Genomic DNA, 57,671 nt, shown 5'->3' on the forward strand with positions numbered 1-57,671 from the left:
TCCTCCTTAGCATTTGCCTACACCCCTAAGCTATGTACTTTGCCTACTTCTGGACCGGGCTATGGCCCTCATTTGGATAAAATGGGCACATCCCCGATAATATCTGGCGTGATCGTCCCATCACCATACTCTCCTTTGGTCTCTGTATTTGGTTTCTGTACCTGGTTTCTACCCGAGCTATTCTTCCAGCTTGTCCATAATCTAAAAAAAACCCCGCCGGGTAACCGGCAGAGTTCGCTATATTATACCCAGAAAGATTTAGTGATGATCACGAGGAGAATGAACAGAACCAAGATGGCTCCAGTCGATGTCCATCCGCCGTACCCTACGCCTCCGACTTCGCTCATGGAGAACCCTCCTTTACCAGAGTATTCGCATTTGGGGGTTCAATAATTCTATTAAACCCAGAAAGATTTAGTGATGATAACCAACAGGATGAAGAGAACCAAAATGGCACCAGTCGATGTCCATGCACCGCCGTATCCACCTACAACTCCACTCATGTAAAACCCTCCTTTGATTTGAGGTACAGTTCACTATATGCAGAAGTCTTTTCCCAGACCGGGCTCTGAACAAAAATGGGCTGTTGTCCCATTTACCTGCTCAACAAAAAAACCTCTTTAGGCATTTGAACAGACGCCATTTTAACTGCATATTATTCCAACCAGTACCTCCATTCTCTGATTACACCACAAACTTGGTGTCCCCTGAAGTCGCGATCAATACCGTATTTTCTTATATATCCATCTAATCCATCGTTGATCATACCTGAATCATTTTTTTGCACAAATAAGAAATTGAACTTATAGGTTGAGTTCTTTGCATTTCCCCTCCACTTTTAGTTAACACAAGTACGAAAACACATAGTCCCATCGTCATACTCACACTTGGCTAGCACAAATCATTCGAACCAATTTTACATCCCGATTATATATTTTTGTTTACTTCCAAGCTCAATCTATCGTGATAAAGCGTAAACATTTGATTCGTAAGAAGCAAAAAAATAATAGCTTTCACCCGTGTCAATCATCCCTGATTAGGGTATTATTCTCAGGTATCACACAATTACATAGGAGTTGATGATAAAAGTGAAAATGAAAAAAGTTATTATTGCTTTATCCATAGGTATGTTGGTTGGTTCTTCTTCTATGGCCGTAGCTGCTACCTCCAAAAAGGTTCAAGCTACTTTAGCGAACTTTAAAGTTATCGTAAACGGTCAATCCAAATCTGTAACTTCAGATCAATTGCTTTATAAAGGCAATACATACTTACAACTTCGTGAAGCTGCCAAAATTCTTGGCTATGAAGTAAATTACACCAGTTCAACCCGATCAATTGAATTTTCTGCAAAAAGCCAAGCTCAGGCAGACTGGATAACGCTGATTGATTTTTCTGCTTCTTACGCGTATGAAGTCAACCTTCAGAGAGATTCTGCTGAGGTCTACAATATCTCAAAAGATACAAAAACAATCCTCAGTGTTAATACTACTGGTCTTAAAGAAAATGAAGAGAAGGTTGTTGCAGATCCATCTGGTAAGACGATTCGTTACACAAAATTGCAAGGTTCCCTGGTATTGAATCGTGGAGATCTCAAAAAAGCTGGTCTGATTAAATAATCCACATAAATAAAAAGCCTCGTTGGAAGTCACTCCAGCGAGGCTTTTTCCCGTGTTATTTTTTCCCCAGAAGAACAACAGTCAAGTTTCCCGAAATAAACAGAAAAGTTCCACTTTAGTAAATTACCTGATTAATCCCTTAATTGGGACGCACCTCACGGGACGCCAGCTTGTCCTGAACGGATTGCAGTTTCTGTATGCTGGAAGCATCCGGTTTGTCCCGACGGTCGTCGATCTTGACGGATGTGGAGACCCGCTGGGCTCCTGATAGAAACGGAGCTTCATGCAGAGCCGCAATGGCTGTAAATACCTCATTCAGCGGACCTTCGATAATGGTGCTCATTGAAGTCAGCTGATATGTAATACCGCGCTGGTTTTCCAAAACGTTTTGCATGTCTGCCACGTAACTGCTAAGACTGGTTGTCCCTGTTCCGATTGGAATTACGGTTACTTCTGCTATCGCCATCCCGCTCCGCCTCCCTTGGCTCCGTGTATTACCGTTGCCGCTCATATTTAGTTCAATTTTAACTATTTTTATTTTACCAGTTGAAGGCGTCACAATTCAAACTGACGTGAAGACGTCATTCCCTTTGAACGAAAAATTTTTTTTGAATAATCTTCAAATCTTCCAGTCCTTTTCCTTTGCGGATTCATGGCGTAAATGGTATACTCGGAATTACGTTTCAGTGTGCTGAACCTGTTTACAAACACAAGATGTTGGGTTAGAGTATGGTAACAGCAACAAAATGTAGTGACAAAGCGTTTCCCCACTTCTGAAAGTCATCTTCTGCAATCTCGCGAAAAACAGGATGGAATCACCTCCAAAGGCACGTCCCTGTAGGTGTAAATCGCTTTCTCGAAACAGAACTGACGCCGAGGTCAACGGGGCTGTTTGGACTGCACCCGGTTGCCTCTATGACAGTCGCAACTAGATATGGACACTCAACCTTACATAATAGCACCTTTCGGTCGACATCATTTACCTGCGACTGTCAGGAAGCCAGGGCATTCATGGGCATTTTCAGGCCGTCAGGCGGAGAGTGCTTTTTATATGATCATGTTCTTAGCTGCTCCTATGTTACGGGGTCTTTCCGTGCGCAAACTGTCACCGCCGCAGTCCATCGTATGTATTTGTATTTTACTCACCGTAAGAAGACACTCAATTCTTTATATAAGAATTTCTCCAATTAATCTCTTAAACATGCGAAAGCGAGGAATATTCATGCCACAAGTTGTGATCAAGCCGAACAACCGCCAGCTTGCCTTTGACGATATGCGTATCTCGGTATATGCCGACCGTATTCTGGATGGACTGGACATGCTGGACAAGGAGCGTTTGGTACGCGGGGTTAACAGCAAACTTCGCCGTGATGAAGTTACCGGAGATGAGATCAGTAACGCTTTTATGATGAGCGCCCTGGAACTGGTAACCAAAGAGGAGCCGAACTGGAAATTTGCAGCGGCACGCTCCCTGCTCACTTCCCTTTACAAAAAAGCGGCGACTAACCGCAGATATAAATCGTACCCGGACGAGCCTTACGGTGCATTCCATCCTCTCCTTGTCGATCTGGTAAAAAAAGGCATTTACCGTGAAGAACTGCTGGAATGCTACACCAAAGAACAGATTGATGAACTGGCAGAATGTATCGATTACCGCAACGATCTGCTCTTTGACTACATCGGCTTGCTCACACTGGCAGAACGCTACCTCGCACATGACTTTGATGGAAAAGTAATGGAGCTGCCTCAAGAGCGTTACATGGTTATTGCCATGTACCTGATGCATCAAGAGCCTGAAGAGAATCGGATGCATCTGGTCAAGGAAGCCTATTGGGCAATGAGCAACATGTATATGACCGCTGCAACACCAACGATGTCCAATGCGGGCAAAAAGGTGGCCGGACAACTCTCCAGCTGCTTCATTGATACCGTGGATGACTCGCTTGAAGGCATCTTCGATTCCAATACGGATGTAGCTAGACTGAGCAAAATGGGCGGCGGTATCGGCGTTTACCTCGGTAAAGTCAGAGCCCGTGGTTCGGATATCCGTGGTCACAAGAATACAAGTTCCGGCGTTATCCCTTGGATTCGCCAACTGAATAATACAGCCGTTAGCGTAGACCAGCTTGGAACACGTAAAGGTGCGATTGCCGTATATCTGGACGTCTTCCACAAAGACATTTTGGCTTTCCTCGATCTGAAGCTGAACAACGGTGACGAGCGGATGCGTGCGCATGACGTATTCCACGGCGTTTGTCTGCCTGACCTGTTCATGGAACGCGTAGCCAGCCGCGGTGAGTGGAGCCTGTTCTGCCCGCACGAAACGAAAAAAGTAATGGGCTGGAAAGATGAAAACGGCCGCCCACTCGGACTGGAAGATTTCTATGATGAGTCCTTCGGTGAAGGCACGTTCCGCGAGAAATATGAAGAGGCTGTGAACCACCCACTGCTGTCCCGAATTACGGTACAAGCCATCGACATTATGAAACGCGTAATGAAATCCCAGCTGGAAACAGGTACGCCTTATATGTTCTATCGCGATACGGTTAACCGTTCGAACCCGAACAGTGCTCATGGTATGGTGTACTCTTCCAATCTCTGTACCGAAATTATGCAGAACCAATCTGCTACAGTAGTCGAAAAAGAAGAGCTCGTAACCAAAGATGGACAAACACGCATCGTGATTTCCAAAGTGCCTGGCGACTTCGTTGTCTGCAACCTGAACTCCATTCACTTGGCACGTGCTGTGCCTCATAATGTACTGGAGCGTCTGGTACCGATTCAGGTTCGCATGCTGGACAACGTTATTGATATCAACAACATTGAAGTACTGCAAGCCCAATATACCAACAGCCAGTATCGCGCAGTAGGTTTGGGTACATTCGGACTTCACCACCTGCTTGCCCTTGAAGGCATTCGTTGGGAGTCCGATGAAGCGGTAACCTATAACGATAACCTGTACGAAAAAATTAACTATCTGCTCGTGAAAGCCAGCATGGAACTGTCCAAGGAAAAAGGACACTATCCGAAGTTCAAAGGTTCCGACTGGGAAAGCGGCAAATACTTCGAGCAGCGGGATTACACCACGGGTGAGCGCGTAGGCGAATTCGTAACTACTGAACAATGGAAAGAGCTGCAAGCTGAAGTTCAGCAAAATGGTGTGCGTAACGCCTGGTTGTTCGCGATCGCTCCAAATGGTTCAACATCCATCATTGCTGGTTCGACAGCAAGTATCGACCCACTCTACGAGTTGTTGTCCTACGAAGAGAAAACAACGTACAAGATTGCCAACCCGGCACCGGATCTGTCGGACAAAACAATCTGGTACTACAAAACGGCCTTCCTGGTGGACCAGCATGCTTCCATCAACATGGCTGCTGCCCGCCAACGTCACGTCGATCAGGGACAAAGCTTCAACCTTTACGTTCGTCCTGACATCAAGGCAACGGAGTTCCTGGAACTACACCTGCACGCTTGGAGAGCAGGTCTGAAATCGACCTATTACGTTCGCAGCCGTGCATTGACCATTGAAGAATGCGACTCCTGCGCAAGCTGATCGATAGATTACTAGTTTCACGATGACCACCAGGGCATCCTGTTTTGATTGCAAAATGGCGCTGCCCTGGTACTTTTTTGCCCAAAATACGATCACAGCATCCAACCGATGTTGATATAGATGCCTTATTACTTCACCTGACATAAAAAGTTTAATTTAAGGAGTGAACGGAATATGCAAGTACAGAAAATTTTCAATACCGAAGCGCCTAACCAATCCACGCGAATTATTGAAGGTGAATGCTCCGGGATCCTGAACTGGAATGACATTCGCATGCCTCATATGTACAAGCTTTACAAAGTACTGCTGCTCAACCACTGGATCGCTGATGAAATTCCAATGTCCAAGGATGCATCCCAATTCGCCCAATTGGATCCGGAGGAACAGCGTACATTCAAAATCAACATCTCCCTGCTGGCTGTACTTGATTCCATGCAAACGATGTTTGTGGGTGACGTAAAACGTTACTTTACCGATTCTTCGCTCGAAGCGATCTCGGCGATTATCGGACAACAGGAAGTGGTTCATAACCAATCGTACTCCTACGTTCTGTCCTCCATCGTATCTGATCGGGAACAAAAAGAAATTTTCGAATATTGGAAACATGATCCTGTACTGCTCGACCGTAACCGGTTCATCGCTGATATCTATCAAAGCTTCCGGGATGAACCATCACCACAGACATTCTTCCAGGCAATGGTAGCCGATCTGGTACTCGAAGGTATTTTCTTCTACAGTACATTCGCCTTCTTCTACAACCTGGCCCGTGACCAGAAGATGATGGCAACCAGCCAAATGATCTCTTATATCCAGCGTGATGAGAATCAGCACTGCTACTTCTTCGCAGAAGTGTTCAAACAGCTGCTTGTTGATTTCCCAGAGCTGAACACACCTGAGAACATGGACTATGTCTACAAAACCATCGACCGTGCCGTGGAGCTGGAAACCAACTGGGCACATTACACACTCAGCAATGTCCGTGGTATCGATCTGAACGAGCTGGAAGATTACATTAAGTACATCGCCAACAAACGCCTGCGTCTGATGGGCATGGATAAAGCATACGAAGGTGTGGATGTTAACTGCATGCCTTGGATCAAGCCTTTCTCCGATGAAGCACTCAATGCTACCAAAACAGACTTTTTCGAAGCTAAGTCCCGCAACTATGGTAAAGTCGGCGACGACAACGGATTTGACGATTTGTAAGTTTAATCATACGGTACGGAATACAGCATATCTTATAAAACACTCCCTGCAAGGGAGTGTTTTTGTTACGTTTTGTACCCTCTGCCCCATTGCTGAAACTTCTAGGATATAATGGAAGAGGTTCATATTTTTCTATTGAAATGAGGCATCGTATGGAACAAGAACTGTTGGATCAATTGAACTCCTGGCATGAGCAGGATCAGTTCAGTCTCATTGTTGAACGTATTGAACGGATTCCCGTATCTGATCGGGATTACGACCTGACAGGTCATCTTGCGAGAGCATATAACAATAGAGCACTTTACCGTGAAGCCACTCAGCAGCTCAAATCCATTGAAGAGCAAGGCAAGTGGGATCCCCTGTGGCAGTTCCGACTGGGTTATGCCTATTATCATATGGCCTTGTATGATCTGGCATTGCAAGCCTTTGAACAGGCTGACCGGCTTCAGCCTTATGACGAATCAACACTCGAATTTTTGAAATGGACGCGGCCCAAAGCCGAAAAAATGCAGCGTGATCGTCAGCGCCATCAAGAAAAACTGGCTGATTGGGAACAAAGCGGGATGCAGAACCATCTCAGAGCTGCTTCAGGCTCCTATCACCCCTCCACATTTTGGGAGCAGAGTGACTATGCATTGAGCAGTTATGTATCACCTCCTTTTGATGAGAACGAAATTGTCTCTACCGAGCAGGAACTGGGCTACAAATTGCCTGCTTCCTATATTCAATTAATGAACACTCAAAACGGCGGTGTTCCTGCATGTACCGTTTTCCCTACAGAGGAAGCCACTTCGTGGGCAGAGGATCATATTGCCATTACTAGCATTCTAGGCATTGGCAACGCGAAGTCCTATTCTCTTACTGGAGACATGGGAAGTCGCTTTATGATTGAGGATTGGGGATACCCTGATCTGGGCATTGTGATCTGTGATTGTCCATCAGCGGGCCATGACGTCGTTATGCTTGATTATCGATTCTGCGGTCCGCATGGCGAACCAAGCGTTGTACATGTTGACCAGGAGGATGATTATGAAATAACCTACCTGGCACCCAACTTTGAAGCATTTATCCGTGGACTTGTGGATGAGGAAGCGTTCGACCTCGAAGAAGAGGACGAGGACTAAAAACGCAGGAGGCCCTTATGACAACCCAAATTTATTTTGCAACCAACAAACTTGGCGACGTTGCATTCTCTTCACTGCAGGAGGCACTCCATGAATTCGACCTGGGAATCCTTGAGGAGTATAAACGAACCGACGAGGGAGTAATGGGACAGACACTACTTGTCCGCACCTCTCAAGGGGAATACATTTTGAAAGGCAATCCATTGTATGTTGGGCAGCTTCAGGAAGAGCTGTTTTTCGTTGAACAGCTATCGGAGCACACCACTATTCCTGTCCCCGTCCCCTACATGCTGCAAAAAGACACGGACTTGCTGGGCTGGAGCTATGCGATCATGCCTCGTTTACCGGGAAAACACCTGTATGATCCGGCAGTCCAGACTGCACTCGGACAGGATGAGCACGAAGAGATCGCCACCATGCTCGCACATAGCCTGATTGAACTGCATCGATGGAAAGTGCCGGATGCAGGTGAATATGACCCTGTAGCGGAACGAATCGTTCCATTTGCCGGAACTTATCTTGACTGGCTGTACGGAACCATCCGTCACTGGCTGCTGGATGCACAGAAGTATTCTGTCATCACGGATGAGGATATCGAGTGGGTTGATGAGCAGCTCATGAATGCAGAAACTGCATTCCAGGCCATGCCTGTTCCGGGATTTGTTATGGGAGATTTCAAGGTGGAGAACTTTGTTATTCAAAAGGAAGGCGACCATGCCTCCGATTGGCGAATTAGCGGACTGTTTGATTTTACTACCTCGTATTTTGGAGACGGTACAGCAGATCTCACCAAAATGACAGCCCTGTACATACAAAAAAATCAGCCTGAACTTGCTAAACGCTTTCTATTCAGCTACCGGGAAGTGGTCTGCGCAAACGATGAGGTACGATGTAAACACTTCGCTGCCCGCTTAGGGATACATCTGCTGTATCAGCGTATCTTGTTATGGGGCGAAGCCAAAGCAACCAACCGGGTCACGTGGGAAGCAGATTTGCCTTTTGCAGCCTGGGCACAGCAATATGTGGACTCGGTGCTTGAACTGCTCGAATAAAAGAACGTGTCTCAGCACAACGAAAATCATTACACCAAAAAACCGGCCGAATGGGAGAAAACTCGCTCTCATTCGGCCGGATTGTTTTCATTTCGATTCCATTAAACTGATTCTTTATCTAACGGATTAAGCTTGAGGAACCGCTGCTTCCTGATGCTTTTGCAAAAACTCCAGCATTTGCCGATAAACCAGAATTTCATTCGCTCTTCTGGAGAATCCATGCCCCTCATCATCCAGAACGATATATTCCACGTCTACGCCTTTGTCCTGCAGCGCCGCCACAATCTGATCCGATTCAGCTTTGACCACCCGTGGATCATTCGCTCCTTGAATGACCAGCATCGGGTTCACCATCTGGTCGAGATAAGTGATCGGTGAATCTTTCGTTAACCGCTCACGATCGCGGACAGGGTCCCCCAGCCAGTTATCCATCATCGGCTTCCAATCCTCCGGTACAGATTCCAGAAAGGTAAACAGGTTGCTTGGCCCAAAGATATCGACTGCTGCACGGAACAATTCCGGATGACGACCTGCAAGCAGCAGAGTCATATACCCGCCGTAACTGCCTCCCACGACAAACAGGCGATCTGGCGAAGAGATGCCCTGATCAAACAGCCAGTGAATTCCGGCAACACAGTCGAGCCTTGGTCCCTCGCCCCAGTCTCTCTCCACCATTTTCACGAATTCCGCACCATACCCTGTGCTGCCTCGGAAGTTTGGTGCAAAGATATGGTAGCCCTGGGCCAGCATCAGCTGGAACATGGGCCGGAAAAACTTCGCTTCCGAAGCCTGTGGTCCACCATGCGGCCAAAACACGGTATAACCGTTCGCCTGCTCCGGCTTGGCCTTGAAGAAGAGAGCCTCGATTTCCATCCCGTCATATGACTTGTACCGAATCACGTCAGGATAAACCAGATCACTCGGATCAAGTCCGGTTACCCGGTTGGCAGTCAGAGCTTCCCAGGAATCGCCGCCAGCAGGCAGACGATAAATATTGTGAGGCTGAATTGCTCCCCGACCAAGGATGTACACATTGCCCGCTTTGGTTAAGTGCGTATGTTCTACCGTATCCAGTGGCATGTCCAGACGACGCGGTTGCTCCGCATCTTTGCCCAGCATATACATCCGATTCTCCGTACCTGTGAGCGTCCAGAAATACAGCGTCTCTGATGCCTCATGCCAGCGGATCATCTCCACGTCCTCGCCATCGATTTTGCACAAAGGTCGGAACTCGCGGGTATCCATTCGGTACTCGGCCACATAGGAATATGCTTCGTTATCATTGGTGACCATCAGAAGCCGATCATCATCTGCAAACAGGACATCCGGCACCTGACTCTGACGCTCCGAGACGGGCAGAATCGGCTCCACTTCACCATCCCGATGCAGATGTGCAGTCTGATACGTATTGGAATACATTTTCAAGATAACAAAGCTCTTCTCATTGGGACTTACCGCCATCAAGTGGCTTGTTACCTCTTCCCCGCTGTATAAAAGCACATCTTCACCCGTCTCCAGGTCAATTCGGCGTGAATTCAGATAATTCGGGTTACCCGCACTGGTCACGTAATAAAGCCGCTGTCCATCCTTGGACAACTCAGAGAAATAACAGCGGTCATTCAGCTCTGCCGGTACGATCTGCAGCGGCACGCCACCTTCCGGTTTAAGCGCATATAGATGATAATTTTCGTCGCCATCCCGATCAAACGCTGTGAGGATGTGACGTCCTTTCGGGTCGGGTTTGATAAACTGACTGCTCTGGTTCAAATACGTCAATGGATACGGATATCCACCCGGCAAATCCATAGCCCAGATATTTGGTTCACCGTTCAGATTGCTGTCAAAAAATAACCGTTTCTCGTCATCCGATACAGCAAAATGCGAAATTCGATACGTTTGAAAATATTGCTCTACGTCCGGTTTGGGAAACTGAATCATGACAAACCTCCTTAAGAATGAACAAAAGTATTTAACAATGGTAAATTAAGGGTTCATTTGTCCATATTACAGGAAATTCCATTGTTTACACAATGGTTATGTCAGGTTTCCCAATACAGGTTCTAACAGGTTACGTATAAAAGGTCATATGCGGTTTATCTTCACGATAATAATCCAGTCTTTGCTTCATGGTACCTGTGTGCAGTTCAAACAGATGACCATCGGGATCGGTAAAATAAACCGAGCGTGCATCTCTCGGATCGCGTGCTCTGCCAGGAAGAATATCCGCCCCGGCTGCTCGCAGCTGCTGTACAGATTCGTCGAACTCCTCTTCTTTTACCGTGAATGCAATATGTGTATAGGTTCGTTCCGTATAATTGCGAATAACATCCTCCTGATTCAAAGCGATCCAGAGACCTGCCAGATCGAAATATGCGAGCTTGCGGCCCTTCACCTGAATTCGGGCACCGAGAGCCTGCTCATAGAAGGTAATGGACCGTTCCAGATTGGATACGGAAAAACACAGATGATTGATTCCTTGAATATTCATTGGACTCCTGACACCTCCATTATTTTGTTTACCCACATCCTTATTATGGTATATTTTCTATTCAAAAAACAAATGGCTTCTTTCCTCCGCCGCACGTTCTTCTGGGCGAATGCATAGTTTAGGCGTATCAATGAATGTTCGAGGAGGATGTAAAGCAAATGAATCCTGTCTACCCTTTTTACGGTGAAAAGACGGTCTGCAAAGAACAAAAACTGGCATTCCCACCCCAGCATCAGGACCAGCAGCCAGGTCTGGAAACACTCATGGTGCCTGAACCCATCAGTGAGGACCCAGCCTATATCGGCAGCTGCAAGCTGGACGGAAAAGTGGCCATCATCACTGGCGGGGACAGCGGAATCGGCAGAGCTGCAGCTATTGCTTTTGCCAAGGAAGGTGCCGATGTTGTCATTGCTTATCTATATGAACGGACAGACGCCGAGTGGACTCGTAATCGCATTGTAGAGCTGGGACAGCGCTGCCTGCTCATCGAGATTGATCTTCGGCTGAAGAAAAACTGTGATGCTGTCATCCGTACGACGATGGAAACCTTCGGGAAAATCGACATTCTGGTCAATAATCACGCAGTGCAATATGTGCAGCCAAGCATTGTCGACATTACGGAGGAACAGCTCTACCATACGTTTCAGACGAATGTATTTTCCTATTTTTTTCTAATCCAGGCTGCTCTCCCGCACATGAGCAAAGGGGCTTCCATCATCAACACGGCTTCCATCACGGCCTATAAAGGCAATGTGCAGCTGATCGATTACTCCTCCACCAAAGGAGCTGTTGTCTCTCTGACTCGTGTACTCGCCAAATCGCTCGCATCTCAGGGAATCCGGGTCAATTGCGTAGCTCCCGGACCCATCTGGACGCCGCTCATTCCCTCCAGCTTCTCTGCCGAAGATGTACAGGTATTCGGAACAGATACGCCAATGGGGCGTGCAGGCCAGCCGTATGAACTGGCAGCTGCCTATGTCTATCTCGCGTCGCGCGATTCCTCTTATGTAACCGGTGAATGCATTCATGTAAACGGCGGCGATATGGTGACCACCTAACGGAACGCATAATGATTAGCAATCGGGCACCAAAAAAATGTGTCCATTCCGCTTGTTCGCTTATGTCAGGTTGGATTTGGCAAGTTCAGCAGGAGATTGGCTACCTCGCTCCGAAAGAGGGTTAGGAGTATGCGATCCGGTCAAACCGGAACCTGACATCTTGGGACAAGGAGCTGAACCGTCTGATGAACTACGATCCACTCTATCAACCGTACCCCTCTTATCGTGTGCCTGTTTATGCCAAAAAGGGCGTTGTCGCCACTTCGCAGCCTCTCGCAGCACAAGCCGGGCTGGATGTGTTAAAAAAAGGCGGCAATGCCATTGATGCCGCGATTGCAACGGCTGCTGCACTCACCGTGCTGGAGCCAACGTCCAACGGCATCGGGGGCGATGCCTTTGCCCTCGTCTGGACCGGGGGCAAGCTGCATGGCCTGAATGCCAGCGGTCCTGCGCCTCAGGGCATATCCATTGAGGCGCTCAAGGCGGCAGGCCATTCGGAGATGCCGAAGCTTGGGGTCATCCCGGTGACAGTACCTGGTGCACCGGCGGGTTGGGCTGAGCTGAGCCGCCGCTTCGGGCGGCTCACGCTGGCGGAAGCACTGGAACCGGCTGTCCGCTACGCGGAGGAAGGTTACCCGCTTGCGCCGGGGCTGGCCCGTCACTGGGCACGGGCAGCGGACATTTATGCACACCAGGGGGATGCAGCTGCCGGGCGTGCGTGGTTTGAGACATTCGCTCCGGGCGGGCGTGTCCCGGCCGCGGGCGAGATGTGGCGTTCAGCGGATCACGCGGCTACGCTGCGCCGAATCGGCGAGAGCAACGCGCGCGACTTTTACGAAGGAGAGCTGGCGGAACGCATTCATTCTTTTATGGCAGAGCATGGCGGCTATCTGACCAAAGACGATCTGGCAGCATTTCAACCCGAATGGGTTGATCCGATCTCGGTCTCCTATCGCGGCTATGATGTCTGGGAGATTCCGCCGAACGGTCAGGGCCTGATCGCCCTGGCGGCGCTTAATCTGCTGAAAGGCTTTGATTTTGAAGAAAAGGAATCCGTAATCGCATACCACAGACAGATGGAAGCCATGAAACTTGCGTTCGCTGACGGGGAGAAATATATTACCGAGGAGCGAAAGATGGGCGTTACCGTAGAGGAGCTTCTGTCCGAAACGTATGCGGCAGAGCGGCGCAAGCTCATTGGTGATGCAGCACGTTCCCCTGAGGCAGGAGATCCCCGGGCAAGCGGAACCGTCTATCTGGCGACGGCAGACGGGGAAGGCAACATGGTTTCCTTCATTCAGAGCAATTACATGGGCTTTGGCTCCGGACTGGTCGTTCCGGGAACAGGCATCGCCCTGCAAAACCGGGGACATAATTTCTCGCTTGACCCGGATCACGCCAATGCGCTGGAGCCGGGAAAACGGACGTACCATACGATCATTCCGGGTTTCCTCACACGCGGAGATGAAGCTGTCGGGCCATTCGGGGTCATGGGTGGTTTCATGCAGCCGCAAGGCCATGTGCAGGTCGTCATGAATACGGTGGACTTTCACTTGAATCCGCAGGCCGCACTGGATTCTCCGCGGTGGCAATGGACAAAAGGCAAAACGATTCTGGTGGAGACCGGCTTCCCGCAGCATATTGCACAAGCACTTGCCCGTAAAGGACATGATATTCAGGTTGCTCTCGACCCGTCCATGTTTGGGCGCGGCCAGATTATATGGCGTGACCCGGACAGCGGGGTATTGTGCGTAGGCACCGAAAGCCGGACAGACGGATCGGTTGCTGCTTGGTGATCCAGTAAAACGGAGTTTGGGCAGTGTGCGGACAGAAGCAATCACATGCTGTTCATGTGCTTCGGGGCAGGAGAAACCGTTGATATATAGAGGAAGGCGGATCATCCAGAAATCGCTGCTTATCCTCACCTCCATATCTTAATCATATAAAACAGGCAAAGAAGAGATCATCACACGGATCTTTTCTTTGCCTGTTTTGGTGAGGAGATCGGTATGGAAGACGGCGCATTGCTTTGGAATCCAACAGCATTTGTAACAGTAATGTATAATTCATGAAATTAATTAAGATTTTCGTGAATTTTCATCATTAACCATAATACCCACCCTCCTTCTGGCCGATATAAATATAGGGCAAAAGGCTCACCTCACACATCACTACTTATATAGAAATGAGGGTATGACACATGAAAACAAAAAGGGGCACTCAAGCTGTATTGACCGTGATTTTGGTTTTAATGGTTTTGATGCTGGGAGCATGTTCATCCACGGAAAACGAAACGGCAGCTGACCAGCGGACCAAAGTGGGCATTGTTCTTACCGAGGTCGGCCTTGGCGACCGTTCATTTAATGATGCTGCTTTTGAAGGACTGGTTCAGGCCAGAAATGAGAACACAATTTTATTTGACTATAAGGAACCCGGGGACGGTTTAACCACCCAAACTGCATTCGAGCAATTCGCACAACAGGATGTGGATTTGATTATCGGCCTTAGCGACACCCTCCTGCCTGACCTGGAGAAGGTCGCTCAGAAATATCCGGATCAGCAGTTCCTTGTTGTCGATGGTCACTCGGAGCTGCCCAACGTGACCTCCATGTCATTCCGCAGTGAAGAAGGCAGCTATCTTGCTGGTATGATTGCCGGCTTTGCTACCAAAGACGATCACGTAGGTTTTTTGGGTGGAATGGAGATTCCCCTTCTTCGCGATTTTCAGCAGGGCTTTGAACAAGGAGTTCAGGCCGTTAATCCTGATGCAACTGTTCATGTCGTTTACGCTGGAGACTTTGGGAATTCGAAGCTCGGTGAGGAACTGGCCGCACAGATGATTCAGGAACAAGGTACGGATGTCATTTATGTTGCTGCAGGCCTTACCGGGGTAGGCTCTCTTACAGAAATTCAGAAATTGGGGAAATACGCCATTGGCGTGGATACCGATCAATTCTTTTTGGCGGAAAAAGCAATCCTCACGTCCATGCTGAAAAATGTCAATGTATCCATCTATAACGCCGTTAACACGTTCACTAAAAATAATCACTCTTTCCCGGAGAAAAACATGATTGAGGGACTGGCAGAAGATGCCGTAGGTCTGACCGCACTACATAACATCACACTCAGTGAGGAACAGCAGCAAACCTTCGAAGATCTGAAAGCACAGATCATATCCGGTAAAACCAAAATTACGCTTGAACCCTAATTCAACGGATCAGAGGAGATACGCTTATGAAATTGCAAGGCAAACTGATCATTAATGCGTTAATTTCATTACTTTTATGTCTCGTACTGGTAGCCTATATCATTTATCAGCTGCTGGGCATTAATGCCAAAAATCAAAACCTGGTACCTGCCATGCTTAAGGTCAGTGAACTCAAAGCCAACCAGATCCAGACCCAGCAGGCGCTGGATGTGTTCTCTTTCTCCATGACTGCAGGCAATCAGGATGCCGTACTCAGCTTATTGAGCGAAGGCCAAGCGATGATTCAGCAGCTTACCGAAGGCTTGCTGGAAACCGATGAACAGCTGCGGCTGATTGAGTCCATCCAAACGAAACTGACTGCACTGGACCAGGGTGCCACTGAAGCCATGACGGCCCTGGACAGTTCGGAAGCCAAGCGATACAGCACACGTGTTCAAGGCATTCAGAATGATATTTACATGCTCGATGAAATAACCAAGGAACGATATGACCAGTACACGATCCATCTGGAGCAGGATATCCAGCAGACCTGGCAAATTGCGCTGGGCGGCGCTGCTCTCCTGCTCGTCGCAGCCATGTTATTCAATATGTATACTTCACGGAAGTTAGCCAAACGTATCCGGGTGCTGAAGGAAGCTGCAGGACAGATCGCAGACGGTGACCTTACCCAGCAGCTGCCCGAAACCCGGGGCAAGGATGAGCTGGATGAGCTGAACCGTTCCTTCCGTCTCATGACAAATAACATCCGTAACATCATTCAATCGATTGACCACGCCGGAAAACGGGTAGATGGAATGGCTCAGGACATCGATCGTGGCAATGACACCATGCAAGCCATTGTGCAGCAAGTATCCCGGACAACGGAAGAGCTGTCGATCGGCAGCCAGAAAATTGCGGAGGACTTGAGTGAAACCGTTATGGTCGTGGACAAGATGCAGCAGACCTTCGAGAGCAATCTTCAAGCCACCTCCCAATCAGCGATTCATGGCAATGAGGTTTTGAGCACGGTTCAAGAAGGACACACGGCCATTCAGGAGCAGCTGCGTCTGGCTGAAGTGAATCGGACAGCCATGTCCGAGGTTGAACAGACGGTGTTGGAGCTGGAAGAAAGCGCAGCCCGCATTACAACCATGACCGGCTATGTGTCGGAGATTGCCAAGCAGACAACGCTGCTGTCCCTGAACGCTTCCATTGAAGCCGCTCGTGCGGGAGAAGCCGGACGCGGTTTTGCCGTTGTGGCAGGAGAAGTCAACAAGCTCGCAGAACAGTCGGCACAATCCGTCCAGCACATCTATGCAGCCGTAGGCGAGATCACAAGCGCCATGGATAAGGTGAAAGGATCTGTGGCACAGAGCATGCAGCTCTTCGCGGAACAAGAGCAGGCGACTGGGCAAACCCGGGACTCCTTCTCTGCCATTCGTGACAGCGTGGAACAGATTAGCACAGGCATCAACCAGCTTGCCGAAGACATGCAGCAATCAAGCCAGCTGAGTACCCAGGTACAGCAGGCGATCGAAAACATAAGTGCCATTACGGAACAATCGGCTGCCAGCAGTGAAGAAATTACAGCTTCAACGGCTGAGCAGCAGCGTTCATTCGAAGAGGCCAGCAGCAAGGTTAAATCGCTGCGAGATATCAGTGAGGAGATGCATCAGGAGCTGCAGCGTTTCCGTCTATAAGCTGATGGGACGATACACTTTAGAACATAAGAAAACCTCCGTTTCTCTTGTTATGAGAGAAACGGAGGTTTTCTTGATTACGGAGCGTATTGGTGGGGCTTATCCTTCACACAGGATAAAACTCCCGGTCAGAACCGCGTTAGAGCGCGTCGATGATGTCTCCCGCCAGCAGGGACGCCGGATCTCCACGCCGCAGCGCAGCCTGCTCTGCCGCCTGGCCGTGCAGGTATACACCAAACGTGGCAGCTTGCTCCGCGCTGAGTCCTTGGGCGAGCAGACCGGCGATGATGCCGGTCAAGACATCCCCCGCACCGCCAGTGGCCATGCCGGCATGCCCGGTGGTGTTGATGTACGCCTCGCCGGAAGGCGTTGCGATGACCGTTCGTGCTCCCTTGAGCACAAGGGTCACGCCCTGCTCGCGGGCGTACCGTGCAGCGTGTCCAATCCGGTCACGCTGCACTTCGGGGGTCGGCATGCCCAGCAGCCGGCCCATCTCTCCGGGGTGCGGCGTCAGGATGGTCGCCGCACTTCGCTGGCCCCAGTCGCGAGGCCCGGTTCTGCCCGCGTCTGCCAGCATGTTGAGGGCGTCCGCATCGATGACGAGCGGGCGATCCGTCTGCTGCCACAGGCGGCGCAGCCAGTCGGTGTCGCCCTCGAAGCGGCCGAGGCCCGGTCCGGTCGCGATGACGTCGCGGCTCTCCGCGAGACGCAGCACGGCGTCCGCGGAAGCCGTGTTCCATTCGCCGCTGTCGCCATCTGCAGCGACAGCGAGCATGAGCTCGGGCACGCTGCCGATGACATGCGGCAGCAGTGCCGCGGGCAGCGCCCATGTGGCGAGCCCGCAGCCGGCGCGCAGCGCGGCCTTGGCCGAGAGCAGGCCAGCGCCGCTCATCGGCAGACTGCCTGCGGCCAGCAGTACGTGGCCGTAGGTTCCCTTGTGGCCGTCCGGTGCCCGGAGGCGGTCTGTGTCCACGTGCATGGCGCTGCGCAGCACTTCCTCAGTCAGCAGCCGGACTGAGGGACCATGCTCTGGCGCAAGCCGCGCGGGAATGCCGATGGAGCGCACCACGATGCGCCCTGCGGCTGAAGCGCCCGGGTACTGCACAAGCCCTCGCTTCAACAGCGCGAGGCATACAGTCACCCGGGCCTGAATGCAGGGCTCGTATACCTCCCCGGTGTCGGCATTCAGCCCGCTTGGCACATCCGCGGACACGACCGGCTTGCCGCTGTCGTTCGCCGCTTCAATCAGCGCCGCGTACGTTCCCCGCGGCGCCCCCCGCGAGCCGGTGCCCAGCAGCGCATCCACGATGCCTGTGCACCGGCTAAAGTCCACGGCTTCACGCCCGTGGACCAGGGCAGGGATGCCAAGCTGCGCGGCGGCATCCCGCTGCACTGCGGCTTCGCCCCGCAGTGACTCGGGCACATCGGCGTAGACCAGCGTCACGCCGAGCCCAGCCTCAAGCAAATGGCGGGCCGCAACCAGCCCATCACCGCCATTATTGCCCTTGCCAATCAGCATGTACCAATGCTGATCACCGGGATGCGCCATAACGAGCGCCGGATCGGCGATGATGTCGCCCCCATAACCTTGCCGATCACCGGGCCCGGTGTGTGCCCGTTCAGCTTTTCCCGGCTCCCGATGTCCCTTCCGGGCAGCAGCCTTGCTTCCCGTTCCCTCTTCCCGGCACAAGGCGATAACTTCCTCCGCTATGGCCCTGCCTGCGTTCTCCATCAGACTTGCAGCAGGAATACCCAGCTTGTGAATGGTGTGCTCATCTACATTCCTCATCTGTTCAGCGGTGACGATAAACAATGTTCATCCCTCCCCGGTGAGTAACTTCTCCTTATTTTGCTAATTCAATTCTACCCGCTCCCGGCAAAATGCTAACTTAATAGGCTACCGTAAAGCGCGAACCGATAAACTGCGGATCATCTAGTTCGTCAACCAATGCTGCGGCAAAGTCGCCTACTGAAATTGTGCTCTCTCCCAGATCATCCGTTACCAACCGATTCATGCCGATACGGAAATGGCCTGTCCGCGGTCCAGAAGTGATCGTTCCGGCAGGACTCATATACGTCCAGTGAATATCCGATTCCTCAATCAAACCATATGCGTCCAAATGGGCCTTCGCTAGTGTTCTGACTTCTTCCGGGAACCCCGGTGTATCCATCAGCATCTCACCGGAATCGGTCAGCAAACTGCCTGCTCCTCCAACGACAACCAGACGGCTCGCTTTGCCGCGACGAACACCCTCAATCAACGAACGTGTAACTTCCAGCAGCTCCTCTTCTTCTCCGAATTTCGGACCATAGGCACTAACGACAGCTTCCTGGCCTGCTGTAAAATCGGCTACCTGATCCGGGTTCAACAAATCTCCCTTTTCCACACGCAGACGTTCATGAACCATTTCCACTTTGGACGGATCACGCACAATCGCAGTCACTTCATGCCCGCGGTCCATAAGCTCCCACAGTATCGTCTTTCCAATCGTTCCGGTTGCTCCAAAAATCGCTACTTTCATATACAATCCCTCTTTTCAGTAGATATCATCCAGTCAACATACCGTTATTGTAATACTTAATCCCATTGTTATATACCTTAAACGGCTCACGCCATCTTAAACCGTATGTGACCACTTGTAAACCAATCGTGGTAAGCAGACACGAATCTTCCAAACTTATGTTTGGATTTAACCCATCTCTAAGAACAAGACGTGGTTTACACAGCAAAAAGCCGCTATTGCGGCCATAAGAGTTGAATGACGTATTTATTCCAGCCCATCCTCCCCTTGTCTCCACCACATGCCTTCCGATTTTGGACGGGTATAAATGAAGCCAAATTGGGAGTATAAACGATCTGCAGGGACATCAGCGAGCAGGCTAACCAGACCACGAGCAGGCACGTGTTTACGTAAGTAATCCATGATCTCGCTCATGATTAATTTGCCATAACCCCTGCCCTGGTATTCCGGGTGTACAGCGATATCCACCACCTGAAAGAAGCAGCCGCCATCCCCAATGACCCGGCCCATTCCTACAAGCTCACCCTCTTCCCGCAAACATACAGCAAAAAGGCTGTTCGGCAGCCCAATCTCCGCCCCCTGTCTGCTCATCGGACTAAGGCCTGCAGTCTGCCGCAAGGCAAGATACTCCTCTGCTGCGGGTGGTGTGTGTTCAATATTCACATGCTCCATGAATTGTGCCCCTTTCTGCTTGAATTCATCTACTTCCTGTGTAATAGTGAGAGAAAGCTTACGTGAAGCGTGTTTCAAAGATACGTCAATTTCGCGCAAAGGAGGAACAATTGTGTTTCCACGTTGGATGGAAGATCTAACATCTCGCCCAGGCGCTGAAATTGTGCTGCTTGGAGTCCTGGCTTTGCTTCTGGTCATATACATATGGTCTGCCACAGAAGTTCGTCGCAGCCATGAAAGGCGAATGCACAGGGTACGAGATACATTATACATAAGCACAACCCTCTTGGGACAACTTACCATTCATGAAAATCGAAAATATGAATGGTCAGAAAACGAGCATCATGAACTGTTAACTGCCATGTTAGCCTGCAAATCGGCAGCTTGCCTATCCTCTCAGTTACAGGATCAGATCCGGGACTGCATCAAGGATCATGATCCTGCCAGACTCGCACTGATGCACAAAGCTTTGGAACGAGAGTGTACAGTGTTATCAGATGAACTCGGCCAAGATACCCGAGCGGATCATTGGGGCAAAGCAATCTGGACGATCCTTCGGCCTGCAGCTGAACCGGCCGCACTGGCAGCTACATGGTTTCTGCTCGCTGATCTCATGTTCCGTCAGCGTCTGTTGGACATTTCCGTCGAATCATGGGAGAACACACTGCTGTGGTTACGTGTGGTTTCCCTGATGATCACCATAATATATGGTTATCTGCTCTGGGCCAGCCCGCGCCGGGGTACACGAGGTACAGTAACCAGAATGCTCTCCTTGCTGATTGCGCTGTGCTCGCTGCTCCATCTGATTGGACTTGTCGCTGCTCCCTATGCCTTGGGATTACAGCTGGTCCTGTTCATTTCGGGTTTCAGACTTACCGGAACCCGCCCTCGAAGTGATCGCCCTTACGCAGGACATACCGAGCTCGAACCAACGAAGGAGCTCTCTACTGAGAATGAAGTGAAGCCATTACGCAAATCTGATGCCTATATCGGCTAATAACTTACGCATCATCGCATGCAAAAAGGGCTGAACTACAACGTAGTTCAGCCCTTTTTTTTATTTTGCTACAACATGTGCAATGATGCGATCCTTTTCGTAAGTGACTTGAACGTCATAACCATCCGCAGTTACGTGATCGAATTCACCTTGGATTGCATTAGCCGTAATCAACGTGATATCTTTGGGACCTTCAATCTTATCGTTGGACAAGTCCAGATTGAGGCTTCCTCCATCGAGAAACAGCTTTTTGCCAACATGAATTTGACTGTGATCATCGTCCATAACCAGTTCCAACGTTCCACTGTCCATGGTAAAGTTTCTATTTAACTTTAATGCGCCATCTGCATGAACGACAACCGTTCCATTTTCCACATAAAGATCACCATGACCAAATGCAGTAGCAGATTCAGCCACCAGCGTTCCTGCTTGCAGCAAAGTTCCGCCTGTGTAGCTATTATTTCCTGTCAGGGTAAGTGTTCCTGTTCCCTTTTTCGTCAGCATTCCACTGCCGGAAATGTCGTTTCTCCACCAATCCTCTGCATTAAAGCGCCCTTTGGAAGCATCCATATCCACGGTTACGTTGTCCAGGAATGCACCGTAGCCATCCGCTGCCGTCACTAAATCCAGTCTGCCCCAACCTTTTGATTCATCCAGTACCGGATAACCGGAGTCAATGGATGTGGTATACAATACTTCTCTGCGCTGCTCATCGGTCAAATAAGGCTGACGTGTTTTTAATAGAGCCTCTGCACCTTGCGGTACCACGGGAGCTAAACCTTTGATTCCTGTTTGCGGCAGACCATACGTGAGCTTCTCTCTGTAGAAGGCTTTATTCGCGTCATGATCTTCCCATTTCTTTTCATCATATGCACTTTTGAACGTATAATCCTCTGTTACCGTGTGTGCATATTCGTACAAACTCATATTTTCTTCCTGTGCTAATGCCCCAAATACCTCTCCTGCATTTTCATATGCCTTTTCCATCAATTCCTGATTCTCTTCCTTATTGAATGCATAGGCAGTCATTGCTGTAGCTTGTATCCTTGCACCGATCACATCAAGCGGCGAGTGCATCCCGGTTACAATTCGATTTTCACCCATTTGGGCTGCTCTCGTTAAGAATTCAGAGAATCGTTCTGGTGTAGCGTAGGCAAAAGGAAGTACGGACAAGTACGAAGCACTTGTATGTCCGCTTGGGTATGCTCCGTCCTTTCCTCGTCCATCCTCCGCTATTCTTCTTACATAACTTAATGCTGGAATAATTTCAACGTTACTTTCGTATTGTTGGAAATGCTTTTCTCCTGTTGTTTTGGTTCCTCCTGAGGCCAAAGGCTCTTCAGTCACTTCGCCTTTACCCAATGTTTCCCACACGGCTAAACCACTCTCATCGACTACCTCTTTCACTTCGCCGTTTGAATTCATTCTCCATGGTCTTGGAGACGAGTAGAAGTATTTTGAGGGATTGGAGGATGAAGGGATTTTGAATCGAACCAAATCCACCAGAGCTACCATGTCTGCAAGCTCTGTCTTCGTCCAATCACTTCCAATTCCCTGGCTTTGGTCTTCCGCCGTTTCTTCCGTCAATACAACATCCATCTCATTGATATCTCTTTCGACACTTGTCGTTGGCTTGACGATGTCTACATAAGTGTTAGCCAGCGGCCCGAAAGCTTCCATCATACTGTAGATCTTATCTCTTTGATCATCATAATAGGCGGCTAACGCTTCTTCATCCGTGCGATTTTGCGTAACATCTTCTACATATTTGATATTAGCCACCCAAGTCGCCTTATTACGGATTTCTTCGTTCGCGAATGTTTTCTGGTCTGCGACGGCTGTTTTTGGATCATTTTTAAAGCCATCATAATACGGGGTCGGTCCATCTCCATACTTGGCAACCTCTCCCTTTGCTCCCGGCTTCGTTGCGGCTGTCCCTTCTCTCCATTCTGACTGGTTCATGGACCAGACTTGTTCAAAACCGTCCAAAATATCAATAAACGGATTCGTTGCCGCGATATTTTTCAACGTGCCGTCTTCCGCATTGCCTCCATCTTCGACTGCAGATAAACGAGCTTCTTCGGCAGGGGCTTCAACGTTCAGCACGCTTGTTGTTCCCTTTGGCTTAGATGGTTTAGCATCCGTATTAGCGTCCATTTCCAGAGCATTCACAAGTGCATTTACGGCTTCTGCACGAGTGATTGATTGAAGAGGTTTGAAGCTTCCATCTGCATATCCAGCTATAATTTCTGCCGCTGCGGCACCACCTACAGCTCCTTTGCTCCATTCCGCAATAGAAGAAGAATCACTGAAGGCATTCGCAGCTTCCTCATTCAGTTCCAGGTTTAGAATTTCAACAATAATCTTTGCCGCTTCTTGACGTGTGATCGGATTTTGAGGCTTCATCGTTTGATCCGTATAGCCATCCATATATCCAGCCGCATTAGCGACAGAAACGGCCTGGTAATACCATGCATTTTCCGAAACATCGTTAAAGTTAATGTTAGATTGTCCTGTATATCCAAAAGCGCCATTCACCAAATTCATAAATTCTGCTCTCGTAATAAAGTTGTTCGGTTTGAAGGAACGATCCAAGTAACCTTGAATCAAGCCTTTATCACCCCAAGCCTGAATGTTTGCTTCTGCCCAGTGTCCCTTAATATCAGAGAACTGAATATTCGAATTGGCTGCATAACTCTGATTGGCAAACGTCGGGCTCACCATAGACAACATTAGAAGTAATGCGAGTGATTTTTTTAGTGGTTTTCTCATAGCCTGCAAGACACGCTCCCATTATCGTTAATTATTTTTTCGATTGCACCAGCTTTTCGACTGCACCAGCAAATGATGAGAAAGTCTCCATTCAGATGTCTGATCTGCCGTTACTGTAGCATTGGGGGGAGTCTGGCATCTATAGAACAAATTCCGCTTTATATCAAAATCGTACGATTTGGAGCCTGCATTCAAAGAAAAAAAGATCGAATCCGACATTCGTTATCCGGATTGCAGTTGTTTGTAAATTTTCATTAACCGAAAGTAAATTTTCAGGACTGATTTTGTTAAATTTCGATCAATATGATTTCTCGTCCTTGGCCTATTATATAATGATGAAGTTGTCCAGAAACCTATTGTGAAGGAGGAAAAAGGATGCGCAAATACTTCCAGTCCGTGAGATCCAGGATGGTTTTTTCCTATCTCGCCATCGTCCTCGTGATCGCGCTTCTTTTCGGTTCAATCTTGTATCTCTTCTTCTCCAATCAATACAGCAAAGAGATTAGAAACGCCAAGCAGCTTTCGCTCAAAAATACCGTCAATTACATAGAAAGTTCTGTCATCCAGAAGGTGAATCAGGTCTATCTGTCTCTGGCATTGGGCAGCTCCGTCAATATTGATCTGGATCGCTTACAAGGAAACCATGGCAAAATTCTGGACATTGAGCAGTTACTCAAAAAACAGGTCCAAAATTATTCCGACCTAATCCAAGCCATTCATTTGTACGATACGGAGAATCATTTCATGATCTCATCTGTACACGGACTCCTGCTCTATGAGAATTCATCCTCCAGTGAGGATAATATGGCCGATTGGATTGTTGCGATGAAAGAGACCGAAGAGAATTCCCTATGGATGCAGACGCGCATGGTCCCTCAGGATGCTTATATCCAATCACCTGAACCAAACAACATGAACTCTCTAATCTCCTATGTCCACAGTTACCCGTTTCAATCTTCGGGACAAGACAGTAAGGTCATGATTGCCATTGATATCAAAGAAACTGCGATAAGTCAGATCATTAAAAATATGCTTCCTGCTGACTATGAAAGTACATTTATCATCGATCAGGATGGAACCGTTATTTCTGCAGCGGATAAATCCTTGCTGGGCAGCTCGAATACAGAAAATCCGATTCAGTCCCGGCTCTCTGATCATTCTTCGGATGAGGGCTTTTCGCACATATTTGACCATGGCTCTTATGTCATCTCCCAAGATCAATTTAAAGGCACTGGATGGAGGATTTACACGGCCACACCCAATAAAAACTTCTATTATAAACTGGACAGCTTGAAGGAGGTCTCGGTCATTCTTTGCTTACTCGCTGTTGCGGTCGGGATTGCCATGTCGTCCATCTTTACAGCTGCCAACTATAGCCCTTTGAAGCGACTCCTGAACAATATTAAGAGCCGGATGGATAGCCCAACCAGCTTAAAGCAGGACGAATACCGGTTCATCGATACAGCAATCAACAGTCTTTCCAGCAAGGTCGATAGTCTTGAAGAAACCCTGCAGGCCAATCACAGAATGATTAAGCACAGTATCATGCTGAATATGTTACATAACCGATTCACACCGGAGGAGCTTGCTGAGCAGCTGCAATCGGTCCAAATTTCGATGTCATACTCCCGCTTCCGCTGTATCGTCATTGACCCCGTGAGTGAAAAGTGGAAAAAACTTCAGCCGCGACAGCTGCAGCATACGTTGTACACGATCATCCAGCAGCTGGAGATGACAAATATCGATGAAACTAGGCTGCTGGCAGAGGAATTGCAGGATCATAAAATAGCGGTGATCATCTGTACCAACCAGCCTGGGGAACCTCTCACCGATCACATTGTGGGATCTATTCACGCTGAGGCGAAAAGCAAATTCGATCTCGAATTTGCATTATCATTAGGCGGTTGGGTAGACCATTTCACGAAGATTCATACAAGCTACCATGAGGCCAACATCCTGATTAAATACAGCTATTTCTTTCCGGCTCTGTCTGCCGTACAGGATCTTGATCTTCTGAACCGGGAAACCAGCACCTTGGAAATACCAGACTCGTACCTTGCAAACGTTGAAAAAAAATTGCAGTCCCGTGATGTGGATGGTACGATCCTGGCCATTCAGGACGTGGTATCAACCTTCAAGGAAGGCATGTATTCAGCCGAGTACAGTCGCATTATTTTGTTAAAAATGATTTCCATCTACGCTGACTGCATCAGTCAGGTGCGTTGGCAGCCCGCTGAGGCCAGCTCAATGAATCTGTACAAGCAGTATTCATCGCTCTACAATATCGACCGGTATTCGGAATGGCTGATTCATCTCGTAACCGAGTTTGTTACGCATATGGAGAAGCGAAGCGAGGTAAGGAGCGTTGATACGATCTCGGCCGTCAAAGCCTATGTCCGCGAGCATCTTTCGGGTGAACTCACCCTGGATCATGTGTCTGAACAAGTGTTTATCAGCCCCAAATATCTCAGCAAGATTTTCAAGGAAGAAACCGGTATCACCTATTCCGAATATGTTACGAATCAGAGAATGGAACGTGCACGGGAACTCATTGCACAACGAGAATTTACCATCGAGCAGGTCGCGAGTACAGTCGGTTACCGTACGCCCGCTTATTTCATCAAGAAGTTCAAAGAAATTCACGGCTGCACGCCGAAAAACTTCATGCGCAGCCTGATGCACTGATGCGTCGATAAGTCATCACGTCATTGGACATTATCCAGAAATCCAAAAATGAGAAGGAGCTGCTATGAACCCCAACCTTTCGAGAGCTCTACGTCTATTTATTACATCCCTTGTCCTCATCGTATTCATAAGCGGCTGTGCCGATATAGGGGAACAAGGTGCACAAGTACAGCTGCCGAATCATGTGGAGAACTCTGAGAAGGAGACCGAGCCACGTTACACCATTTCCTGGACAATGCATCATAATGCGCCTGTTCCTGAGGATGCAGAGATGATTGCATATCTTGAGGATCTTTTTGATGTCAATCTGGAAGTGTGGAACCTTGAGAACAAGCGCTATGAGGATCTGTTGGACCTGGAGCTTGCTCAAGGGAACATACCGGATCTGTTCCGGATCAGGCAGCCACAAGATTTGCTTAAATATCAAATGCAAGGGGTGTTAGCAGAAATTCCCCAGGACGTACTTGAAGAACATGCACCTAACATTGTAAAGCGAATCCGTGATTATGATTCACGTTACTTGGAGTACGGAGAAATAGACGGCGCCTTATATGGAATTCCGGTCGTCAATCAGACCAACATCTACCGGACCCCTGTCGTATATCGAAAAGACTGGCTGGAGCAACTCGGACTGGAAATTCCGACAACATTAGAGGAATTCGAAACGGTCATGTATGCTTTTGCCAAAGGTGACCCTGACGGAAATGGTAAAGAGGATACATATGCCTTATCCAAAGAGGGCTTGAATGTCGTGTTTGGCGCTTTTGGACAGTCCGTTTTTACCGAACAGCTGTATTTTAATGAAAAAAATAACCAACTCGTGATCGGCGCTTTGGAGCCTGAGATGAAGCAAGCCTTGGTTTATCTGCAAAAGTGGTATCGGGACGGGATTATCGACCCTGAGTTTATAACCGGAGAAAATAAAGGGGGCTATAAGCATTTGTCCCATGCTTTTATCAATAGCAGAATTGGGATGACCTCGATGGGCAACTATTATCATTGGACTCAAGACGGAGATTATAGCGTCCTCAATGAAAAGGGCGAAGAAATCCCCGTAGGAGCCATGTTCAATGTCCATGAACTCCTACAGAAGAACGCATCCGCAGGCGTTGAATTCGGTCCTCCCGTTATCGGGCCTGATGGGCACAGCGGGGCAAAAGGTTACAATCTGCTGATGAGTTTTATTACGATTGGAGCCGATGCGGTGAAGGAGCCCGGAAAACTGGAAAAAACGCTCGAAATACTTGATTATGTCAGTGCAAACTCCGATCCCGTGGAGCAGATCAAAATGGAGTATGGCTTCCCAGGAAAACACTGGGACTGGAGCGCTGCATCTTCAGGGGAGTTTCACATTCTCCCCCCATATAACAGCATGGAGAATTACACCAACATGATCGGCTCCAGTATCGGCATGACTGTTCCAGGTGTACCCTCCGGCAAACGTGAGCAGTGGGCTGCATCCATCGGGTTGACAGAGAACGGTATTTATAATCACCTGGAGGTTGCCACCCCTGCCCTGATTCAATATTCAACTGAGTTGATCAACATGAGAGACAGAGCGTACATCTCCATCATCACCAGCGATCAGCCTGTTGAGAGTTTCGATACCTTTGTGGAGGAATTCATGGAAGCAGGTGGGCAACAGGTGCTGACTGAAGCGAATGAATGGTATAACGGGCATATGGAGATAAGTCCCACGAAATAGTTTGGCCCGCTTGATAAGCATGAATTTCCCGTGAATTACTGAGAGTCTACGCGTGTTTTTTGGAAGAACATATTGGCAATTCACACCAAGCAATTCTCTGCCACCATCCTTGCTTCCTGATCCCGCCTCACTCTCTATCCCTTGGCGTTCGCATTCGATCCGCGCAATGAACGGGGTGAGGTACTTCGTGCAGTACTGCCGGATTTGGAGGCGCTGCCTGAGGGCGTGTTTTCAAATCGTTTGCGTTCCGTTCGCTCCATCTGCACAATCTGACCTTCATGTACAACGATGTGAAGCGAGCCAAACTCCATGTCATTCAGTTGTCCGGCAATTCGATCCATCCAAACCTCATCCACTTTTAACGGCTTAGCCATATTGAGCCGCCTCCTCTTCCCGGGCTGCTGCCCACTATATTATTAACACATCATCATTCGTTCGAATTATAATTCATTCTTATCCAACCTATATACTTGGTTTATACATTAGCAGGGCTTCCAGTAGCTGTCAATCTGTATTTCCAAGAAACCTAACTGAATTTTCAAGACCTTAGCAACTCGCCCGAAAAAGTTGGATTGGATCCCCTTTTCAAGCTCTCGTTCACTTCTCAGAAACCGCTCTATGTCCTAGCCAGCTCTTGAGCAGCAACGTAGCCAAAGCCAGGATCAGCAGGAGGGAAGCGACAGCAAATGATGCCGAGAACTGATACTCGTTATACAAAATCTCGACATGAAGCGGCAATGTATTCGTCTCTCCGCGGATATGTCCCGAGACCACAGATACGGCTCCGAACTCGCCCATCGCACGGGCATTACACAGAATGATGCCATACAGCAAACCCCATTTGATGTTGGGCAGCGTGACATTCCAGAAGATTCGCCAGCCGGAAGCTCCGAGTGTAACCGCTGCTTCCTCCTCCCGCGTACCCTGATCCTCCATTAACGGGATGAGTTCCCTCGCAACGAAGGGAAAGGTAATAAACAACGTCGCAATCACTATGCCGGGCAAGGCAAAAATAATTTTGATATCATGCTCTGCCAGCCACGGTCCAAACCAGCCATTTGAACCAAATACCAGCACAAAGATCATCCCGCCCACAACAGGCGAGATCGAAAAGGGTAGATCAATCAGCGTGATCATAAGTCCCTTTCCCTTGAACTGAAACTTGGTAATGACCCACGCAGCAGCTACACCGAATATCGTATTCAGCGGTACGGTAATTGCCGCAACCAGCAGTGTCAGCTTCAGGGCCGACATGGCATCCGGTTCAGTAAGAGCAGCGATGTAGACGCCCCACCCCTGCTTCAATGCCTCCATCATAACCATAATTAATGGCAAAATGAGAAGCCAGAGAAGTACCAGACTTGCCAGTCCAATCAACAGCCATTTGACCCATGGAGCCTCCGTGGTTGCCCGGTTTCTCTCCGGCCCGCTTCGCACGCGGGGGGTAGGCGTTAATGGAACGGAACCCGCCATAATCTGTACCTCCTTTTGGTTTAGGTTGGCTTATTGCGTCTAAGCCCGGCCTGCCTTCCTGCTCCATCGCTGAAGAGAGTTGATCACCAGCAGCAGGACAAAAGAAACCAGCAGCAGCAGCAGAGCTACAGCCGTCGCTCCCGCATAATCGAACTGCTCCAGCTTCGCCATGATCAGCAGAGGTGCAATCTCCGTTTTCATCGGCATGTTGCCCGAGATAAACACGACCGAACCATATTCTCCTATACCTCGGGCGAATGCCAGCGCAAATCCGGTCAGCAGCGGCGGAATCAGGTCGGGAAGCAAAATGGTCCGAAAGATTCGCCACCTTCCCGCTCCCAGCGTAGCCGCAGCCTCTTCCACTTCTGCCTCCAGCTCCTCCAGAACCGGCTGCACCGTGCGTACAACAAACGGGATCCCGATAAACATTAGTGCCAGAGTAATACCTGCTTGCGAATAGGCCAGCTTGATGCCCAGGGGCTCCACAAGCTGCCCAATCCAGCCATTCCCCGCATACAGTGCCGTAAGAGCAACACCCGCCACTGCAGTAGGCAGGGCGAATGGCAGGTCAATCACCGCGTCAAACAAACGCTTGCCTGGGAACTCATACCGGACCAGCACCCAAGCCAGGAGCAGCCCAAGGACCAGATTAATCAGGGCAGCCGTGCCTGCAGTCAGGAAGCTAACCTTGAAAGAAGCAAGCACCCGAGGGTTACTTGCCGTTTCAATTAGCGTGGCCCACGTCAGTCCCGTGGAGTTGAAGATCAGCGCTGCCAGTGGAATAAGTACAACCAGGCTCAGGTAGAACACACTGTACCCCATGGTTAATCCAAAACCCGGCAGTGTGCGTCTTCGGGCCACCATCAACTTGCTCATGGACGTTCATCCTCTCTGCCTTCAGCCGGTAGGGCTGGTTGGCCGCTTACATGGTCGTGCGCTTTGTTTGTATCAAGCATTAGCTGCCTGGAACGTAAATCTGATCAAAAATCCCACCGTCATTAAAATGTTTGGCCTGTGTATCCCGCCATGTGCCGAATACATCCTTCAGGGTAAACAATTCAACCTCCGGGAACTGGTCTTTGAATTTCTCCTTTACACTGTCCAGCGTTGGGCGATAATAATTCTCCGCGGCAATGGTCTGCCCCTCTTCGCTGTACAGGTATTTCAGATAGGCGTCTGCCACTTCACGGCTGCCTTTTTTGTCTGCATTTTTGTCCACGATCGCAACCGGAGGCTCAGCCAAAATGCTAACGGAAGGTACAACAATATCAAATTTGTCCGGACCCAGTTCTTTTACCGATAAAAAAGCTTCGTTCTCCCAGGCAAGCAGCACATCGCCGATCCCACGCTCTACAAACGTTGTCGTAGAGCCGCGTGCCCCGGAATCAAGTACAGGCGCATGCTTGAAGAGTTCACCAACGAATTCCTTTGCCTTCTCCTCATCATTGTTGTTTTTCTTCAGCGCATATCCCCATGCCGCCAGATAGTTCCAACGCGCTCCGCCGGAGGTTTTCGGGTTCGGGGTAATCACCTGGGTATCCCCTTTGATGAGATCATCCCAGTCCTTGATGCCTTTCGGGTTGCCCTTGCGTACCAAGAATACAATGGTTGAGGTATACGGGGAGCTGTTATGCTCGTATTTATCCTGCCAACCCGCATTGATCAGCCCTTTATCTTCGATTGCATCGATATCATATCCGAGCGCCAGCGTAACGATATCCGCGTCCAGGCCATCAATCACGGAACGACTCTGTTTGCCTGAGCCGCCGTGCGACTGTTTGATCGTCACTTCCTGGCCTTTCTCTTTTTGCCAATACGCCGCAAACGCCTTGTTATACTGCTCATACAGCTCCCGCGTTGGATCATAGGACACATTCAGCAGCTCGATGGCTTTTGCACCTTCATTGCCACTGTCCTGCCCTCCGGATGTTCCTGCCGCATTGGAGCCACCACTTTCTGCGCCGCATGCCGCCAGTACCCCTGTTAACACCAGTGCCAGACCAACCAGAATACCCTTATGAATTCTCTTTTTCATCAACAACACTCCCCCCAAAATGATCTGCAATGACTACCTCAGGCAGGCTGAACAGCATGGAACGCACCGAAAAAAAAGCAAAAGACGGAGGAACCACCCGCACACTTCTCCCTCACAAAGTCATGCCGACCTTCGGTCGTGCATGCTTCATCCAGAGATGATGTGCTGCGGTGTTCCTCCGTCTATACGGTGAGAACGTTATTCTGTTCAGGTGCTCTAATCTGACTGTAAATGACCGCTCCCGCAATGGTTAAAGCAATCATTTTTATTATTCCTACCTGTTTAGTAAGTTATATGCATATCATAAGGGCAGCCCCTTGGCCTGTCAAACGTTTTTTCCGATTTTTCCCGAATTCACAGTAGGCAAAAAAGAAGAACAACAGACTACTGCCGTTGTCCTCCCTGTCAGCAGAATAACTTATCTTGAATAGCTACCTGCTCTACCCTGCCTGCACTAGATCACGTTTCTCTCTTATCTGCCTGCATAATGAATAATGGGTACCGGAGGTGTACTCATGCCCTCACCCAAATAAAAACCGGTGTGCGGCGGTTGGTTGTAGGCCACATTTTGCCATGCGATACCCAGTCGGTACACCGGATCATGCATCAGGGTATACAGGCGTTTGTCCGTAACTGCGGTTGTGGTGTAGATCCGCAGAGCAGAGCTATCATTTGTACGCCAAACCACTTCCTCTCTCCAGTCCCCGAACAGATCAGCCTGCAGATTCGGTGTGGATTTCGTTCCGTTATTGGAGGAAACACCTGAAGCTGTCAGCAAATTAACCGTTTTGCTGTTGGCATAGTCCCACTTGTCGATTCGGTTGCTGTCCAGCAGCTCCCGCAGCAGATCCCCGTCCCACCAGATGCCAAAATTCGTGGATGAAGGCAAGGTTGTCCCAATCTTCTGTCCTTTGGCTGTATACAAACCGCCGTCCGCCCAAACTTCGGCACCTTTGTACCTTGGATCAATATCTGCTGCCATGCCGCGTCCGATATCCTTCGTTGTTGGTATGCCCCAGATCAGCTGCCCTGTACGTGCATCACGGAATTCAACTCCCGCATTGGATGGTGTCTCATGGACCTGGAATACTTCAAGCCCCGCACGATCCGGGTCCAGATCACTCAGATGCATCGCGTCCCCATGTTTGAGCCCTGTCGTGTATAAACCCTTTCCGTTATCATCCACCGCCATAGCGCCATAGATAATTTCATCCCTGCCATCTCCATCGACATCCGCGACGCTCAGATTATGGTTGCCCTGTCCTGCATAACCGGAGTTTCCGGACGTGTTGGAATCAAATGTCCACTGCTTGGTCAGCTGCCCGTTCCGCCAGTTGTAGGCGACGAGCACAGTACGCGTGTAATATCCACGTGCCATGACCAGACTTGGACGTTCTCCATCCAAATAGGCAATCGCTGCAAGAAAACGATCTACCCGATTGCCATAATTGTCTCCCCAATCGGAAACATTTCCACGCGCCGGTTCATAATTCACCGTGGAGAGGGCTTTACCCGTCTGGCCATTGAAGATGGTAAGGAATTCGGGCCCGGATAAAACATAGCCGCTTGTATTGCGGTAATCCTTACTGGCATCGCCGATGACTGCACCCGTACCATCCTTGCTGCCATCAGCCGTTTTCATCGCTACCTCGGCTTTGCCGTCACCATCCAGGTCATACACCATGAACTGGGTGTAATGAGCACCTGCGCGGATATTTTTGCCCAAACCGATACGCCACAGGCGCGTTCCGTTCAATTTATAAGCGTCGATGAATACCTCCCCGGTATAGCCGCTCTGGGAATTATCCTTGGAGTTGGAAGGGTCCCACTTCACGATCAATTCATACTCACCGTCTCCGTCGAGATCGCCTGCACTGGCATCATTGGCGCTATACGTATACGCTACTCCATCCGGTGTAGTCCCGCCGGCCGGTACACTGAGAGGTACAGACAGGTAGTTGTTACCCCAAACGCTGGCTGCCGCCGAAGCAGCTTGTTCTGTTCCGTTTACTACGGCTCGAACCGTATATTTGGAACTGCTTGTCCCGTTTGTATCCTGAAGGTTCGTGCTATTGGTTATTGGAGACGTGTTCACTTTGGTTCCATCCCGATACACATTGAACGAAACGTTGGATCCTTCCGTTCCCAGAAGACGCCAACTGACAAATACACCCGTCCCCGTCTTCACCGCAATCACCCCACGGTCCAAAAATTCCATCTGACGCGTACCTGCCGCCTGAGTTACAGGAGCGTTACCCAGTCCAAATGAAGTAATCAACATCGCTGAGCTCAGCAGGGATATTCCCGCAGTCCGTAAGATACGTCTCCATGATCGATTTAACATAGAATAGCAGCCTCCCCAAATAAATTGGTAAGCCCGTTGTCCCATTAGCGTCATCTTTATGTAAGCGCTTTAATACATTTATTTTAAATTAAACATATAATTCCATCTATAGGTCTAAATTAGTAATTTTCTTTAATTCTACAGTTATTTTGTTCAGAATGATTTGATAATCAAAAAAGCTGTAGGATCATGTATAAATACATGATCCTATAGCTTTTAAGGTGTCAATCCATGTTCATTCTTAATTCATTGCACTTCAGACTACTGGGGTAATACATACCGGACGGGACACTTCCAGCTTGAATCCGTTGTGCGTCAAACGCCCGTCTTCCCCATTGATCTGAAATGCAACAATATTATTGCTGTCCTGATTGGCCACCAGCAGAATGCCCCCTGGCAGCAAATTAAAATTACGAGGTGTTTGACCAATGGTAGATGTCCACTCAACAGCTTCCAACTTTCCGGATTCCTGATCAATGTGATACAGCACAATACTGTCATCACCGCGGTTCGAAGCATACAGGAAGCGGCCACAAGTGGATACCCGAATATCTGCAGCCGTTCCTTCTCCCGAATGCCCTTCAGGCAGTGTGGAAATGTGCTGCAGCGTATTGAACTCGCCTCTGCGTTCATCATACATGAATGCCGTAACAGTATTGCTTAACTCGTTAATGACGTACGCCCACTTCGCGCTCGGATGAAAAACCAGATGTCGTGGTCCTGAACCTGGGGGCTGGTTCGTCTCACGGTGAGTTACCAGACGGCCTTCTTCCATACGGTAGACAATAATCTGATCCAGACCAAGATCACAGACAACCGCATACTGTCCGGAGGGATCCGGCTGAATGGAATGAGCATGTGGTCCTTCCTGGCGGTCATCATTCTTCCCTCTGCCGGTATGTTCAACCAGTGCACTCATCTCTCCAAGGGTCCCTTGATCCCCTACCGGAAATACATTTACACTACCGCTGCTGTAGTTGGAAGCAAGCACCCACTTGCCATCATTCGTGACAGACACATAACAGGGTGATGCCCCCTTGGTCAGCTTGCGGTCCATAAGATGCAGTTCACTCGTTGCCTCATCCCTGCGGTATACCAGCAACTCTCCTTCGTCTGTTTCACTCGCCACGTACAGACAGTTTGCATCTGGACATAATGCGAGATACGATGGGTTGTCCACCCCCTCGGTGTGATTGACGATTCGCATCTCGCCTGTATCTGCATTCAACGCGCACAAAACAATGCCTGGTTGATCCGCCGACGCATAAGTACCTATATAAAAAAATGTTTCATTGGTTACTGTTGGTTCCATATCTCTCATCTCTCCTTCTTCTCATAATTCTATGTCTATCTTGCTTCATGATTCGTCGCATACTCTGGATTGTTGGCTCCACTATGATGTACTTACCCAATTCATCGGCTTCTGCTTCACTCGATTATACGCAGCAACAAGAATACCATGATGATTTTGTGAACGCTTGCAGATCTATCATTGACTCCCCCATCCTCCCTCACCATAATACAAGTATGAGACTTTACAACCAAACAACCACACTGCGTAAATCCGTTGGATTCCGAATGCAAAAGCTCATCGTACTGCCAGATCCGCTATTGGAAGAAGCAGCACGCTACCCTGTCACCTCAGGACTATATGTCACCGATATCGGCTACTTCCATGAAGCAAAGCATCATTACCGTGATCGACCTGAAGGATGTGCCTCTCATATACTAATGTATTGTGTTCAAGGCACAGGTTGGTATGTATTGGATGGCAGCAAGCGCCATGATGTAAATGCGGGCGACCTGGTCATATTGCCTGCAAATAAGGCTCATATCTATGGGGCCAAGGCGGCGGAGCCTTGGAGCATCTACTGGATTCATCTGCGCGGTGAGCACGCCCTTACATATATTGAACCACTTCTGACAGATCACATCTCCACTATCGCTCCAGTCAAAGCGCAGAAATGGCTGGAGCTGTTCCACGAATGTTATGATGTACTCGAAACGGGATACTCGCTGCAAACCATGATATATGCTTCCCAGATTGTTGGCTACATGCTTGGGCTGCTTGCCTACGGTCAGGGAGCAGGTGGCAGCATGGTCAGCAGCAAACGGGCGGCGGAACAGTCTGTCCAGTATATGCTGGAACATCTGGAGGGCAGCGTTACTCTGAAAGATCTGGCAGCGCAAGCCCGATTATCAGTACCTCATTATTCACAATTGTTCAAACAGGCAACCGGACATTCACCCATCGATTATTTTCTGCGACTCAAAATCCAGCATTCCTGCCGTTATCTTGATTTTACCGATTGGACCGTGAAACAGATCAGTTCGGAGCTTGGGTTCAAGGATCCCTACTATTTCTCTCGCTTGTTCAGCAAAATGATGGGACGTTCGCCCACGGAATATCGCAACAAAACCAAAGGTTAGACGGGCAGCCCCTGTTACCTGAGATTCAATATGAATTCATTGGAAAATTGAAGCAACCTTTTAAAGATAGGGGTCGTCTATAGGGGCAAATAGCTTTTATACAAAGGGAAAACCCCTGGAAAAGTGAGGCGATCCAACATGACCAAAAATATGATAGCCACTTTAACTGCCGGAGCTCTGCTCACACTCTCTCTGTGTGCTGGCCCGATTAGCGCTGCTCAAGCCGGATTTACTGACATTCAGGGTATTGCGGGGGCCGACAAGATTGAATCCCTGCACCAGGAGGGATGGATCAAAGGAGTGAGCGACAGCTTGTTCAAGCCCGAACAGCAGTTAAACACCGCTCAGGGAATACAGTTTATCGCAGATGGTCTCGATCTGAACCTGGATGCGATTCGTTTTGTCAAGGAACCGCTCCCGAGTGATTCCTTCAGCAACGTGAAGGACGGTGTATGGTACAGTGATGCCTTTATCCGTGCCAAATATAATGGAATTCAAATGGCTGAGGACATTGATCCAGCCAAGGAACTGACGCGTGAACAATTCACCCTCTTTCTGATGCAGGGCATTGAAGCCAAAGGCGGTCTGCCGATGATTAACATCAAACCGGTGGATATTACAGATGAACAGGAGCTTACTCCTGAGTATCAGGGCGCCATTCAGCGTTCTTTGGTTCTAAAAATCAATACGCTCGATGCGGACGGCAATTTTAATCCGAAGGAAACCATCACCCGTGCAGAAGCGGCGGTCATGATGTACAATGCTATTGAGTACATGGAAAAATTTAACGCACCGAAGATCCCCGAAACACCTGAAAAGTAGAACATAAAGTCAACGGAAAGCCTTGAAGATTGCTCGCCTGAGCCATGAAACCCTTACTCGCCTTCCATAGCAAACAGCCGCATGCTCCCTGAGGGAACATGCGGCTGTTTATATTGAGTCTATACCTTAGACGGATACAAGGTTTTTCTTTTAGAAAGAGCCTCTAACCACTACGTCAGACAACGGGAAACGACCCGCCGGACGAGCTGGTTGTGCTGCTTTACCTACCGTGATTAACAATGTAGGTACGTAGCGTGCAGGAATGTTGAATGTTTCGATTAGTTGCTGCGGGTTATAACCACCCATTGGGCATGTATCATAGCCAAGGGAACGTGCAGCCAGCATAATGTTTTGCGAAGCAAAAGAAGCATTGCGGATGGCTTCGTCACGAGCTATTTGCGGGCTTTGATAAGCACCGTTGATTTGGCCAACCAATGCGTCGCGAATTTCAGGCTTCAAGTGGCCTGCTTCAACAGCCTGATCATAGATCACGGCATTGCGGTTGGCTTCGAGGTCTCCAAGTACTGCGATCGTAACGGAGCTGTCTGTGATTTGACTTTGGCCATAGGCGATCGGCAGCAATTTAGCTTTGTCCGCTTCGGATTCAATCACAAGGAATTTCCAGTGCTGCAGGTTCCATGCAGACGGTGCTTCGGAAGCTGCAGTCAGGATCGCAGTGAGATCCTCCTCGGGCATAACAAAACCGGCTTCATATTTCTTGACTGAATGACGTTCGTTAATCACGCGCAGTGTTTCATTGTTTTCAATACTGGACATTCATTCCACTCCCCAAGTGTTTTTTAGTATATCTATTGTTTCAATTTATGTTCGCAAGGCCATATCAAGTGATCTCTACGAGGTACCCACCTTCCGAAAATAACATCAGCGCAGACGATTGCACCCATCTGTGTTCACGTTATGCCCGGAATAACCTGAACCATCCATGAATCTCATTCACCGGGACAACGTGCATTTCTTCTAATCGTTCGACGACAATCCATTCTTGGACGAAGAGCATGCGCCCCCATCTCCGATACGATGCTTCACATCCTCAATTGATATACTGTCGAAATAGGAAGTCAGCGCTTCCTCACCACCATCGTAGATACTCCCCATGACGTCCTGCATGTTGGAAGAAACAATACAAGTGGAACCCGACTCTCCGGAACACCAATTGGGGCCAAGTGAGCCGCCTGCAACCAATCGGTACAGTTCCCCAAGCTTGATTTCACCGCTCGGGCGACTTAGCAAGTATCCGCCATGTGCACCTTCCTTCGTGGTCAGATAACCGTGCTTCCGCAGCACACTAAGGACCTTGCGTACTCTCGCCGGATGTGTACCCACACTCTGGGACAAGTCTTCACTGTTTGCCATGCATTCATCCTTCATGGACAGAAAGACAAGGCAATGGACGGCAATGGTAAATTCACTGTTCATAACTTACTCCCTTCCCGGCAGCAATCACCGATGCGCTTCAACCAAGGTAAGTTCAACTGTTATTATAGGAATAACAGTTATGTTTGTCAACTTCTGCTCTTCAGGGCTTCTGTAGCCTGATTCCCCTGTTACATCAGCATTTGTGGGCTCGAATAAGAACAAGGTCATTTTACGAAACCATTCATGTTTCTATTCAAAATGAACAAAAAAAGTGAGCCAATCGCATGGCGAATGGCTCCAAAAAGATAGACATATGAAAGGGCTTACGTCATCATTATAATCGGTAATCGTCATTTTGAAAACGCTTTTTTTGTAAAGAAGTGCATTCCCTTAAATATTTTTATTTTTCCAAAGATCTTGCAAAAACTAATCCCATTAGTTATATTACTAATACCATTAGTTTTCAGGAGGTTTTTTCGATGAGATTAACCCGTGAGCATGACATTATTCAAATTTCTTTCCTCCCCCGTCTCTTCCCTGTGAACGTATATCTTGTGGAGGAGGAAGAGGGCTTAACCCTTATTGATGCAGGGATGCCGTTTAGTCTAAAAGGGATTTTGGCTACCGCCAAATCCATTGGCAAACCGATCACCCGAATCATTTTGACCCACGCCCACGGCGACCATGTTGGTGCTTTGGATGGCCTCAAGGACACTTTGCCCTCAGCGGAGGTCATCATCTCCAAGCGTGATGCCAAGCTGCTCATGGGAGATGCCACCCTGCTTTCGGGGGAACCACAGACTCCGGTACGCGGCAGTGTGCCCAAAGGAATCCGCACCCGTCCGGACCGGCTGCTGGAAGACGGCGATCGCATCGGCTCCCTGATCGCCATAGCCACTCCAGGCCATACGCCAGGGCACATGGCCTTCATGGATACGCGCAGCCGCGTGCTTATCGCTGGCGACGCGTATCAGCTGCATGGCGGCCTCGCCGTGTCCGGCCGCGTGCGCCCGCTCTTTCCGTTCCCCGCGCTGGCGACGTGGAACCGTGAACTTGCTCTGGCCAGCGCGAAACGCCTGGCCGAGCTGGAACCGTCCGTGCTGGCTGTAGGCCACGGACGGATGCTGCGCCAGCCCGCGGCCGCCATGCGTGCGACGGCGGCTGACGCAGAGCAGCGGCTTCGCCCTGCCGGGGGGCACCTGTGAGCCCGCGGCAGGGGCTGGATCGCGGCGCACTGCTGAGCGCCGCGGCCCAGCTTGCTGACAGCGACGGCTTCCAGGCGCTCACGCTGGCGGCACTCGCCCAGCGGCTGGATGTGCGCTCTCCGTCGCTGTACAACCACATCAGCGGTCTCCCCGGGCTTCGCCAGGAGCTGGCGCTGATGTCTGTCGAGCAGCTCAGCCAGGCACTAGCCTCGGCTGCCGCTGAACACACTGGCGACGAGGCAATTCAGGCCATCGCCTCAGCGTATATCGGCTTTGTCCGCCAGCATCCGGGGCTGTACGAAGCTTCCTTCCACGCTCCGGAACGCGATGAACCGAAGCTCGCAGCTGCCAGCACAGCTACACTTGAGATTCTGTTGCGGGCATTGCAGCCATACCCGCTCTCCGAAGCCGAAGCCCTGCATGCGGTACGCGGTTTAAGAAGTCTGTGCCATGGCTTCGCATCCATTGAAGCGCAAGGCGGGTTCAACATGGACTTTGAACCCCATGAAAGCCTGCGCCTGACCGTTAAAGCCTTCATTCATGGGCTTCAACATCTGCATCATGACTGATCCGCCCACTATCATACGAAAAAAAGGGAATACAGCTCATTGCTGCATTCCCTTTCTACCTCCGACCGTTCCTTCAGAACGGTTTTTCTCTAGGCCAGGCAAGTTCTTCGGCTTGAACCTCCTCCAGAATCTGTTTCATAACAGGCACGTACACCTTCCAGTAAAACATATCCGGTATTCCTTTCTGATTCGGCGTAAGCCAACCCTTAATAACATCCCATCCCTTGATTCTGCGCCAGAACGAGTAATGCTCCAGCTCTCCGAATGAACCTGTCATATAGTAGGCCCGGTAATTCCTGTCATTACGTACGATAGCCGGAAAATCACTCGGGATACCCGCATTAACGAGCTTCTGTCGGCCTTCCTCGGTCAGATCGACTTGGTACCTTGCCAGTACAGAATCGGGTTGATCCGGCACGACGACATCGAACCAGCTGCTGTACCGAATCTCCTGATGAATTCCGCTCCACTTTCTGCCTTTCTCAGTAAAGGACAGCCCAAGCTCACCCGTCCGTACATCCCTCCCGCCACGCAGCACGATAACCCGGCCATCTTCATGAACAAGCAGAATGCCTTGTCCGGAGTAAGGCCACTCCTGTCCCGCAATGTGCTCATAGTCGATGCGTACCTGTTCAGGCACTTCAATCCGACTTTGCAGATTGGACACATATTTCCCCCGCCAGCCACTGCTCTTCAATCCCAGGATGGGGTGGAGCTGCTCCCTAACGTTATTGGATGTCCACAAGGACTGTATATTGTATTCCGCAACAACCGTTACCCCTCTGTCGGCTGCTTCCCGAATTTTATGGGCATCATATATCGTTAGCCCTTCATCCCCCTCGTTTTTAGGCTGTTTGGGGCTAACATCAGGTCCAGGGTTGATTCTAGATGAGGTCAAGTAGATCAGATCCGTTTCGGTTACCTCAGCCTGGAGTGTTTCTGTTACAGGAGAAACACCATTCACCGTGCTATCCTCGTCATTATTTTCGTCATAGAAGTACCGTTCTCCGGTCCTCTGCACAATTTTCTGCTGATTCAGCAGCCATACCAAGCCTTTATATCCCGGATTAGGTGCTTTCGGACTCGTTTTGTCGATAATCATGATGTTCAGCAGCACCGGGGCTTGAGACTGCCACCAGATCCAGGGAACAGCCAGAGCCACCGATATCACTGTCAGACAAGCCAGCAACCATAAGGTTAATGGCCTGTGGATTCTTTTCATGCTGTGTCTTCCTCCCAGGGTGTCTCGCTCTCTTCATGCATTCGTATAGTCCATGGTTTACCTGATTTGCCCTTGCTTGCATAAACGAACCTGCAGTGGACAAAATAGTACAAATTTTCAATAATCAAATGGTGCTAATCACGTTATGATGTGTTCGTGCAAATTATGCACTATGCATTCTATCGGCTTTCTTGGTTTGTGATATAATAGAAACAACAAATTCTGAGATTCGTTTGATCATCCGAATAGCCGGATCATATATTATTCCAGAAAGAGGGATACTTTCGTGGCTCAAATCAGTCCGTATTACCTTCAGATCGGCGCAACCCTGGGTATGCTTGTCATGGCATTGCTTGCCATTTTCATTCGTATGAAGGCCAGTCACCGGCCGGTAACCATTCGAAAAATACTTATTCCGCCGCTGGGCATGAGTACCGGATTTCTGATGTTTGTTGTACCAGAGACCCATGTTCCGCTGCTGTGGGCATTCATTGCTTTGCTGGTTGGTTGGTTCCTCTTCTCCTATCCCCTCATTCGCAGTACCCGGTTTGAAAAGATAAACGAAGAGATTTTTGCGACCCGATCCCGCAGCTTTGCCTTTATTTTGCTCGGTTTGCTGGCAGTACGTCTGATCCTGCATGAGGTCATTCAGCAGTACATCACCATTCCGCAGACAGGCGGATTGTTCTTCCTCCTGGCCTTCGGCATGATTGTTCGCTGGCGGGTATATATGTACAAACACTATAAGGAAGTCGTTGCCGCAGCATCTTGATCGGTGACTGAGTCATTAAAAAAGACACGTTCTCAGCATGTGCTAATGCGAGACGTGTCTTTTGTTATTGATTACATGAACCTGTTTGCATCGCAAGCATGAACAATGTGATTTTACTCAGGATCTGCAACTTTCACCAGCTGTTTACCCAGATTATCCCCCGAGAACAAACCCATAAAGGCTTCCGGAGTTTGTTCGAATCCTTCCACAATGTTCTCCTCATACTGAATGAGGCCTTCCTTCATCCATTTCGCCAATTTAGCGCGTCCTTCCTTGAAGGATTTCGCATAGTCACCAAGCAAGAAACCCTTCATCAGCGCTGTGTTGGTCAGCAGCAATGTCTGTGGTCTCATGCCGATGTCCGGCTTCTCCAGATTATAGGACGAAATCTGCCCGCACAGCGGAATGCGTGCATTCCGATTGATATGTCTGAGCACGGCATCTGAAATATCACCGCCAACGTTGTCGAAATAGACATCTACGCCATCCGGACACACCCGTTCAATGGCTGCAGACATGTCGTTCTCCCGCTTGTAGTTCAGGACAACATCGAATCCGAGCTTTTCTTTTAAATATGCACATTTTTCATCAGAACCTGCAATACCGACCACTCTTGCACCTACGATCTTGCCGATCTGACCGGCAATCATGCCTACAGCTCCCGCTGCGCCGGACACCACTACCGTTTCGCCATCCTTCGGTTTGCCGATATCCTCCATGCCAAAGTAAGCCGTTAACCCCGTTAAGCCGAGCGCACCGAGGTATGCTGTAAGGGGTGCTTCCTCCGTATCAATAAGGGAGAGATCTCCCGTGTTGACTGCCGCATACCGCTGCCAGCCCCACATGCCTGAGACGAAATCACCTTTGCGCAAATTGGGTTCCGAGGAATCTACCACTTGTCCGATGGCCCCGCCTTTGATGACTTCATTCAGCGCATATGGAGGTGCATAAGACTTGGTGTCTTTCATACGGCCCCGCATATAAGGGTCAACCGACAAATATAATGTACGCACCAGAACCTGACCTGCTTCCGGTTCAGGGAGCGGAGTGTGAATGAATTTGAAATTATCCCGGGATGGTGCACCTTCCGGACGGGATGCAAGTACAATCTGTTCATTTTCAGACAACTTAATGACCTCCTTGTTGCCAGTGGCCTGAATATAACCTCTATCATCATATATGTTATACCACCAGCACAATATGTTATCTCTTCAAGCATGAAGCTCGCCCGCGGGTTCGGGCTGTTCTTCAGGAATTCAATATCCCCGAAGCTCCCGTTATCACACAGTGCTAAATGCTGACTCTTAATAGTTTAAACCGAAACAGGCGGATCACAAACGTGGGCCGCCTTGAAAACATCAAATATCATTTTATTGCCACGATCGACGAATGAATCACTACTCCTGTGCAGTCAAAATCACAGGACCATCTGCCGTGATGGCAATGGTGTGTTCGTATTGAGCAGACAGGCTTCCATCCTGTGTACGTGCAGTCCAGCCATCGGCATCCAGCTTGCTCCGGAACGTTCCGATGTTCAGCATCGGCTCAATGGTAATCACCATGCCTTCCTTGAGGCGGGGACCACGATGTGGCGGGCCATAGTGAGGAACTTGCGGCTCTTCATGCATTTTTTCACCAATACCGTGACCGATAAACTCCCGTACGACAGACAAGCCTTCTCCTTCAGCATACGTCTGAATGGCATTGGAAATATCACCGATCCGGTTGCCGACTACGGCAAGCTCAATGCCTTTGTAGAGGGATGTTTTCGTGACATCCAGCAGATGCTGGGCTTCCGGTGTCACTTGACCCACGGCATAAGACCACGCGGAATCGGCCAGCCAGCCATTCAAGTTCACGACCATGTCAATCGTGACGATATCGCCGTCCTTCAGTACATATTTTCCCGGAAAACCGTGACAAATCACGTCATTTACAGACGCGCATGTCGCATATTGGTACCCGTTGTACCCTTTTTGCTCCGGTGTCGCACCATGTTTCTTCATAAAAGCTTCTGCGAACTGATCGATCTCCTGGGTGGTGATCCCTGGACGGATCATTTTCGCGATTTCTTTATGGCACGCAGCGAGAATTTCGCCCGCCTTTTTCATATTCTGGATCTGCTCTTTGGTTTTTAACGTAATCATTACAACTTCTCCTGTCCGTTATAATCTTATCCTGTCTTCTATTGTAGCGCGAAACGCTCAAAATAAAAAATTCGTGTACTCCGTAAACCATCAACATCCTATTATACGCCAACCATATGTGCAATGAATACCACTTTCCATAAAAAACTCGAAACCCTCCCCTCTCAGGCTGCGTATATGCTTAAAACGGAAGACGAAAGGGTGATCATGCAATGTTCAAAAAAATTATTGGCAAACTCCTTGATTCCAAATCTTCATCACACCGGAGGCACTATAGCTCCTCGGACAGACGCTCCTATAAACGTTACAGCAGTTCCTCAGGGAAACGTGGATATAAACGCTATTCATCTTCAGATATGAAATACCGGGATAACCGCCACGGCTCGGGGTATTACAAAAGCAGAAAATACAGCTCCAGCTAATATGGTGCTGCAATGAGTATATATGCAAATAGGGGATGTTCAGCCAGCCGAATCTCACGGCAGCAGAACATCCCCTATTTGTGTACCCTTTTCACTTGAATAGGAATCCAATACGCGCTTCATTTCCGCCTGTAATTCAGGCGCACCCGCTGTGTATCCGGGGCGAAGCCCCAGCAGTCTCTCCAGCATATGGCGCAGTTCAGGCGTAAGCTCCAGCTCCTCCTGCCAACTTGCAGGTGCCTTGCCCTTCTCTGGCTCATATGCCGAGTACAGCATAAACAGAAGAAAATGACCCAGATCCTGCAGATCCTGATCAGGTGAGGCAGGCTCATCTTCGGGCTCGGGCAGTTCACGCATCCGGCGCTTTAGCTCAGGCAACAACGGCTCCCCCATACGCCGCGCCAGGCCAAAGTCAATTAAATGTACCTGCCCCTGACGCAAAATAACGTTCGGAATACGCACATCTCCGTGAATATATCCCTGCTCATGAACATGGACCATGGGTGCCAGCAATTGAATAGCAAGTGCCAAACATTCCTGCTCTGTATACTTAAGGCCCTGCTCAAATATACACTGTTCCAGCGTTTCACCGCAGATATACTCCGTGGCGATGCAGCTTCTTCCCTTATATTGAAATGCATGCAGCAGCTTCGGAATTGCCGGGTGATCCATCCGGTTCATCACGTCCGCTTCCCGTTCCAGCAATCGGGCAGAAAGTCTGCCTTTGCTGGGCTTTGATTCTTTTAATGCGACTTCCTTGCCGTTCTGCTCGTCTACACATAAATAGGTGAGTCCATAGCTTCCCATGCCAAGCAGCTCTTGTATCCTGTAACGTTCCAAAATCAATGAGCCCTCCCGACGGGGACGGTCTGTCCACAGACCAAGTAACCTTTGCCAACTTCGTTGCAGCCCCACATGTCCTCCTACACCGGCATCCCGAACGCCATGCGGCATTCCATATGCCCACAGAGCAGATCAAGCTGCCCGTTTTCTTGTTGTGATATGGAGCTTATTATATCAGGCTGCCTGCGCGAAATCACGACAGACCCCTTCTTCTTTTCACGCTTCCTTGTGCTTCTTGGGCAGCAAACCAAACAGCATCCGCAGCGAAGTTCCTTTTGGTTTGCGCTTTCGGCCCTGGAAACTGCGCAAATTGGTCACCAGTTCACGATCCCGCTCCTCTTCCAGCTTCTCATTCATCCATAGACGCTGCTTCTCGATCTGGTCCTGCAGGGCCGTATGGGTATCAGCAAGTTGCTGCAGTGTTAACTCCAGCTCATCCACTCGCTGCTGCAGCATTTGCACCCGATCCTCTTTTGGCTCAACGGCACCGTAGGTCACTTCATTTACAAGCTGGCCCAGACCCTCATAGGACCTGAGATTGCCGGCTGGCTCTGTTCCTTCAGGGAACATGGCAGGCATCATGGATGCCGCACATTCCTTTTCCGAAGAAATCTCTTTGGCGCTCACGGGTACCCCTGGTGACAAAACGGTCACCACGGCATCCGCAAGCGGCAGGTTATGCTCCCTGAGCTCTGTCATTAACCGTTCAATGCACTCAATATCGTCTGATCTGAACAATCTGGATTTGTTGGCGGATCGCTCGAAGCGATATCCCTGTTCTTCCAGTGCTGCCGCATATTTACGAAGAGTACTGGCTCCTATGCCCAGGCTCTTGGCCGTTTCCGTCGTTGCTCCTGCTTCTTCAATCATTATTATTCCCTCCCGGAATGAAGTCTTTTGGATTCAAAAATAGTGGCTTCAGCGTTCCTTTCTGGAACTGTCATCGGATCGGGTCAACCTGTCTCATGGACCAAATTGCATTTTGATTAGCTTGCCATAGGTATTCGTCAGCTCATGCAGAGATCCCTTTGACGGTTTTGTTCTGTTTGTGCGGATTCATAAGAACTTTTGTCAGGTCTCTTATTCGTAAGAATCTCCCTTGATCCGACAAGCAGGGGGAATGATGTCAGGTCGAATCGTGCTGATGCAAACGCCGTCGTTTCCTTGAAAATACATTATACATGTAAATTTTGTTAACACCATTACTCCAATACGCTCCCGCGATAGAGGATATCATTGCTGTACAGCTTTTTCATGTGTTATCTTATGTAACGTAGATACGGATTTTGGCATAAATTAAAGGACTATACTTAACATATGTTTGAAGTACGAATGAAAAAATAAGTGGATATGGGGGCTGAACGACAGTGTTAGGCAAATCAGGGAAAGTAGCGGTCATCGGGGCGGGTCTTGTAGGCTCAAGTTGTGCGTATTCTATGATTAATCAGTCCATATGCAGGGAAATCATGATGGTCGATCGGACGTATGACCGCGCCGTTGCGCAAGCGCTGGACTTCTCGCATTGCATGGACTTCACACATAATCGTACCAAAGTATACGCTGGCACTTATGCGGATTGCGGAAACATGGATGTCATTGTCCTGACTGCGGGGGCGAATCCCAAACCGGGTCAGACACGTCTGGATATTCTGGAGGAAGCTGAATCGATTGCCAAGGACATTGTTCTCCCCATCATGGAGAGCGGTTTTCGCGGTATCTTTGTCGTCGCTGCCAATCCGGTTGACATAGTAACTTATATGGTATGGAAACTGTCTGGTCTTCCACGCGAACATGTCATTGGTACGGGGACCTCCATTGATTCCTCCCGGCTCAAGACGTTATTATCCGAAGTGTTTTCGATCGATCCGCGCAGCGTGCACGGATATGCGCTCGGGGAGCATGGAGAGTCGCAGTTTGTAGCCTGGTCGCATGTGACCATTGGGGGCAAACCGATCATGCACATCATGGAACAGCATAAAGAACGTTTTAAACATCTGGATCTCGATGATATCGCCCGTAAAACCAAAGATGCCGGATGGGAGATTTTCACCCGCAAAGGTTCCACCCAATTCGGGATTGGGAATGCACTGGCTCACATTACCCGTTCCATCCTTAATGATGAACACAAAATCATTGCCGTCTCGGCCATTCTGGAGGGAGAGTATGGTCAGAGCAATGTCTGTGCCGGTGTTCCGGCGATTATTGGAGGGGATGGCATTCAGGAGATTATTGAATTGAATCTGGATTCGTCCGAGCGTGAGAAATTCGAGCGTTCCTGTGCGATATTATCCGGCAACATCAATCGACTGACCCTGGCATAATCCTTTCCATGACCCTATTATTGATCATTCTAAAAATCAAAAAAACTTGATACACCAAACAGGCCAGCAGCCTCCTGTTCGGAGACTTCGCTGGCCTGTTTGATTGTTGTATTGGATGCTATATCATTAGTTCGGTGCGAGTTGAGGCTGATCTGTCGGCCCCCACTGCTGAAGCACCCGCTTCAATTCACTGAGCATCACCGGTTTGCTGATGAAATCCCGCATTCCAATCTCCAGACAAGCTTCCTTGTCCTCCCGTTTGGCATTACCTGTCACGGCAATAATTGCAGGAATACGATCCTGTGGAATGAGCCGGTGTACAAGATCGGTCGCCTTAATCCCGTCCATAACGGGCATATGAATATCCATCAACACAATATCATAGGCATTCTGCGAGATGGCTTCGATGGCTTCAACCCCATTGGTACAAATATCAGCTTCATATCCAAGCTTTTCAAGATACTCGGTTAAAATCTTCCGGTTCACCGGATGATCCTCGGCTACCAGAATACGCATCGCGACCTTGTCGCTCTGGCGAGTGCGGTCATGAGTGAATTGACGTGCTGTGTCTTCGGCAGCATCATCTACACTTGTGGCAGGCACCGCAAAACGGAAGGTTGATCCTTTTCCGTCCTCACTCTCCACACCGATACTTCCGCCCATAATCTCCACAAGCCGTTTCGAGATAACAAGACCCAGCCCTGTGCCTCCATATTTGCGGTTAATAACCGGATGCAGTTGAGAGAAGGACTGGAACAACTGATCCAGCTTGTCCGCGGGTATGCCGATCCCCGTGTCTTTCACCGCAAAATCCAGTACGCTATCTTCAGGCTTTCTGCCCTTAACGATATCCACATTGACATCAATACTGCCCTGGTCCGTAAACTTCAGGGCGTTACTGACCAGATTAACCAGAATCTGACGGATACGCATCGCATCACCCACCATGAATTCCGGAATGTTTGGATTCAGACGGTACCTGATCTGCAATCGTTTCTCTTCTGCTCGAACCTTGAACAGCTCTGCAACCTGCTCCAGCATCTTGCGGAGAGAAAACGGTTCATAAGCAAGAGCCATCTTACCGGACTCCAGTTTGCTGAAATCCAGAATATCATTCAGAATATTCAGCAGCGCATCTCCGCTCTCTTGAATAATCTGGGCATATTCCCGCTGTTCTTCCGACAGATCGGTTCCAATCAGGAGTTCGGTCATGCCAACAATTCCGTTCATCGGTGTACGAATCTCATGGCTCACCATCGATAAAAATTCCGACTTGGCCTGCGCTGCGAGTTCGGCTGTTTCCTTGGCACGTACAATTTCACGTTCGTCTGTTACATCATTGAAGACAATAACTACACCCTGAATTTGCTCCTGATCAATAATCGGTGTAACCTGATATTTTACCAAGAAGCTGCTGCCATCCTTACGCCAGAACACATCCTCCTTCACGGAGCGACGCTGTCCATCCATCACAGTCATGTGAATTGGACACTCTTCTTTGGGATAATAACTTCCATCAGCACGGGAGTGGTGGATGATGGGATGAGCGTTTTTGCCGAGGAACTCCTCCACTTCGTAACCAAACATGTACGCCGCAGCCGGATTCATAAACATGGTGTTCCCTTCCGCATCCAGTCCATATATGCCTTCTGTAACAGAATTCAGAATCAGCGCATGCTGCTTACTGAGCTCCTGAATACGCTCGATATACTCCTTGCGTTCGGTTATATCGGATAATATGCCGTATACGCCAACCAATTCCTGATCGACAATGATGGGTACATTAATGATAGACGCATCAAACTTCTTCCCCATGGCATTCACAATTCGCGTTTCATAATGCTGCGGTTTACCCTGCTTCACCAGCTCAAAGTAGGTTTCGCCACGTCCCACCTCACAAGAATCCAGATTGGATAGAAAGGACTGTCCGATCAGCTTATTGCGAGGGATGTTCAGCAACTTGACCAAATTGCGGTTCACCGCACTATATTTACCTTCAAGATTCAACGAATAGACCGCAGCCGGATTATGCTCGAACAGGGATTTGTAGCGCTGTCGACTCTCTCTCAAACGTCTGTCCGCATCCTTGTGCTGGGTAATATCCCGACTTATGCTTACGATCTGGACGCCTCTGCCCTTCGCCCCAGCTACAGGCTTCGCCAAAGTCTCCATCCAAACATAGTGGCCTTTCTTGTGCAGCACACGCATTTTGCAGCCTTTGCCAATCTCCGATAGCTCCAACGGATCAGGGTAATCTCCGGGATAACAATAATCCTTGAAAAACTTGCCTGTCACTTCTTCCGGCCGATATCCCAGCAAAGAGTACACTGAAGGAGAAACGTACAACAGCTCACCTTCCAATGAACTTGTCGTTATTAGGTCCTGGGCGTGATCCGCGAGCACCTGATACTTTTCTTGCGTTTCCTGGAGTTTCCGCTCCACTGCCACGATCTCAGTCACATCTTTGGCAATGCCGTAAATTCCTACGACCTCTGCGCCAGCCGTTATGGGCACGTAGGTTATTTCAGCCTGTCGTACCGAACCACTTTTATGATAAAACGAAAGGGTGTTGCTTACTGAGCGTCCAGTAATAACCTCGTTAATATATTCCTGCCTCGAATGCTCACTGTCAGGCGGACAGATCTGATTTGGATTCATACGAATTAAGTCATCCAGTGTATACCCTGATATTCGCTCTACTGATGGATTGGCATCGATATAGTTTCCATGGATGTCCATCACATATATGGCATCCGGGTGATTAAAAAACAATGATTGGTAAGAACTTCCCTCAGAAATAATCCGCTTCAGGGTTTCCGTTTTATTAGTATCCAAGGCTTACCCCTCTTTTCTCAGCCTTTATCTTTTTCTAAACATTGTCTAAAGCCATTTTTAGTATTAAGTGTCTACCCTCGAATAACCATGTAAGGCTGACAAGAAACAACTTTTTTCAGTTTACCAGATTCCAGTTTAACTTTGCTTACAATCTCGTATCAAATTGTAATATTCCCATTTGAAAAAGATGGAATTTTTAATTCTTTAATTTAAGCAGATTGAAATGGATGTCTCAGTATGCAAATCGCCTTAGAAAATCTGGATATTAGTTACAATGTCTCAGATACAATTTGTATCATTTAGGCTATAATCGATACACAAAGGACGTGCCTGTACAGGTATAAGAAACCTATCTCAACAGGACGTTGCTAGATATGGAGAGGATGGAGATCATGCTGCCGAACAGAGTTAAAGTTGCTTACGGGAAGGTTCGGGGAATGGCTTTGTTTGGAAAAATCCAGCCATCGCTTGGATTATTGCCACGTATAAGAGGCAAGGTGTATTTAAATAAATTCGGTGATCTCCATGTGGGGAAACGACTCAATATCATCGGAAAACCCTGGGGGACGCAGCTAACCGTTGTTAAAGGGGCACGGTTAATCATAGGGGATGACGTTATGATTAATGCCGGCGTGGGAATTGCGGCCAACATCGAAATCACCATCGGCAATAACGTCATGATCGGACCACGAACGAGCATATTTGATAGTGCCTACCATCGAATTGACTCCCTTGATGATGGAAGCAACATGGCCAAAAAAATTGTCATTCACGACAATGCCTGGATCGGAACCGGATCATTAATTCTCCCTGGCGTTACCATCGGAAAGAATGCAGTGGTCGCCGCGGGGAGTACTGTTACCAAAGATGTACCTGAAAATACGTTGGTTGCAGGAACGCCAGCGAAGGTTGTTCGAGAACTCACAATTCATGATGGCTGGGTCAGAAGATGAAATACATCCCCCGCGGCCTCACGAATATATACTCGGATAGTGGCTGCGGGGGATCTTAATTCTAACGAGAATCAGATTGGGTTATTGGAATCTTTATATTTCTTTTTTTCTAAAGTAGAGAACGCCAATTAAAATGAAGACCACTGCGCTTCCTCCAACGACAGTAAGGAGTGTACCAAGTGGAACGTTATAGGCTCCGAATCCACCGCCTTCCGTCGGTGTCATCAGGATCATCGGCTGAGCCCAAGGATAAAATGGGCCGAACGTAGCCGAGTTTACAATCAGTATATTGGGGACGGTTAAGGCAAAATTCAAAGCCAGTGGTGCAGCGAAGCTGCTCCATATCAGGGAAACAAACATTTGCAGTGCAGCAAGGGGCAGGCAGGCGAACAAACCAAGCAGCAATTTGCCTCCAATGAATGCCCATGGCACAGGCTCCGTTATGCCCTGAATCCATCCTGCCAGCAGAATGGATCCCAGCAGCAACACTTGAGTTCCCACCAAAAGCAAAAGGACAATGGTTAACTTGCCTGCATAAACACCTGTGCGGGTGAGTGGCAGTACCAACATTTGCTTCCATCCCCCGCCTGCATGTTCAAAGCGACAGACAAACGAGGTGAATACGCCGGTCAGAATGGGCATGAGCAGCATTCCATGCAAAAAGACCATCGTTCCCAAAAGGACTTCCCACTGTCCTGACGGCTCACTGAGCAGCCCAATAAGCAGGGCCAATAATGGACTCAGCAGAATCAGGAGCCATACAGGAGACTTGCCCATTTTCAGCCGTTCAGCAGACAGGATTCGGAAATACGTCGTAGCAAAGTTCATCCTAGGCCACATCCTTCCGGCTGAAATGCATCATTCCAAGGAGCATAATCAGGATTCCCGCAGCTAACCCCATCCCTGCGTACATGAATGGATTCGGTCCATTCCATGCCATCTGTGCCCATGCGAGCGGGAAGCTTGGTGAGATACTAAGGGAGAACATCCCTGTGATGGCAAGCACAATACCAAGGGTAACCGGAAGCGCCTGATTTTTGGCAATCATGGTGAGCCACAGCTCTATCGACAATACGGGGAGTGCTCCAGCCAGTGGAAGCAGCCCCAGCTTGATTGCCTGTCCCCATGGGATTTCTCCCGCGTCGAAGCCGAACACCAGACCCAGAATGACGATTCCGGCTGTTAGGAGCAGACAAGAGATGACAAGCAGCACACACGCCAAAAGGAATTTGGCCAGATATACCGCCGGTCTCGGAATCGGCATGGCCAGAAGCTGCTTCCATGAACCTTGCTCATGTTCAACGTTGGCAATCATGGAGCTCAGGATTGTTGCTCCCAGCATCAATGCAAGCGGCACAAAAACAACCACATTCTCCAAAAGCCCGTTCCACATGTCATCGCCGAATACCCCTTTTAGATAATCCAGGCGCAATCCGAAATTCAGAGCCTGCATTAACGTAAGTCCAATGGGTGCAAGAAAAACAAGAAACCAGATACCTTTGCCACGAATTTTGAGCCAGTCTGACGATAGTGCACGTCCCGTCATACCATTGCCCCCTCACCAATCACCCGCATGAAGAGATCTTCGAGCGACTGACGGTGCTCCTCCACCCGATAGATGGCGTGATCCTGCTCAACCAGTCTGCGCACCAGCAGCGCTATGGCACTGTTGTCCATGTATGGGAAAGTAAGTTCAGACCCCTGCCGCTGACCGAATTGCCCTTGTTCTCTCGCCAGCTTCATGGCTTCCTCCGGCTCGGAGACGGTCAATCGGATGGAACTGCCTGTCTGGCTATGCAGGTTTGCAATTGTATCCTGAAGCACCATTTTGCCTTCGCGAATAATCCCTACCCGGCTGGCCATCTGCTCCACTTCACTGAGCAAGTGACTCGATACCAATACTGTAATGCCATGTTCCAGCGGCATGCGTTTAATTAACTCCCGGATCTCCTGAATCCCCGCTGGATCCAGCCCATTCGTAGGTTCATCCAAAATCAGCAGTTCCGGTTCTCCCAGCAGAGCACTTGCAATCCCCAGCCTCTGCTTCATGCCGAGCGAATATCCTTTCACCGAGCGCTTCGCATCCTTTGTCAGATCAACAATGGACAGTACCTCGGCAATTCTCGATTTGGGCACGTTCAGGATCCGGCGCAATGCCTCCAGATTCTCCACTGCATTCAGATGGCCGTAGTAGGACGGGTACTCCACGAGCGAACCGACACGGCGCAGGATATCCATGCGATCCTTCCGAATGTCTTTGTCGAAGACACGAATGACGCCTTTTGTCGGTTTGATCAAGCCCAGCAGCATGCGGATGGTTGTTGTTTTACCCGCACCGTTAGGCCCCAGGAAACCGTAGATATCCCCTTTCTTAATATGCAGATCCAATTCGCGAACCGCTGCACGATCCCGATATGTTTTCCATAAGTTAGCCGTTTGAATAATGTTATCACTCACTGTTTGATCACCTCGGATATCATCGTAACTGCCCAAGGTTAAATCTAAAGTAATCCGAAGTTTAAGTTTAGTTTAAATCGTGTTTCTGCTTCACCTAATCGAATCAGTAGATAAATATCCGAACGCCCTCCGGCGAGCTGTCCACCTTCTTGCGCAGACCCATCTCGCGAACGAGCAGATCCACAATAGACAGCCCGAGACCTGTACCTTTTGCCCCTATTTCATGCTGCATCCCCGGCCCCTTATCCCGAATCACCAAGGCCGTCCTTTCCTGAATCCGTTCTGTGGTTATGCCGATGTACTTCCCATCCCCTGCATACCGGATCACATTCTGTAACAGGTTATCCAGAATACGACGCATGCCCTGTTCATCCACCCGCCAGATCAGCGGTTCATCCGGCAGGTCAATATCGATGTAGAACTGCTCCTTCTCCCATACGGGGTACCATGCCGCAGCCGTTTCCCTAACGATTCGAAGGACATCCTTCTCCTCCAGTTTTAGGGTATACTTTCCGCTTGCAAGCAGATTGTACGATAACATGTTATCAATAAGTCCACTTAGATCATCCATCTTGGCCTCCATGCGTGACAATGAGCTGATGCCCTTATCGCTGAGCACTTCCTTGTGAAGAGCATGCATATGTCCACGGATGACCGTTAGAGGCGTGCGCAAGTCGTGAGACAGTCCTGCAATGAGACGTTTGCGGAACTGTTCCTCCTCGCGTTCCCTGTGGCGGCTGTCTGTCAGCTGATACACCATCTGGTTGAATGAATCCTCCAGCTGGCCAATCTCGTCCGATCTGCGGATATCGACGGGGAGCGGAATGCCTTCCTTGCCTGGAGTGATCATGGCTGTCTGCAGACGGATAAGCCGTTTGCGAATCCGTGCGAAGAACAGTATCGACATCACAATAAATAGCAGAAAAATGATGGTCATGAGCAACCCGAGATACAAGAGTTCCATCGGCCAGTTGCTTTGAGGCTTTTGGAGTAAATATCGCGGTACTTCAATCACCATAAAGCCTTTTCCCTTGTCCTGATCCCCTCCACCTATAAATGAAACAACAGTCAGCGGATCACGGTAGTTGGCTTCCTTCATGAATTGCAAGGTTTTGGCTACGTCCCATACTGCAGGAATTCGAGTTTCTTCCTTCTTCTGATTATTCAGCGTCCATTTCAATGTAGTCATTGTCGTTCCATTCGCCGGAGATTCTGATACTTCCACGCCTTCCCCCCCGATGATAAACGCGGTCTCCCCTTTTTCGTTTACCCGGTACATTGATGATTTGGGATACTTGGCTTGTAACTGCTTCATGCGTTTATCGATCTGGGCAGGCGCTGCCTCATCCAGCTTCATCGATTCTTTCGACCAAAGATTGCTTATATGGTTAACATCACCGTAAGGAGCGGTATTGCTGCTCTTGCCCATGTTATTCACAATCACCACATATACGATGGAGGTGATGGGAAGTACGACGGGAACAAATAAAACGGCACACAAGATCAGAATCATATAACGGGACATAAGCGATTGGCCAAATCGAAACTTTCGTTTCCCGGTCTTTTTTCCTTCACTCTGATCTTTCAGGTTCTCCTGCTTTCTAAACCGCCCGATCATGGTTTCTTCACACGATATCCAACCCCGCGCACGGTTTGAATCACTGACGGATTGGCTGGATCGATCTCAAGCTTCTCGCGCAGATGGCGAATATGTACCATTAATGTCTTATCCCCATCCAGGTAGGGCTCGTTCCATACAGCTTCATAAATCTGTTCCTTCGTACGGATCATGCCCATATGCCTGAGCAGGTATGCGAAGATGTGAAACTGTTTTCCCGATAAAATGATCTCCTCCCCCGTCTCCTCATTGACAATCCGATTGTCCTTCTCATAGATGGACAGGTGATCCAGCTTCAGAGCAGCATCCGAGGAAACCGTAGTCCCTGCCTTTCGCAGCTGGACTTCAATTCGCGCAGCGAGTTCATCGGGGTGAAACGGCTTGGTTACATAATCATCGGCAAAATCAAGCCCATGCAGCTTGTCATCAATGGACGTTCTGGCCGAGAGCATGACGATAGGCACGGAAGGATGTTCCTTTTTCAGCCTCTGTCCCACCGTGAATCCATCCAGCCCTGGCAGCATGACATCCAAAATGATCAGCGAGCAGTCCCCGGCAGCTTCAGCAGCGCCTTCTCCACTTCCCAGCCATACGACCTCATAACCACGCTCCTCCAGGTCTGCTCTGACCCATGTAGCGATTTCCGTATCGTCCTCAATGTATAGCAGTTTTGTTTTCATGCGTAAATTCGTTTCCTTTCTGCACCCTTTGGGTTAATTATATATCTGAACATAATGGAGTAAGCTGTATGTATAACGAACAATGCTCCAACTAAGGAATAGTCTGTTACTTTTATTTGTATTATACCTTAATCTTCAGCTGTAGAAATGTCATGCCTTGAGGTCTATCAAGTACATACCATATGTGAAAAGGGGAGGAATTTTAACATGCTGCTGGAAGCCATCTATCACCAACCCAAACGAAACTGGGCGTACGCCTACGATAAGGATACCGTTCGCCTGCGTCTGCGTGCCAAAAAGAATGATCTCACCGAGGTATACGCCATGACGGGTGATAAATACGCATGGGAAAACACCAAAGAGTTGATTCCATTGGCCAAGTTCACCTCCGATTCCATGTTCGACTACTATGAGGGTGAAGTGAAGCCTCCATATCATCGTCTTAAATACTCCTTTTTGCTGAAAAGCGGAGACGAGCAGATCTGGATGTCCGAAACGGATTTCCAGGAAGACGAACCTGACGATCCAGGGCAGATGTTTCAGTTCCCCTATATTCACCCGGGTGCGCTCTTCACGCCGCCTGAGTGGGTCAAGGATGCTGTCTTCTATCAGATCTTTCCAGAGCGGTTTGCCAACGGAAACCCTGACCTTAATCCGGAGAATGTCGAGCCCTGGGGCGGCGAACCAACACCGTCCAACTTTTTCGGAGGCGACCTCCAGGGTGTGATTGATCATCTGGACTATCTCAGCGAGCTGGGTATTAACGCCATCTATTTTACCCCCATCTTCGAAGCAACCACCAACCA

48 protein-coding genes (1 of these 48 only partly in view) are annotated in these 57,671 nt (G+C 49.1%); 20 read left to right on the top strand and 28 right to left on the bottom strand.

Annotated features, from left to right (window positions below; translation table 11 throughout):
• Window positions 1–242: 242 nt before the first annotated feature.
• Complete coding sequence (locus AB3N00_RS25390) at window positions 243–347, bottom strand: YjcZ family sporulation protein (protein WP_212677023.1); 105 nt, start codon at window positions 345–347, stop codon at window positions 243–245.
• Window positions 348–398: 51 nt separating this feature from the next.
• Window positions 399–503, bottom strand: a complete 105-nt coding sequence (locus tag AB3N00_RS25395) for a sporulation protein YjcZ (protein ID WP_192262833.1) — start codon at window positions 501–503, stop codon at window positions 399–401.
• 591 nt (window positions 504–1,094) lie between these two features.
• Between AB3N00_RS25395 and AB3N00_RS25400 the strand changes: the two genes are divergently transcribed.
• A complete protein-coding gene (locus AB3N00_RS25400; RefSeq protein ID WP_413037215.1) occupies window positions 1,095–1,616 on the top strand; it encodes a stalk domain-containing protein in 522 nt (173 codons plus the stop codon).
• A gap of 139 nt (window positions 1,617–1,755) precedes the next feature.
• On the opposite strand, the gene AB3N00_RS25405 is transcribed toward AB3N00_RS25400, so the two are convergent.
• Window positions 1,756–2,082 carry an MTH1187 family thiamine-binding protein gene (locus AB3N00_RS25405; protein ID WP_413037056.1) on the bottom strand — a complete coding sequence of 109 codons (327 nt, stop codon included), beginning with the start codon at window positions 2,080–2,082 and terminating at the stop codon, window positions 1,756–1,758.
• 756 nt (window positions 2,083–2,838) lie between these two features.
• Here AB3N00_RS25405 and AB3N00_RS25410 point away from each other — a divergent pair.
• The 4 genes from AB3N00_RS25410 to AB3N00_RS25425 all read left to right on the top strand — a co-directional run bounded on the left by AB3N00_RS25410 (window position 2,839) and on the right by AB3N00_RS25425 (window position 8,554).
• A complete protein-coding gene (locus tag AB3N00_RS25410; RefSeq protein ID WP_175395772.1) occupies window positions 2,839–5,172 on the top strand; it encodes a ribonucleoside-diphosphate reductase subunit alpha in 2,334 nt (777 codons plus the stop codon).
• Window positions 5,173–5,346: 174 nt separating this feature from the next.
• Entirely contained in the window at window positions 5,347–6,378 is a 1,032-nt protein-coding gene (locus tag AB3N00_RS25415) for a ribonucleotide-diphosphate reductase subunit beta (protein ID WP_095291792.1), read from the top strand.
• A 152-nt stretch (window positions 6,379–6,530) separates the two neighbouring features.
• The gene (locus AB3N00_RS25420; protein ID WP_413037057.1) at window positions 6,531–7,502 is read left to right on the top strand and encodes an SMI1/KNR4 family protein; all 972 of its coding nucleotides are present in this window, start codon (window positions 6,531–6,533) and stop codon (window positions 7,500–7,502) included.
• A gap of 17 nt (window positions 7,503–7,519) precedes the next feature.
• Window positions 7,520–8,554 (top strand): phosphotransferase family protein, encoded by a 1,035-nt coding sequence (locus AB3N00_RS25425; protein ID WP_413037058.1) that lies wholly within the window; start codon window positions 7,520–7,522, stop codon window positions 8,552–8,554.
• A 126-nt stretch (window positions 8,555–8,680) separates the two neighbouring features.
• Here the strand turns inward: AB3N00_RS25425 and AB3N00_RS25430 are convergent, their stop codons facing one another.
• Entirely contained in the window at window positions 8,681–10,492 is a 1,812-nt protein-coding gene (locus AB3N00_RS25430; protein WP_413037059.1) for a S9 family peptidase, read from the bottom strand.
• A gap of 130 nt (window positions 10,493–10,622) precedes the next feature.
• The gene (gene fosB / locus AB3N00_RS25435; RefSeq protein ID WP_413037060.1) at window positions 10,623–11,042 is read right to left on the bottom strand and encodes a metallothiol transferase FosB; all 420 of its coding nucleotides are present in this window, start codon (window positions 11,040–11,042) and stop codon (window positions 10,623–10,625) included.
• 158 nt (window positions 11,043–11,200) lie between these two features.
• On the opposite strand from fosB, the gene AB3N00_RS25440 reads away from it, so the two are divergent.
• From AB3N00_RS25440 to AB3N00_RS25455, 4 genes are all read left to right on the top strand, one after another.
• The gene (locus AB3N00_RS25440) at window positions 11,201–12,100 is read left to right on the top strand and encodes a glucose 1-dehydrogenase (RefSeq protein WP_413037061.1); all 900 of its coding nucleotides are present in this window, start codon (window positions 11,201–11,203) and stop codon (window positions 12,098–12,100) included.
• A gap of 185 nt (window positions 12,101–12,285) precedes the next feature.
• Window positions 12,286–13,896, top strand: a complete 1,611-nt coding sequence (locus AB3N00_RS25445) for a gamma-glutamyltransferase family protein (RefSeq protein ID WP_413037062.1) — start codon at window positions 12,286–12,288, stop codon at window positions 13,894–13,896.
• A 404-nt stretch (window positions 13,897–14,300) separates the two neighbouring features.
• The gene (locus AB3N00_RS25450) at window positions 14,301–15,308 is read left to right on the top strand and encodes a BMP family lipoprotein (RefSeq protein WP_413037063.1); all 1,008 of its coding nucleotides are present in this window, start codon (window positions 14,301–14,303) and stop codon (window positions 15,306–15,308) included.
• 26 nt (window positions 15,309–15,334) lie between these two features.
• Complete coding sequence (locus AB3N00_RS25455; RefSeq protein WP_413037064.1) at window positions 15,335–16,987, top strand: methyl-accepting chemotaxis protein; 1,653 nt, start codon at window positions 15,335–15,337, stop codon at window positions 16,985–16,987.
• 139 nt (window positions 16,988–17,126) lie between these two features.
• Here the strand turns inward: AB3N00_RS25455 and AB3N00_RS25460 are convergent, their stop codons facing one another.
• The 3 genes from AB3N00_RS25460 to AB3N00_RS25470 all read right to left on the bottom strand — a co-directional run bounded on the left by AB3N00_RS25460 (window position 17,127) and on the right by AB3N00_RS25470 (window position 20,181).
• On the bottom strand, window positions 17,127–18,800 hold the full coding sequence (locus AB3N00_RS25460) for an NAD(P)H-hydrate dehydratase (protein WP_413037065.1): 1,674 nt from the start codon (window positions 18,798–18,800) through the stop codon (window positions 17,127–17,129).
• Window positions 18,801–18,876: 76 nt separating this feature from the next.
• Window positions 18,877–19,509 (bottom strand): NAD(P)-dependent oxidoreductase, encoded by a 633-nt coding sequence (locus AB3N00_RS25465; protein ID WP_413037066.1) that lies wholly within the window; start codon window positions 19,507–19,509, stop codon window positions 18,877–18,879.
• A 246-nt stretch (window positions 19,510–19,755) separates the two neighbouring features.
• Window positions 19,756–20,181: a GNAT family N-acetyltransferase gene (locus tag AB3N00_RS25470; RefSeq protein WP_413037067.1), complete on the bottom strand. Its 426-nt coding sequence runs from the start codon at window positions 20,179–20,181 to the stop codon at window positions 19,756–19,758.
• Between the two features lie 112 nt (window positions 20,182–20,293).
• On the opposite strand from AB3N00_RS25470, the gene AB3N00_RS25475 reads away from it, so the two are divergent.
• Window positions 20,294–21,178, top strand: coding sequence for a hypothetical protein (locus AB3N00_RS25475; protein ID WP_413037068.1), 885 nt, complete (start codon window positions 20,294–20,296; stop codon window positions 21,176–21,178).
• Window positions 21,179–21,238: 60 nt separating this feature from the next.
• On the opposite strand, the gene AB3N00_RS25480 is transcribed toward AB3N00_RS25475, so the two are convergent.
• The gene (locus AB3N00_RS25480) at window positions 21,239–23,950 is read right to left on the bottom strand and encodes an S-layer homology domain-containing protein (RefSeq protein WP_413037069.1); all 2,712 of its coding nucleotides are present in this window, start codon (window positions 23,948–23,950) and stop codon (window positions 21,239–21,241) included.
• 375 nt (window positions 23,951–24,325) lie between these two features.
• Here AB3N00_RS25480 and AB3N00_RS25485 point away from each other — a divergent pair, with 375 nt between their 5' ends.
• Window positions 24,326–26,635 (top strand): helix-turn-helix domain-containing protein, encoded by a 2,310-nt coding sequence (locus AB3N00_RS25485; protein WP_413037070.1) that lies wholly within the window; start codon window positions 24,326–24,328, stop codon window positions 26,633–26,635.
• A 64-nt stretch (window positions 26,636–26,699) separates the two neighbouring features.
• Window positions 26,700–28,340, top strand: coding sequence for an extracellular solute-binding protein (locus tag AB3N00_RS25490; RefSeq protein ID WP_413037071.1), 1,641 nt, complete (start codon window positions 26,700–26,702; stop codon window positions 28,338–28,340).
• A gap of 134 nt (window positions 28,341–28,474) precedes the next feature.
• On the opposite strand, the gene AB3N00_RS25495 is transcribed toward AB3N00_RS25490, so the two are convergent.
• The 6 genes from AB3N00_RS25495 to AB3N00_RS25520 form a co-directional block, all read right to left on the bottom strand.
• Window positions 28,475–28,714 carry a YezD family protein gene (locus AB3N00_RS25495; RefSeq protein WP_413037072.1) on the bottom strand — a complete coding sequence of 80 codons (240 nt, stop codon included), beginning with the start codon at window positions 28,712–28,714 and terminating at the stop codon, window positions 28,475–28,477.
• Window positions 28,715–28,937: 223 nt separating this feature from the next.
• A complete protein-coding gene (cysW, locus tag AB3N00_RS25500; RefSeq protein WP_413037073.1) occupies window positions 28,938–29,813 on the bottom strand; it encodes a sulfate ABC transporter permease subunit CysW in 876 nt (291 codons plus the stop codon).
• Between the two features lie 39 nt (window positions 29,814–29,852).
• Window positions 29,853–30,689 carry a sulfate ABC transporter permease subunit CysT gene (cysT, locus tag AB3N00_RS25505; RefSeq protein WP_413037074.1) on the bottom strand — a complete coding sequence of 279 codons (837 nt, stop codon included), beginning with the start codon at window positions 30,687–30,689 and terminating at the stop codon, window positions 29,853–29,855.
• Between the two features lie 79 nt (window positions 30,690–30,768).
• Window positions 30,769–31,848: a sulfate ABC transporter substrate-binding protein gene (locus tag AB3N00_RS25510; RefSeq protein ID WP_413037075.1), complete on the bottom strand. Its 1,080-nt coding sequence runs from the start codon at window positions 31,846–31,848 to the stop codon at window positions 30,769–30,771.
• Window positions 31,849–32,320: 472 nt separating this feature from the next.
• Window positions 32,321–34,129, bottom strand: coding sequence for a rhamnogalacturonan lyase (locus AB3N00_RS25515; RefSeq protein ID WP_413037216.1), 1,809 nt, complete (start codon window positions 34,127–34,129; stop codon window positions 32,321–32,323).
• A 319-nt stretch (window positions 34,130–34,448) separates the two neighbouring features.
• A complete protein-coding gene (locus AB3N00_RS25520) occupies window positions 34,449–35,504 on the bottom strand; it encodes a lactonase family protein (protein ID WP_413037076.1) in 1,056 nt (351 codons plus the stop codon).
• 215 nt (window positions 35,505–35,719) lie between these two features.
• Between AB3N00_RS25520 and AB3N00_RS25525 the strand changes: the two genes are divergently transcribed.
• Entirely contained in the window at window positions 35,720–36,622 is a 903-nt protein-coding gene (locus tag AB3N00_RS25525) for an AraC family transcriptional regulator (RefSeq protein WP_413037077.1), read from the top strand.
• A 138-nt stretch (window positions 36,623–36,760) separates the two neighbouring features.
• Complete coding sequence (locus AB3N00_RS25530) at window positions 36,761–37,444, top strand: S-layer homology domain-containing protein (protein ID WP_413037078.1); 684 nt, start codon at window positions 36,761–36,763, stop codon at window positions 37,442–37,444.
• Window positions 37,445–37,594: 150 nt separating this feature from the next.
• Here AB3N00_RS25530 and AB3N00_RS25535 read toward each other — a convergent pair whose 3' ends face one another.
• Together AB3N00_RS25535 and AB3N00_RS25540 are read right to left on the bottom strand one after the other, a co-directional pair.
• Window positions 37,595–38,221 (bottom strand): nitroreductase family protein, encoded by a 627-nt coding sequence (locus tag AB3N00_RS25535; protein ID WP_413037079.1) that lies wholly within the window; start codon window positions 38,219–38,221, stop codon window positions 37,595–37,597.
• A 201-nt stretch (window positions 38,222–38,422) separates the two neighbouring features.
• Window positions 38,423–38,881, bottom strand: coding sequence for an Rrf2 family transcriptional regulator (locus AB3N00_RS25540; RefSeq protein ID WP_413037080.1), 459 nt, complete (start codon window positions 38,879–38,881; stop codon window positions 38,423–38,425).
• 419 nt (window positions 38,882–39,300) lie between these two features.
• Here AB3N00_RS25540 and AB3N00_RS25545 point away from each other — a divergent pair, with 419 nt between their 5' ends.
• Both AB3N00_RS25545 and AB3N00_RS25550 read left to right on the top strand, forming a co-directional pair.
• Complete coding sequence (locus tag AB3N00_RS25545) at window positions 39,301–40,026, top strand: MBL fold metallo-hydrolase (protein ID WP_413037081.1); 726 nt, start codon at window positions 39,301–39,303, stop codon at window positions 40,024–40,026.
• The gene (locus AB3N00_RS25550; RefSeq protein WP_413037082.1) at window positions 40,023–40,595 is read left to right on the top strand and encodes a TetR-like C-terminal domain-containing protein; all 573 of its coding nucleotides are present in this window, start codon (window positions 40,023–40,025) and stop codon (window positions 40,593–40,595) included. Before AB3N00_RS25545 ends, AB3N00_RS25550 begins: the two co-directional genes overlap by 4 nt.
• A 73-nt stretch (window positions 40,596–40,668) precedes the next feature.
• Here AB3N00_RS25550 and AB3N00_RS25555 read toward each other — a convergent pair whose 3' ends face one another.
• On the bottom strand, window positions 40,669–41,817 hold the full coding sequence (locus AB3N00_RS25555) for a hypothetical protein (RefSeq protein ID WP_413037083.1): 1,149 nt from the start codon (window positions 41,815–41,817) through the stop codon (window positions 40,669–40,671).
• A gap of 286 nt (window positions 41,818–42,103) precedes the next feature.
• Here AB3N00_RS25555 and AB3N00_RS25560 point away from each other — a divergent pair, with 286 nt between their 5' ends.
• Window positions 42,104–42,589: a CcdC family protein gene (locus AB3N00_RS25560; RefSeq protein WP_413037084.1), complete on the top strand. Its 486-nt coding sequence runs from the start codon at window positions 42,104–42,106 to the stop codon at window positions 42,587–42,589.
• A gap of 113 nt (window positions 42,590–42,702) precedes the next feature.
• On the opposite strand, the gene AB3N00_RS25565 is transcribed toward AB3N00_RS25560, so the two are convergent.
• The 4 genes from AB3N00_RS25565 to AB3N00_RS25580 all read right to left on the bottom strand — a co-directional run bounded on the left by AB3N00_RS25565 (window position 42,703) and on the right by AB3N00_RS25580 (window position 46,871).
• Window positions 42,703–43,716, bottom strand: coding sequence for an NADP-dependent oxidoreductase (locus tag AB3N00_RS25565; RefSeq protein ID WP_413037085.1), 1,014 nt, complete (start codon window positions 43,714–43,716; stop codon window positions 42,703–42,705).
• Between the two features lie 270 nt (window positions 43,717–43,986).
• Complete coding sequence (gene map, locus AB3N00_RS25570; RefSeq protein ID WP_175395805.1) at window positions 43,987–44,736, bottom strand: type I methionyl aminopeptidase; 750 nt, start codon at window positions 44,734–44,736, stop codon at window positions 43,987–43,989.
• Window positions 44,737–45,212: 476 nt separating this feature from the next.
• Window positions 45,213–46,073 (bottom strand): serine/threonine protein kinase, encoded by an 861-nt coding sequence (locus AB3N00_RS25575; RefSeq protein ID WP_413037086.1) that lies wholly within the window; start codon window positions 46,071–46,073, stop codon window positions 45,213–45,215.
• Window positions 46,074–46,217: 144 nt separating this feature from the next.
• Window positions 46,218–46,871 (bottom strand): hypothetical protein, encoded by a 654-nt coding sequence (locus AB3N00_RS25580; protein ID WP_413037087.1) that lies wholly within the window; start codon window positions 46,869–46,871, stop codon window positions 46,218–46,220.
• 497 nt (window positions 46,872–47,368) lie between these two features.
• Here AB3N00_RS25580 and AB3N00_RS25585 point away from each other — a divergent pair, with 497 nt between their 5' ends.
• Window positions 47,369–48,322, top strand: coding sequence for an L-lactate dehydrogenase (locus AB3N00_RS25585; protein WP_413037088.1), 954 nt, complete (start codon window positions 47,369–47,371; stop codon window positions 48,320–48,322).
• Between the two features lie 126 nt (window positions 48,323–48,448).
• Here the strand turns inward: AB3N00_RS25585 and AB3N00_RS25590 are convergent, their stop codons facing one another.
• Window positions 48,449–51,157 carry a PAS domain S-box protein gene (locus tag AB3N00_RS25590; protein WP_413037089.1) on the bottom strand — a complete coding sequence of 903 codons (2,709 nt, stop codon included), beginning with the start codon at window positions 51,155–51,157 and terminating at the stop codon, window positions 48,449–48,451.
• Window positions 51,158–51,549: 392 nt separating this feature from the next.
• On the opposite strand from AB3N00_RS25590, the gene AB3N00_RS25595 reads away from it, so the two are divergent.
• Window positions 51,550–52,110, top strand: a complete 561-nt coding sequence (locus AB3N00_RS25595) for an acyltransferase (RefSeq protein ID WP_413037090.1) — start codon at window positions 51,550–51,552, stop codon at window positions 52,108–52,110.
• A gap of 93 nt (window positions 52,111–52,203) precedes the next feature.
• Here AB3N00_RS25595 and AB3N00_RS25600 read toward each other — a convergent pair whose 3' ends face one another.
• The 5 genes from AB3N00_RS25600 to AB3N00_RS25620 form a co-directional block, all read right to left on the bottom strand.
• A complete protein-coding gene (locus AB3N00_RS25600; RefSeq protein ID WP_413037091.1) occupies window positions 52,204–52,938 on the bottom strand; it encodes an ABC transporter permease in 735 nt (244 codons plus the stop codon).
• Between the two features lies 1 nt (window position 52,939).
• Complete coding sequence (locus tag AB3N00_RS25605) at window positions 52,940–53,656, bottom strand: ABC transporter permease (protein WP_413037092.1); 717 nt, start codon at window positions 53,654–53,656, stop codon at window positions 52,940–52,942.
• Window positions 53,653–54,567 (bottom strand): ABC transporter ATP-binding protein, encoded by a 915-nt coding sequence (locus tag AB3N00_RS25610; protein ID WP_413037093.1) that lies wholly within the window; start codon window positions 54,565–54,567, stop codon window positions 53,653–53,655. The genes AB3N00_RS25605 and AB3N00_RS25610 overlap by 4 nt, the downstream gene beginning before the upstream one ends.
• 103 nt (window positions 54,568–54,670) lie before the next feature.
• Complete coding sequence (locus tag AB3N00_RS25615) at window positions 54,671–56,092, bottom strand: ATP-binding protein (RefSeq protein WP_413037094.1); 1,422 nt, start codon at window positions 56,090–56,092, stop codon at window positions 54,671–54,673.
• Window positions 56,093–56,181: 89 nt separating this feature from the next.
• Complete coding sequence (locus AB3N00_RS25620; protein WP_413037095.1) at window positions 56,182–56,865, bottom strand: response regulator transcription factor; 684 nt, start codon at window positions 56,863–56,865, stop codon at window positions 56,182–56,184.
• A gap of 207 nt (window positions 56,866–57,072) precedes the next feature.
• On the opposite strand from AB3N00_RS25620, the gene AB3N00_RS25625 reads away from it, so the two are divergent.
• Window positions 57,073–57,671, top strand: partial view of an alpha-glycosidase gene (locus AB3N00_RS25625; protein WP_413037096.1) — the start only. The gene runs 1,165 nt beyond the window's last position; only the first 599 of its 1,764 coding nucleotides appear in the window; its start codon is at window positions 57,073–57,075; its stop codon lies off the right edge, out of view.

The organism is Paenibacillus xylanilyticus (assembly GCF_047246825.1).
Classification (GTDB): Bacteria; Bacillota; Bacilli; order Paenibacillales; family Paenibacillaceae; genus Paenibacillus; species Paenibacillus xylanilyticus_B.

Bases quoted from the DNA above. Each gene is read 5' to 3' on its own strand.
- AB3N00_RS25390 (WP_212677023.1), bottom strand. From the start codon at position 347: ATGAGCGAAGTCGGAGGCGTAGGGTACGGCGGATGGACATCGACTGGA.
- AB3N00_RS25395 (WP_192262833.1), bottom strand. From the start codon at position 503: ATGAGTGGAGTTGTAGGTGGATACGGCGGTGCATGGACATCGACTGGT.
- AB3N00_RS25400 (WP_413037215.1), top strand. From the start codon at position 1,095: ATGAAAAAAGTTATTATTGCTTTATCCATAGGTATGTTGGTTGGTTCT.
- AB3N00_RS25405 (WP_413037056.1), bottom strand. From the start codon at position 2,082: ATGGCGATAGCAGAAGTAACCGTAATTCCAATCGGAACAGGGACAACC.
- AB3N00_RS25410 (WP_175395772.1), top strand. From the start codon at position 2,839: ATGCCACAAGTTGTGATCAAGCCGAACAACCGCCAGCTTGCCTTTGAC.
- AB3N00_RS25415 (WP_095291792.1), top strand. From the start codon at position 5,347: ATGCAAGTACAGAAAATTTTCAATACCGAAGCGCCTAACCAATCCACG.
- AB3N00_RS25420 (WP_413037057.1), top strand. From the start codon at position 6,531: ATGGAACAAGAACTGTTGGATCAATTGAACTCCTGGCATGAGCAGGAT.
- AB3N00_RS25425 (WP_413037058.1), top strand. From the start codon at position 7,520: ATGACAACCCAAATTTATTTTGCAACCAACAAACTTGGCGACGTTGCA.
- AB3N00_RS25430 (WP_413037059.1), bottom strand. From the start codon at position 10,492: ATGATTCAGTTTCCCAAACCGGACGTAGAGCAATATTTTCAAACGTAT.
- fosB (WP_413037060.1), bottom strand. From the start codon at position 11,042: ATGAATATTCAAGGAATCAATCATCTGTGTTTTTCCGTATCCAATCTG.
- AB3N00_RS25440 (WP_413037061.1), top strand. From the start codon at position 11,201: ATGAATCCTGTCTACCCTTTTTACGGTGAAAAGACGGTCTGCAAAGAA.
- AB3N00_RS25445 (WP_413037062.1), top strand. From the start codon at position 12,286: ATGAACTACGATCCACTCTATCAACCGTACCCCTCTTATCGTGTGCCT.
- AB3N00_RS25450 (WP_413037063.1), top strand. From the start codon at position 14,301: ATGAAAACAAAAAGGGGCACTCAAGCTGTATTGACCGTGATTTTGGTT.
- AB3N00_RS25455 (WP_413037064.1), top strand. From the start codon at position 15,335: ATGAAATTGCAAGGCAAACTGATCATTAATGCGTTAATTTCATTACTT.
- AB3N00_RS25465 (WP_413037066.1), bottom strand. From the start codon at position 19,509: ATGAAAGTAGCGATTTTTGGAGCAACCGGAACGATTGGAAAGACGATA.
- AB3N00_RS25470 (WP_413037067.1), bottom strand. From the start codon at position 20,181: ATGGAGCATGTGAATATTGAACACACACCACCCGCAGCAGAGGAGTAT.
- AB3N00_RS25480 (WP_413037069.1), bottom strand. From the start codon at position 23,950: ATGAGAAAACCACTAAAAAAATCACTCGCATTACTTCTAATGTTGTCT.
- AB3N00_RS25485 (WP_413037070.1), top strand. From the start codon at position 24,326: ATGCGCAAATACTTCCAGTCCGTGAGATCCAGGATGGTTTTTTCCTAT.
- AB3N00_RS25490 (WP_413037071.1), top strand. From the start codon at position 26,700: ATGAACCCCAACCTTTCGAGAGCTCTACGTCTATTTATTACATCCCTT.
- AB3N00_RS25495 (WP_413037072.1), bottom strand. From the start codon at position 28,714: ATGGCTAAGCCGTTAAAAGTGGATGAGGTTTGGATGGATCGAATTGCC.
- cysW (WP_413037073.1), bottom strand. From the start codon at position 29,813: ATGGCGGGTTCCGTTCCATTAACGCCTACCCCCCGCGTGCGAAGCGGG.
- cysT (WP_413037074.1), bottom strand. From the start codon at position 30,689: ATGAGCAAGTTGATGGTGGCCCGAAGACGCACACTGCCGGGTTTTGGA.
- AB3N00_RS25510 (WP_413037075.1), bottom strand. From the start codon at position 31,848: ATGAAAAAGAGAATTCATAAGGGTATTCTGGTTGGTCTGGCACTGGTG.
- AB3N00_RS25515 (WP_413037216.1), bottom strand. From the start codon at position 34,129: ATGTTGATTACTTCATTTGGACTGGGTAACGCTCCTGTAACTCAGGCG.
- AB3N00_RS25520 (WP_413037076.1), bottom strand. From the start codon at position 35,504: ATGGAACCAACAGTAACCAATGAAACATTTTTTTATATAGGTACTTAT.
- AB3N00_RS25525 (WP_413037077.1), top strand. From the start codon at position 35,720: ATGAGACTTTACAACCAAACAACCACACTGCGTAAATCCGTTGGATTC.
- AB3N00_RS25530 (WP_413037078.1), top strand. From the start codon at position 36,761: ATGACCAAAAATATGATAGCCACTTTAACTGCCGGAGCTCTGCTCACA.
- AB3N00_RS25535 (WP_413037079.1), bottom strand. From the start codon at position 38,221: ATGTCCAGTATTGAAAACAATGAAACACTGCGCGTGATTAACGAACGT.
- AB3N00_RS25540 (WP_413037080.1), bottom strand. From the start codon at position 38,881: ATGAACAGTGAATTTACCATTGCCGTCCATTGCCTTGTCTTTCTGTCC.
- AB3N00_RS25545 (WP_413037081.1), top strand. From the start codon at position 39,301: ATGAGATTAACCCGTGAGCATGACATTATTCAAATTTCTTTCCTCCCC.
- AB3N00_RS25555 (WP_413037083.1), bottom strand. From the start codon at position 41,817: ATGAAAAGAATCCACAGGCCATTAACCTTATGGTTGCTGGCTTGTCTG.
- map (WP_175395805.1), bottom strand. From the start codon at position 44,736: ATGATTACGTTAAAAACCAAAGAGCAGATCCAGAATATGAAAAAGGCG.
- AB3N00_RS25580 (WP_413037087.1), bottom strand. From the start codon at position 46,871: ATGATTGAAGAAGCAGGAGCAACGACGGAAACGGCCAAGAGCCTGGGC.
- AB3N00_RS25595 (WP_413037090.1), top strand. From the start codon at position 51,550: ATGCTGCCGAACAGAGTTAAAGTTGCTTACGGGAAGGTTCGGGGAATG.
- AB3N00_RS25600 (WP_413037091.1), bottom strand. From the start codon at position 52,938: ATGAACTTTGCTACGACGTATTTCCGAATCCTGTCTGCTGAACGGCTG.
- AB3N00_RS25605 (WP_413037092.1), bottom strand. From the start codon at position 53,656: ATGACGGGACGTGCACTATCGTCAGACTGGCTCAAAATTCGTGGCAAA.
- AB3N00_RS25615 (WP_413037094.1), bottom strand. From the start codon at position 56,092: ATGTCCCGTTATATGATTCTGATCTTGTGTGCCGTTTTATTTGTTCCC.
- AB3N00_RS25620 (WP_413037095.1), bottom strand. From the start codon at position 56,865: ATGAAAACAAAACTGCTATACATTGAGGACGATACGGAAATCGCTACA.